The organism is Xenorhabdus sp. NBAII XenSa04 (genome assembly GCF_963866145.1).
GTDB classification, from domain to species: Bacteria; Pseudomonadota; Gammaproteobacteria; order Enterobacterales; family Enterobacteriaceae; genus Xenorhabdus; species Xenorhabdus indica.
In genome coordinates, this window is record NZ_CAWMEB010000079.1 from 1 (window position 1) to 57,671 (window position 57,671).

At 41.7% G+C, this 57,671-nt stretch carries 51 protein-coding genes, 1 tRNA gene and 1 pseudogene (1 of these 53 running past the window's edge); 27 read left to right on the forward strand and 26 right to left on the reverse strand.

Features of this window, described 5'->3' with window-relative positions; translation table 11 throughout:
- Positions 1–91 precede the first annotated feature (91 nt).
- Positions 92–178, reverse strand: a tRNA-Leu gene (locus AAC147_RS03860).
- Positions 179–352: 174 nt separating this feature from the next.
- Positions 353–1,366 carry a 16S rRNA (guanine(1207)-N(2))-methyltransferase RsmC gene (gene rsmC / locus AAC147_RS03865; protein ID WP_047679064.1) on the reverse strand — a complete coding sequence of 338 codons (1,014 nt, stop codon included), beginning with the start codon at positions 1,364–1,366 and terminating at the stop codon, positions 353–355.
- 199 nt (positions 1,367–1,565) lie between these two features.
- On the opposite strand from rsmC, the gene AAC147_RS03870 reads away from it, so the two are divergent.
- From AAC147_RS03870 to AAC147_RS03950, 17 genes are all read left to right on the forward strand, one after another.
- Positions 1,566–1,976, forward strand: coding sequence for a DNA polymerase III subunit psi (locus tag AAC147_RS03870; protein ID WP_047679065.1), 411 nt, complete (start codon positions 1,566–1,568; stop codon positions 1,974–1,976).
- Positions 1,945–2,394, forward strand: a complete 450-nt coding sequence (rimI, locus tag AAC147_RS03875) for a ribosomal protein S18-alanine N-acetyltransferase (protein ID WP_047679066.1) — start codon at positions 1,945–1,947, stop codon at positions 2,392–2,394. Before AAC147_RS03870 ends, rimI begins: the two co-directional genes overlap by 32 nt.
- A gap of 160 nt (positions 2,395–2,554) precedes the next feature.
- A complete protein-coding gene (gene prfC, locus AAC147_RS03880) occupies positions 2,555–4,144 on the forward strand; it encodes a peptide chain release factor 3 (protein ID WP_047679067.1) in 1,590 nt (529 codons plus the stop codon).
- Between the two features lie 197 nt (positions 4,145–4,341).
- Positions 4,342–4,800 (forward strand): BON domain-containing protein, encoded by a 459-nt coding sequence (locus AAC147_RS03885; protein ID WP_047679068.1) that lies wholly within the window; start codon positions 4,342–4,344, stop codon positions 4,798–4,800.
- A gap of 332 nt (positions 4,801–5,132) precedes the next feature.
- Positions 5,133–6,248 (forward strand): patatin-like phospholipase family protein, encoded by a 1,116-nt coding sequence (locus tag AAC147_RS03890; protein ID WP_047679069.1) that lies wholly within the window; start codon positions 5,133–5,135, stop codon positions 6,246–6,248.
- Entirely contained in the window at positions 6,249–7,019 is a 771-nt protein-coding gene (locus tag AAC147_RS03895; protein ID WP_047679070.1) for a TatD family hydrolase, read from the forward strand.
- Positions 7,020–7,358: 339 nt separating this feature from the next.
- Positions 7,359–8,624: a NupC/NupG family nucleoside CNT transporter gene (locus tag AAC147_RS03900; protein ID WP_187649756.1), complete on the forward strand. Its 1,266-nt coding sequence runs from the start codon at positions 7,359–7,361 to the stop codon at positions 8,622–8,624.
- A 444-nt stretch (positions 8,625–9,068) separates the two neighbouring features.
- Entirely contained in the window at positions 9,069–9,848 is a 780-nt protein-coding gene (gene deoC, locus AAC147_RS03905; RefSeq protein ID WP_047679072.1) for a deoxyribose-phosphate aldolase, read from the forward strand.
- Positions 9,849–9,980: 132 nt separating this feature from the next.
- Entirely contained in the window at positions 9,981–11,375 is a 1,395-nt protein-coding gene (deoA, locus tag AAC147_RS03910) for a thymidine phosphorylase (RefSeq protein ID WP_081988946.1), read from the forward strand.
- Between the two features lie 82 nt (positions 11,376–11,457).
- Complete coding sequence (deoB, locus tag AAC147_RS03915) at positions 11,458–12,681, forward strand: phosphopentomutase (protein WP_047679073.1); 1,224 nt, start codon at positions 11,458–11,460, stop codon at positions 12,679–12,681.
- Between the two features lie 75 nt (positions 12,682–12,756).
- Positions 12,757–13,473 (forward strand): purine-nucleoside phosphorylase, encoded by a 717-nt coding sequence (deoD, locus tag AAC147_RS03920; protein WP_047679074.1) that lies wholly within the window; start codon positions 12,757–12,759, stop codon positions 13,471–13,473.
- A 732-nt stretch (positions 13,474–14,205) separates the two neighbouring features.
- On the forward strand, positions 14,206–14,742 hold the full coding sequence (locus AAC147_RS03925) for a fimbrial protein (RefSeq protein ID WP_047679075.1): 537 nt from the start codon (positions 14,206–14,208) through the stop codon (positions 14,740–14,742).
- A 545-nt stretch (positions 14,743–15,287) separates the two neighbouring features.
- A complete protein-coding gene (locus AAC147_RS03930; protein ID WP_047679076.1) occupies positions 15,288–17,999 on the forward strand; it encodes an outer membrane usher protein in 2,712 nt (903 codons plus the stop codon).
- Between the two features lie 132 nt (positions 18,000–18,131).
- Positions 18,132–18,890: a fimbria/pilus periplasmic chaperone gene (locus AAC147_RS03935; protein ID WP_047679077.1), complete on the forward strand. Its 759-nt coding sequence runs from the start codon at positions 18,132–18,134 to the stop codon at positions 18,888–18,890.
- Between the two features lie 93 nt (positions 18,891–18,983).
- Positions 18,984–19,562, forward strand: a complete 579-nt coding sequence (locus AAC147_RS03940) for a fimbrial protein (RefSeq protein WP_047679078.1) — start codon at positions 18,984–18,986, stop codon at positions 19,560–19,562.
- Between the two features lie 67 nt (positions 19,563–19,629).
- Entirely contained in the window at positions 19,630–20,466 is an 837-nt protein-coding gene (locus AAC147_RS03945) for an MrpH family fimbial adhesin (RefSeq protein ID WP_047679079.1), read from the forward strand.
- Positions 20,467–20,496: 30 nt separating this feature from the next.
- Positions 20,497–20,763: a helix-turn-helix domain-containing protein gene (locus tag AAC147_RS03950; protein WP_255347629.1), complete on the forward strand. Its 267-nt coding sequence runs from the start codon at positions 20,497–20,499 to the stop codon at positions 20,761–20,763.
- A 249-nt stretch (positions 20,764–21,012) separates the two neighbouring features.
- Here the strand turns inward: AAC147_RS03950 and carB are convergent, their stop codons facing one another.
- From carB to dapB, 3 genes are all read right to left on the reverse strand, one after another.
- The gene (gene carB / locus AAC147_RS03955; protein WP_047679081.1) at positions 21,013–24,237 is read right to left on the reverse strand and encodes a carbamoyl-phosphate synthase large subunit; all 3,225 of its coding nucleotides are present in this window, start codon (positions 24,235–24,237) and stop codon (positions 21,013–21,015) included.
- Between the two features lie 16 nt (positions 24,238–24,253).
- Positions 24,254–25,414 (reverse strand): glutamine-hydrolyzing carbamoyl-phosphate synthase small subunit, encoded by a 1,161-nt coding sequence (carA, locus tag AAC147_RS03960; RefSeq protein ID WP_047679082.1) that lies wholly within the window; start codon positions 25,412–25,414, stop codon positions 24,254–24,256.
- A 437-nt stretch (positions 25,415–25,851) separates the two neighbouring features.
- Positions 25,852–26,673: a 4-hydroxy-tetrahydrodipicolinate reductase gene (gene dapB / locus AAC147_RS03965; RefSeq protein WP_047679083.1), complete on the reverse strand. Its 822-nt coding sequence runs from the start codon at positions 26,671–26,673 to the stop codon at positions 25,852–25,854.
- 616 nt (positions 26,674–27,289) lie between these two features.
- On the opposite strand from dapB, the gene AAC147_RS03970 reads away from it, so the two are divergent.
- The 4 genes from AAC147_RS03970 to AAC147_RS03985 all read left to right on the forward strand — a co-directional run bounded on the left by AAC147_RS03970 (position 27,290) and on the right by AAC147_RS03985 (position 30,643).
- Entirely contained in the window at positions 27,290–28,132 is an 843-nt protein-coding gene (locus AAC147_RS03970; RefSeq protein ID WP_047679084.1) for an AraC family transcriptional regulator, read from the forward strand.
- Between the two features lie 155 nt (positions 28,133–28,287).
- The gene (locus tag AAC147_RS03975) at positions 28,288–28,998 is read left to right on the forward strand and encodes an AzlC family ABC transporter permease (protein WP_197056349.1); all 711 of its coding nucleotides are present in this window, start codon (positions 28,288–28,290) and stop codon (positions 28,996–28,998) included.
- Positions 28,995–29,306: an AzlD domain-containing protein gene (locus AAC147_RS03980; RefSeq protein ID WP_047679086.1), complete on the forward strand. Its 312-nt coding sequence runs from the start codon at positions 28,995–28,997 to the stop codon at positions 29,304–29,306. Before AAC147_RS03975 ends, AAC147_RS03980 begins: the two co-directional genes overlap by 4 nt.
- 179 nt (positions 29,307–29,485) lie before the next feature.
- Positions 29,486–30,643, forward strand: a complete 1,158-nt coding sequence (locus tag AAC147_RS03985) for a fatty acid desaturase (protein WP_197056350.1) — start codon at positions 29,486–29,488, stop codon at positions 30,641–30,643.
- 181 nt (positions 30,644–30,824) lie between these two features.
- Here the strand turns inward: AAC147_RS03985 and AAC147_RS03990 are convergent, their stop codons facing one another.
- Positions 30,825–31,811 carry a LysR family transcriptional regulator gene (locus AAC147_RS03990; protein WP_052189382.1) on the reverse strand — a complete coding sequence of 329 codons (987 nt, stop codon included), beginning with the start codon at positions 31,809–31,811 and terminating at the stop codon, positions 30,825–30,827.
- A gap of 92 nt (positions 31,812–31,903) precedes the next feature.
- Here AAC147_RS03990 and AAC147_RS03995 point away from each other — a divergent pair, with 92 nt between their 5' ends.
- From AAC147_RS03995 to AAC147_RS04010, 4 genes are all read left to right on the forward strand, one after another.
- A complete protein-coding gene (locus AAC147_RS03995) occupies positions 31,904–32,560 on the forward strand; it encodes a serine-tRNA(Ala) deacylase AlaX (RefSeq protein WP_047679087.1) in 657 nt (218 codons plus the stop codon).
- Positions 32,561–32,627: 67 nt separating this feature from the next.
- Entirely contained in the window at positions 32,628–33,266 is a 639-nt protein-coding gene (locus tag AAC147_RS04000) for a LysE family translocator (protein WP_047679088.1), read from the forward strand.
- A gap of 240 nt (positions 33,267–33,506) precedes the next feature.
- Complete coding sequence (locus AAC147_RS04005; protein WP_047679089.1) at positions 33,507–34,109, forward strand: hypothetical protein; 603 nt, start codon at positions 33,507–33,509, stop codon at positions 34,107–34,109.
- A gap of 226 nt (positions 34,110–34,335) precedes the next feature.
- Complete coding sequence (locus tag AAC147_RS04010; protein WP_187649731.1) at positions 34,336–34,923, forward strand: GNAT family N-acetyltransferase; 588 nt, start codon at positions 34,336–34,338, stop codon at positions 34,921–34,923.
- Positions 34,924–35,056: 133 nt separating this feature from the next.
- Here AAC147_RS04010 and ispH read toward each other — a convergent pair whose 3' ends face one another.
- The 5 genes from ispH to ribF all read right to left on the reverse strand — a co-directional run bounded on the left by ispH (position 35,057) and on the right by ribF (position 40,925).
- Positions 35,057–36,010: a 4-hydroxy-3-methylbut-2-enyl diphosphate reductase gene (ispH, locus tag AAC147_RS04015; RefSeq protein ID WP_047679091.1), complete on the reverse strand. Its 954-nt coding sequence runs from the start codon at positions 36,008–36,010 to the stop codon at positions 35,057–35,059.
- Positions 35,991–36,461 (reverse strand): FKBP-type peptidyl-prolyl cis-trans isomerase, encoded by a 471-nt coding sequence (fkpB, locus tag AAC147_RS04020; protein ID WP_047679092.1) that lies wholly within the window; start codon positions 36,459–36,461, stop codon positions 35,991–35,993. The genes ispH and fkpB overlap by 20 nt, the downstream gene beginning before the upstream one ends.
- Before the next feature lie 110 nt (positions 36,462–36,571).
- Positions 36,572–37,111, reverse strand: a complete 540-nt coding sequence (gene lspA / locus AAC147_RS04025) for a signal peptidase II (RefSeq protein WP_047679093.1) — start codon at positions 37,109–37,111, stop codon at positions 36,572–36,574.
- Positions 37,111–39,933, reverse strand: coding sequence for an isoleucine--tRNA ligase (ileS, locus tag AAC147_RS04030; RefSeq protein ID WP_047679094.1), 2,823 nt, complete (start codon positions 39,931–39,933; stop codon positions 37,111–37,113). Before ileS ends, lspA begins: the two co-directional genes overlap by 1 nt.
- A 47-nt stretch (positions 39,934–39,980) precedes the next feature.
- Entirely contained in the window at positions 39,981–40,925 is a 945-nt protein-coding gene (gene ribF, locus AAC147_RS04035; RefSeq protein ID WP_047679095.1) for a bifunctional riboflavin kinase/FAD synthetase, read from the reverse strand.
- A gap of 348 nt (positions 40,926–41,273) precedes the next feature.
- On the opposite strand from ribF, the gene rpsT reads away from it, so the two are divergent.
- Positions 41,274–41,534 (forward strand): 30S ribosomal protein S20, encoded by a 261-nt coding sequence (gene rpsT, locus AAC147_RS04040; RefSeq protein WP_038269713.1) that lies wholly within the window; start codon positions 41,274–41,276, stop codon positions 41,532–41,534.
- Positions 41,535–41,650: 116 nt separating this feature from the next.
- Here rpsT and nhaR read toward each other — a convergent pair whose 3' ends face one another.
- The 8 genes and pseudogenes from nhaR to dnaK form a co-directional block, all read right to left on the reverse strand.
- Complete coding sequence (gene nhaR, locus AAC147_RS04045; protein WP_047679096.1) at positions 41,651–42,571, reverse strand: transcriptional activator NhaR; 921 nt, start codon at positions 42,569–42,571, stop codon at positions 41,651–41,653.
- Positions 42,572–42,771: 200 nt separating this feature from the next.
- Positions 42,772–43,965, reverse strand: coding sequence for a Na+/H+ antiporter NhaA (gene nhaA / locus AAC147_RS04050; RefSeq protein ID WP_047679097.1), 1,194 nt, complete (start codon positions 43,963–43,965; stop codon positions 42,772–42,774).
- A 440-nt stretch (positions 43,966–44,405) separates the two neighbouring features.
- A complete protein-coding gene (locus AAC147_RS04055; protein WP_197056351.1) occupies positions 44,406–45,194 on the reverse strand; it encodes a hypothetical protein in 789 nt (262 codons plus the stop codon).
- 6 nt (positions 45,195–45,200) lie between these two features.
- Positions 45,201–45,914: pseudogene (locus AAC147_RS04060) on the reverse strand (NAD(P)-binding domain-containing protein); the annotation flags it as partial.
- Between the two features lie 21 nt (positions 45,915–45,935).
- Positions 45,936–46,232 (reverse strand): NAD(P)-binding protein, encoded by a 297-nt coding sequence (locus AAC147_RS04065; RefSeq protein ID WP_197056352.1) that lies wholly within the window; start codon positions 46,230–46,232, stop codon positions 45,936–45,938.
- Between the two features lie 636 nt (positions 46,233–46,868).
- Positions 46,869–47,687, reverse strand: a complete 819-nt coding sequence (locus AAC147_RS04070) for a hypothetical protein (RefSeq protein WP_047679099.1) — start codon at positions 47,685–47,687, stop codon at positions 46,869–46,871.
- A gap of 258 nt (positions 47,688–47,945) precedes the next feature.
- Positions 47,946–49,079 (reverse strand): molecular chaperone DnaJ, encoded by a 1,134-nt coding sequence (gene dnaJ / locus AAC147_RS04075; RefSeq protein WP_047679100.1) that lies wholly within the window; start codon positions 49,077–49,079, stop codon positions 47,946–47,948.
- Positions 49,080–49,183: 104 nt separating this feature from the next.
- Positions 49,184–51,094, reverse strand: a complete 1,911-nt coding sequence (gene dnaK / locus AAC147_RS04080; RefSeq protein ID WP_047679101.1) for a molecular chaperone DnaK — start codon at positions 51,092–51,094, stop codon at positions 49,184–49,186.
- A 347-nt stretch (positions 51,095–51,441) separates the two neighbouring features.
- On the opposite strand from dnaK, the gene satP reads away from it, so the two are divergent.
- Positions 51,442–52,014, forward strand: a complete 573-nt coding sequence (gene satP / locus AAC147_RS04085; protein WP_047679102.1) for an acetate uptake transporter — start codon at positions 51,442–51,444, stop codon at positions 52,012–52,014.
- A 92-nt stretch (positions 52,015–52,106) separates the two neighbouring features.
- Here the strand turns inward: satP and AAC147_RS04090 are convergent, their stop codons facing one another.
- The 7 genes from AAC147_RS04090 to AAC147_RS04120 form a co-directional block, all read right to left on the reverse strand.
- On the reverse strand, positions 52,107–53,399 hold the full coding sequence (locus AAC147_RS04090; protein WP_047679103.1) for an MFS transporter: 1,293 nt from the start codon (positions 53,397–53,399) through the stop codon (positions 52,107–52,109).
- 319 nt (positions 53,400–53,718) lie between these two features.
- Positions 53,719–54,330: a flavoprotein gene (locus AAC147_RS04095; RefSeq protein ID WP_231571321.1), complete on the reverse strand. Its 612-nt coding sequence runs from the start codon at positions 54,328–54,330 to the stop codon at positions 53,719–53,721.
- A complete protein-coding gene (locus AAC147_RS04100) occupies positions 54,317–55,159 on the reverse strand; it encodes a metallophosphoesterase family protein (RefSeq protein ID WP_047679104.1) in 843 nt (280 codons plus the stop codon). Before AAC147_RS04100 ends, AAC147_RS04095 begins: the two co-directional genes overlap by 14 nt.
- Positions 55,160–55,193: 34 nt before the next feature.
- Positions 55,194–55,661, reverse strand: a complete 468-nt coding sequence (locus AAC147_RS04105; RefSeq protein WP_047679105.1) for a group II truncated hemoglobin — start codon at positions 55,659–55,661, stop codon at positions 55,194–55,196.
- 63 nt (positions 55,662–55,724) lie between these two features.
- Positions 55,725–56,861 (reverse strand): acyl-CoA dehydrogenase family protein, encoded by a 1,137-nt coding sequence (locus AAC147_RS04110; protein WP_047679107.1) that lies wholly within the window; start codon positions 56,859–56,861, stop codon positions 55,725–55,727.
- Between the two features lie 24 nt (positions 56,862–56,885).
- A complete protein-coding gene (locus AAC147_RS04115; protein ID WP_047679109.1) occupies positions 56,886–57,611 on the reverse strand; it encodes a thioesterase II family protein in 726 nt (241 codons plus the stop codon).
- On the reverse strand, positions 57,601–57,671 hold the final stretch of the coding sequence (locus tag AAC147_RS04120; protein WP_047679111.1) for a GMC family oxidoreductase. The gene runs 1,579 nt beyond the window's last position; the window shows 71 of its 1,650 coding nt (coding positions 1,580–1,650); the start codon falls outside the window, past its right edge; it ends in the stop codon at positions 57,601–57,603. The genes AAC147_RS04115 and AAC147_RS04120 overlap by 11 nt, the downstream gene beginning before the upstream one ends.

The following is a 57,671-nucleotide window of genomic DNA, read 5'->3' on the forward strand; positions in this document are numbered from 1 at the left end:
CCAATTCCGCCACCCTCGCAGGTACTGCTATTTATCTGATTTGTTTAACTGATTTATCTAGTTGATTCGTTTAACCGATAACTATCTGATTTGGTGCGAAGGGGGGGACTTGAACCCCCACGTCCGTAAGGACACTAACACCTGAAGCTAGCGCGTCTACCAATTCCGCCACCCTCGCAAATTCAGATACTATTTAAACAGACAACCACTTAAACAGATAGCATGGAGGCGCATTCTAGAGATTTTACGGCTGACGTCAATCATTATTTATCGGAAGAAAGCATAATTGATGCAAAAAACAACATGCTGGTATTGCCCATCCATTTGGAAAGGGCAATAGTTGTTTGATTTGTTACTTCTTGGTAGCTTGATAAATTTTGAATTTACCTGTCTGAGCAATCACTTCGTGTCGACCAAAAACGCTATCCAGCAGCGCCGGGTAAGGTAAAAAAGCATTTGCTACGATCCGGAGTTTACCACCATATTTCAGATGGTTGGGTGCCATGCGGATCATATCTTCAGCCGCTGACAGACTTGTCTTCAGGCCGTCATGGAATGGCGGATTGGAAATGATCCAGTCGAATTTTTCTTCGATAGCGGAGTAAACATTACTGGTAATGACGTTCCCTTCCAGTTTATTTGCTTTCAATGTCGCTTTACTGGATGTGATAGCGGCTGCATTGACATCGCTGAGTGTCAGTGACAAGCCGGGGTTATTTTTACCCAATACCGTTGCTAAGACACCAGAACCACAAGCGATATCCAGCAGGCTGCCAGAAATCGGTGTATCAAACGTAGAGAGCAGAAGACGGCTGCCAACATCCAGATTATCCTGACTGAATACGCCGGGCAATGTATTGACGGTGACATCGCCGACTTGATAGCTGTTCCACCAATTGTTCTGATCAAACTGAACCTGTTGCTCCAGTTGACCGTAAAAAAGGCTACAACGGCGGGCACTGTCTATTTTATGGAAAGTGGCAATACCTTCCATCAGCTTATCAGCGCTACGGACACCACTGCGATTTTCGCCGACAATAAAAACATCGGTTCCGACAGGCAGGATGGAAAACAGACTGCGGAGTTGGAAACGTGCTTCATGCTTGCTTTTTGGCCAGTAATAAATCAGCGTATCACATCCTTTGACAAAGATGCTGTCCGCCGTAAGACCAAACGAGGCATTATCACCCAGTGTGCGGATCAGCGACTGCCAGTGATGATATTGATTAGTATGTACTCGTACACTTGCAGCTTCAATTTCCGTTGCCAGAGTATCCTGAAGGTCACCAGCAAAAAGCAGATGATGGGAGCGGAATTGCTCTTGATGGCGCAGGATAACTTCACTGGCTGGTGTTAATACTGACATCTATGATTAGCTCCTTATAAATCTTTATTTAGTAATCATTATCTGTGGGCAAATCTGAGATGCCGTGTTGATTGGCGCAGAGATAAGCCCTCTGATAATATACCTTTCATCTTTCAAGTTGCCGTTTTGTTGGCTGCAACTTGAAATCTATTAGGTATATATTACCTGTTATTTTTTATGGCAGATGGAATAAAACACGATGACAAAGCGTGACAGATCACTTACTCGATTGGGCATTACCCAATGGGTTTTGCGTAGCCCTGCGACCCTGCGAGGTGAATTATCTGTCCTCATCCCTGACTCAACCCGTTTGTTGATCATTAGCCATGATAACATTGACTTAAGTCATTCATTACTTGCTGATATTTTCACAGCCATGGGGATTAATGCCTCATCAGTTTATTGCATCACGACAAAAGACGTTGAGTTACTTTCGGAATCAATCCACTGCCCATGCTGGCTGTTGGGGGTTGATATTACCTTATCAATACAAGGGATTTCTTTGAGAAGCCCTGCATTAAATGATTTATCCCTTGATGGGGATGCAAAACGCGCTCTTTGGCAACAAATTTACCATTATGAAGAATATTTCTCTATTAACTCCCGTTGATCTTCCCGTTGCATTTCAGATAGAACAGGCCAGCCATGCTTTTCCCTGGAGTGAAAAAACTTTTTACTCTAATCAGGGAGAACGTTATCTCAATTACAAAATCACGCTTAATGATCAGATGATTGGTTTTGCAATAGTGCAGTGTGTTTTGGATGAAGCGACACTCTTTAATATCGCTATTCATCCTGAATATCAATCACAGGGGCATGGAAAAACATTGCTGAAATACCTGGTCGATGTATTGCCTCACAAACAGATTAATACACTATGGCTTGAAGTACGGCGTTCAAACAGGTCGGCGATTCGTTTGTATGAAGATTTGGGATTTAACGAAGTTTCCATTCGCAAAAACTATTACCCAACCGCGACAGGAAAAGAAGACGCAATTATTATGGCGTTGCCGTTATTTGGAGAGTAACGGAGTTTTATACCATCTTGAGCATCATTAGTTGTTTATAACGCCAAGTTCAGCGAAAATAAGCACCAATCACGATTAACATGCCGGATTCGAAGATGAAGCGTCATTCTGTGCTTCACACATGGTAGCTATCCGCGCGTAGACTAGAAGATTTCAATTAATGTCAAATTCCTCATTCTTGCAAGAAGTCGCGAAGCGAAGAACCTTTGCAATAATTTCTCACCCCGATGCGGGTAAAACGACTATTACTGAAAAGGTATTGCTGTTCGGACAGGCGATTCAGAAAGCGGGTACGGTAAAAGGCCGGGGTTCCAATCAGCACGCTAAATCAGACTGGATGGAGATGGAAAAGCAACGTGGTATCTCCATTACCACCTCGGTGATGCAGTTCCCTTATAGTGATTGTCTGGTTAACTTACTGGATACTCCGGGGCATGAGGATTTCTCCGAAGATACTTACCGTACTTTGACTGCGGTTGACTGCTGTTTGATGGTAATTGACGCTGCAAAAGGTGTTGAAGATCGTACCCGTAAACTGATGGAAGTCACCCGTCTGCGTGATACGCCGATCCTGACATTCATGAATAAACTCGACCGTGATATCCGCGATCCGATGGAATTGATGGATGAAGTGGAAAACGAGTTGAATATCGCCTGTAGCCCGATCACATGGCCTATCGGCTGTGGTAAATCATTTAAAGGGGTTTATCATCTCTATCAGGATGAAATTTATCTGTATCAATCTGGCCAGGGGCATACGATTCAGGAAGTCCGGGCTATTAAAGGGCTGGATAACCCTGAGCTGGATGCGGCAATTGGTGAGGATTTGGCTAATCAGTTACGTGAAGAGTTGGAACTGGTCAAAGGTGCATCACACGAATTCGATCTGGATGCCTTCTTACAAGGTGAATTAACGCCGGTATTTTTCGGTACTGCACTCGGTAATTTTGGTGTTGATCACATGCTGGATGGCCTTGTTAAATGGGCACCGATGCCAATGCCTCGTCAAACTGATGTTCGTGAAGTCACTGCAAAAGAAGAAAAGTTCACGGGTTTTGTTTTCAAAATTCAGGCCAATATGGACCCGAAACATCGTGATCGTGTGGCATTTTTGCGTGTTGTTTCTGGTAAATACGAAAAAGGCATGAAACTGCGTCAGGTGCGTACTAAAAAAGATGTGGTTATTTCAGATGCGCTGACCTTTATGGCCGGAGATCGTTCCCATGTCGAAGATGCGTATCCGGGAGATATTATTGGCCTGCACAATCATGGCACGATTCAGATTGGTGATACCTTTACCCAAGGTGAAGAGCTGAAATTTACAGGCATTCCAAACTTTGCCCCTGAATTGTTCCGTCGTATTCGGTTGCGTGATCCACTGAAACAAAAACAATTGTTGAAAGGTCTTGTTCAGTTATCAGAAGAAGGCGCAGTACAGGTATTTCGCCCACTAACCAATAACGACCTGATCGTTGGGGCAGTGGGTGTCCTTCAGTTTGATGTCGTTGTTGCTCGTTTGAAGAGTGAATATAACGTTGAGGCGTTGTATGAACCTGTCAACGTTTCTACTGCACGTTGGGTAGAATGTAATGATGTCAAGAAACTGGAAGAGTTCAAACGCAAGAATGAGCAAAATCTGGCACTTGATGGTGGCGATAACCTGACTTACATTGCACCAACCATGGTTAATTTAAATCTGACCAGTGAACGTTATCCTGATATTGTTTTCCGTAAGACGCGGGAACACTAATATTTTTTCGGGGCTAACAAATAGTTGGCCCTTTTAAATTTGTTACTCCATTCCAAAATATATTGGTTATGCTTTATTTAAAGCATATTTCTGGCTTAAGAAAATATACGTTATTTATTGTAAAGCCCATTTCTTCCCCATAATTTGATGATATATCATCTTTTGACAAATTGGCTTAGTTAAGGGAAGGTCGCAGGATGAAAAAATCAACGTTCACACACTCACTCCTGACCGTTATTTTAGGTTCGGCTTTAGGCTTGGTATTGATAAATGGCAGCGTATCAGCCGCAGAAACATCTTCAGGCAATACTACAGAAAGTAATTCTTTAGAAAAGAAAATATTAGAAGATAAAGCATTAGAAAATACGCGCCAGAAAATTGATAATTCAATCAAAAATGCAGAGGAAAAAATTGATAATTCACTGAAACAAGTCGGTAATTCGATTGATGATAGTGTAATTACTGTCAAAATAAAAGAGAAGTTACTGGAATATAAAGGGATTAATAGTAACGATATTTCAGTGAAAACGAAAAAAGGCGTAGTTTATCTTTCCGGTTTTGTCAAAAATGAAGAACAGGTTAAACGGGTGATCAAAGTTGCTCATCAAGTAGATGGTGTTAAGTTCGTAAACAGTACGTTAACTATCAAAAAATAATGCGTATTTTGATGGAGTGGCAGATAATAAGCCACTCTTTTTGTTTCTATTCTCCAAATAAAACCCAACCTGATTAAGCGAGTCACTTTTCAAGAAGCACAATATGTGCTGTCTATTCAGAAAGTAAGCAAAGGCTTGCCTGTTTGTGAATTAATCTTCATTATCTAATGCAAGTTTTATAAGCACTTTGTTTGCATAACAATATACTGATAGATAGTCATATACCCAATGGATGTCAAGAGGCGTTGCAGCCAACAAAAAGACAACTCAAAAGGCGGAGGGTATAACTCAAATTACATTTTGAAACTGACATTGACTTTTTAGGGGGGGCTATGGGGAAACATATTCCGATTACGCTGGGTAGTATAGAGCCGTTAGCTTATACATCACGGATCAAACCGGGAAAAATTGCACTTGTCTGTGAAGGTGGTGGGCAGCGGGGAATTTTTACCGCTGGTGTGTTGGATGAATTTCTCCGGCTTGACTTCAACCCATTCGAATTGTTTCTTGGTACTTCCGCAGGTGCTCAGAATCTTTCTGCGTATATCTGTGGTCAGAAAGGATATGCCCGCAAGGTAATTAAAAATTACACAACTAATACTACCTTTTTTAATCCGTTGCGCTTTGTCCGGGGTGGACATCTAATCGATCTGGATTGGTATATTGATATCGTTTCTGAAAAATCACCCTTGAATATCCCTATTGCGATGCGACATTTTGATGCAGGACGTGAATTCTATATGTGCGCCTGTCGAGCAGATGATTTTGAAGCTAACTATTTTCATCCTGAGGAAAAAAATTGGATGGAGATTATAAAGGCTTCCAGCGCTATTCCTGGTTTTTATCGCAATGGCGTGACGCTTGATGGCACTGTTTATCAGGATGGTGGCATTTGTGATGCGATACCAGTAGAAGAGGCTTATCGCCGTGGTGCAGATACCATTGTGGTGGTCAGGACAGTGCCTTCACAGCTCTATTACACGCAACAGTGGATTAAACGAATAGAGCGTTGGTTGGAAAGCAGTAGCTCACAAAAGATGATTCAGATGTTGAAGCTGCATGCTAAAAGTTACTATCGGACACAGCAATTTATTGAAAATCCCCCCGATGATGTGCAGGTATTCGAAATTTATCCACCAGCACCATTAGCCACAATGGCACTGGGAAGCCGGATCAGTGCATTGGATAAGGATTATCACCTGGGGCGGCGCTGTGGGCGGTATTTTCTGGCCACCATCGGACATACTTTTATCGGAGGTAAATTCGGGCTGGCAGAACGTAAAAGTTATGGTGTTTGCCGCAACGGTTTAAATCATGATGGAATGAACCGTAATGCTTTCAGGCACAATGGTTTTTGGGACAATATGAATAGCCCGGAGATTGAGGTAACAGAGGTGAATGATATTACCCCGACTCCACTGACGGGTACTACCATGATGGATAAGTAGATGTTTATCGATACACATTGCCATTTTGATTTTCCTCCTTTTGCTGACGATGAAACGGCAAGTTTAGCGCGCGCCAGACAAACAGGGGTAGAAAAAATCATTGTCCCGACAGTCAGTCAGTTGAATTTTCAACGTGTTGCCGATCTGGCCGCTACCTATGACTCAATTTATGCTGCGTTTGGGTTACATCCCTTGTATATCAATGAACATCATGACGTGCATCTGGGTGAACTGGAACAGAAACTCAAGGAAAAACAGGCTAACTGTGTAGCGGTAGGTGAAATCGGGCTTGATCTGTATATGCCGGAACCTCAGTTTGAGAAGCAAAAAAGCCTCTTAGCAGCGCAGCTCATGCTGGCCGACAAGTATGAATTGCCTGTGATACTTCACTCCCGCAAAAGCCACGATCAATTGGCAGCAATGTTACGGAAACACAGTGTGCCACGTACCGGGGTGATCCATGGTTTTGCCGGGAGCTTGTCTCAGGCACAAGCTTTTATTCGTTTGGGTTTTTATATTGGTGTTGGTGGAACTATAACTTATGAGAGAGCAAAAAAGACACGAGATACGATTGCACGATTACCACTATCATCCCTGGTGTTAGAAACGGATGCCCCTGATATGCCCTTATCAGGGTTTCAGGGGCAGCCAAACCGACCAGAAAGAGTTGCTCAGATTTTTTCTGCATTGTGTGAATTGCGTCCTGAATCTGTAGATGAAATTTCCCACCAAATTTATCAAAATAGCATGACATTGTTTGCATTAAGCTAGTTTCTGTTGAATAAAAATCAGGCCATTTTTGTCAGTCAAAAGATGGTCTTCCGTTTTAAATAAATATTAATAATATTAAACTGGCATTATCTTCTTATTTCTCCCTTTTTTTCCGCAAAATTATCTAATCCCCGATAAATATCATGGTTATATGTGACGTAGGTCTCATTTTCTGTTTTTATATTACTTTTTGCTGTATTAATTTGTGATGTTAGTTGCTTGTTCTTTTTTACTACTAGGTATAATCGCCTCCACACACAGTGTCAGTAGGAACTTACAAAATAACTGACATATTTTTAATTCATTTAGTGAACAGGGATTCTTCCAATGCAACTCATTATGAGCCTGATAGGGATGGTAGTGCTGATTTTTATCGCAGTACTTTTCTCCAGTAATTACCGAGCTATTAAAATCCGCACTGTCCTCGGCGCCTTTCTTATTCAGGTAGCTATTGGGGCATTTGTACTTTATGTGCCAGCAGGTAAAGACATTCTGGGTGGAATGTCAAAAGGTGTTTCCAATGTAATCGGATATGGTCAGAAGGGAACTGATTTCATCTTCGGTGGATTGGTTTCTGACAAAATGTTTGAACTGTTTGGCGGCGGTGGCTTTATCTTTGCTCTGCGTGTTCTGCCGGTCATTGTTTTCTTCTCTTCTTTGATTGCCGTTCTGTATTACATTGGTGTTATGCAGCTTATCATCAAAGTTCTTGGTGGCGGCTTGCAAAAAATGTTGGGAACATCACGTACAGAGTCTCTGTCCGCAACAGCGAATATTTTCGTAGGTCAGACAGAAGCCCCTCTGGTTGTCCGTCCTTATATCGCGACCATGACTCAATCTGAGCTGTTTGCTGTTATGTGTGGTGGTCTGGCTTCTGTAGCAGGCTCTGTATTGGCAGGCTACGCATCCATGGGCGTTCCATTGGAATACCTGATCGCGGCTTCATTCATGGCAGCACCGGGTGGCCTTTTGTTTGCAAAACTGATGGTGCCAGAAACTGAAAAAACACACGATACTGTTGATGCAATGTCTTTGGTTACTGCTCAAGAGCGTCCGGCTAATATTATTGATGCGGCGGCATCTGGTGCGGCATCCGGTATGCAACTGGCCCTGAATGTAGGGGCAATGTTGTTGGCATTTACTGCATTGATTGCTTTGTTGAATGGTATGCTAGGCGGCATCGGTGGTTGGTTCAGCTATCCTCAATTGTCAATGGAACTGATTCTGGGTTGGGTATTTGCGCCAATTGCTTATCTGATTGGTATACCGTGGCATGAAGCAACAGTTGCAGGTTCTTTTATTGGGCAGAAACTGGTTGTTAATGAATTCGTCGCATTTATGAGCTTTGGTGAATATCTGAAACCAGATGACGTAGTTAAGGCAGCAGGCCTGCAAGTACTTTCTGATCACACCAAAGCGATCATTTCTTTCGCATTGTGTGGTTTTGCTAATTTGTCTTCTGTTGCCATTTTGCTCGGTGGTCTGGGTGGTATGGCACCAAACCGCCGCGGTGACATTGCGCGCTTCGGTCTGAAAGCCGTATTGGCTGGTTCACTCTCTAACCTGATGAGTGCCACAATTGCCGGGTTTTTCTTCTCTCTGTAATAGTTAGGGAAGTCTAAATTAGAAAATATCTACTAAATTAGATGCAGGTGAGTTGACCTCACCTGCATTTTATTTTTTTCAAGGCTAATAATTGTGATTAATATCATAATAAAATGATTATCATTGCAATTCTCATTTAATTAATGTGAGTTTACACACGCATTATTGTGCGTTTACATGTTCAAATAATGATGTTCTAAGATTTCATGGAGTAAGCTAATGTCTGCCGGGGCAGTATAAGCTAAAGAAAATCAAACTAAAGAAATAGGTGCGGAGAAAAGGAACTCTGTTGTTGCTGAGAAATATAATCATCGCAACATCTTCAAGGAACCAAGTCCGCTCGCCAACATAAGAATTTACTAATCATTCAGGACAATTATTCAGCATAAGCGTTTAAAGAATGTGTGAACTGATTGAATCACAATAATACCGTTGGAGAGTTTTATGACCGATTTAACCGCAGTTGCTCAGCGTGCGCTGAGTTTGATGGATTTAACAACACTCAATGATGATGATACTGATGAAAAGGTGACGGCACTTTGTCATCAGGCGAACAGCCCGGCAGGGCATACCGCAGCTATCTGTATCTACCCACGTTTTATTCCGGTTGCACGTAAGGTATTAAGTGAACAAGGAACACCTGACGTTCGTATTGCCACTGTCACCAATTTCCCGCACGGTAATGACGATATTGATATCGCACTGGCGGAAACCCGTGCAGCCATTGCTTATGGTGCTGACGAAGTGGACGTTGTTTTCCCATATCGTGCACTGATAGCGGGTAACGAACAAATTGGTTTTGATTTAGTTAAAGCCTGCAAAGCTGCCTGCGCTGGAGCAGGTGTCTGGCTAAAAGTTATTATTGAAACCGGCGAACTGAAAGAGGTTGATCTGATCCGCAAAGCATCTGAAATATCAATTAAAGCGGGAGCAGATTTTATTAAAACTTCAACCGGAAAAGTACCCGTGAATGCGACACTGGAAAGTGCTGAGATCATGCTCAGCGTCATCCGTGATATGGGGGTAGGTGATACTGTTGGATTTAAACCTGCGGGCGGTGTGCGTACCGCAGAAGAAGCAGCGCAATATCTGGCTCTGGCAGATAGAATCATGGGTGATAAATGGGTAGACACCCGCCATTTCCGTTTTGGTGCTTCCAGTTTATTGGGGAGCTTATTGACAACGTTAGGGCACCAGGGACAAAAACAAAGCAGTAGTTATTGATAACCCATATTTAGAACCATCATTGATTAAAAACAATCGTTATTGAGATCAATAACAACATATGACGGTTCACTAAGATAAGGTGCATTACTGCCATTCTTTTCAGATAATAATGATGATTGGGAGGTAGCTTTGTTTCTGGTACAGGAAATTATCCGCAAAAAGAGAGAGGGTTATCCACTGAATGAAGAGGAAATCCGTTTCTTTATTAACGGCGTGTGTGATAACACAGTATCCGAAGGGCAAATCGCTGCATTAGCAATGACCATTTATTTCCGGGATATGACGATGGAGGAACGTATTGCTTTAACATTGGCAGTACGCGATTCCGGTACAGTTCTGGATTGGAATAAATTGAACTTGCATGGCCCAGTTGTCGATAAACATTCGACGGGCGGGGTTGGTGATGTAACATCCCTGATGTTAGGGCCGATGGTAGCAGCATGTGGAGGTTATGTCCCGATGATCTCAGGACGCGGATTGGGGCATACCGGAGGAACATTGGATAAATTAGAATCCATTCCCGGTTTTGACATCTTCCCTGATGAACATCGTTTTCGTGACATTATCCGGGATGTTGGTATTGCGATTATTGGTCAGACCCACTCATTGGCACCTGCGGATAAGCGTTTTTATGCAACACGTGATATTACTGCTACTGTTGACTCTATTCCACTGATTACCGCCTCTATTCTGGGCAAAAAATTGGCTGAGGGATTGGATGCCTTGGTCATGGATGTGAAAGTAGGTTCCGGGGCATTTATGCCAACTTATGAGCAATCGGAACAACTGGCAGAATCCATCGTCGCGGTAGCTAATGGTACGGGTTGCAAAACGACTGCATTGTTAACCGATATGAATCAGGTGCTGGCATCCAGTGCGGGTAATGCACTGGAAGTCCGTGAAGCGGTTCAGTTTCTGACGGGAGAATACCGTAATCCCCGGCTATTTGAAGTCACTATGGCATTGGCTGCTGAAATGCTGGTATCAGGTAAATTGGCAGAAAACCGTGATGCTGCATATCGTAAGTTACAGGCAGTTCTCAACAGTGGTAAAGCAGCGGAAGTTTTTGGACGTATGGTTGCTGCGCAAAAAGGGCCTGCCGATTTTGTTGAAAACTATGCGCATTATTTGCCGACAGCCTCTTTTAGCAGACCAGTATTTGCTGAAAAGTGTGTTATTGAAGAACAATGCATTGTAACAGAGATGGATACCCGGGCCTTGGGAATGGCCGTGGTGACGTTAGGGGGTGGCCGTCGCAAGGCCACGGATACGATTAATTACAGTGTGGGGCTGAGTGATATTATTGCACTTGGTTCAGAAGTCAATACAGATACTCCTCTGATGACGATCCATGCCAATAGTGAAGATGAGTGGCATGCAGCAGCGGAGGCTGTGCGTAAGTCGTTTGTCCTACAACATAAAGCGTTACAACAGGCGGATGCTTCACAAAAGACGAATGTTTTGGCAGCATCAAATGTAGGAACGAAAGTCGCCACACAGATGGTTTATCGTCATATTAGTTGATAAACCGACATAGGCATTAAAAATAGATTTTAATAGCTGGCAGTTTCCGCATTGATAGCGTGAATTGACGCAGGAGAAAATTATGAAACGTACATTCATCATGGTATTGGATTCCTTTGGCATTGGTGCGAGTGCAGATGCAGACAGATTTGGTGACGAAGGATCTAACACTTTAGGACATATTGCGGAGCAATGTGCCCGTGGTGAAGCTGATATTGGCCGTCAGGGATTATTGAAGTTGCCGAATCTGAGCCGCTTGGGGCTAGGTAAAGCGGCAGAAGAATCCAGCGGGACTTTCCCGATTGGTTTAGACAAAGATGCCGACATTATTGGTGCCTATGGCTATGCAAGTGAACTTTCTTCTGGTAAAGACACGCCATCAGGTCATTGGGAAATTGCCGGTGTTCCGGTTTTGTTCGATTGGGGCTATTTTCAGGATTTAGAAAACAGCTTTCCGCAGGAATTACTGGATAAACTGGTTGAGCGCGCTAATCTCCCAGGGTATTTGGGTAATTGTCACTCTTCCGGTACAGTTATTCTGGACAAACTGGGAGAAGAGCACATGGAAACCGGTAAGCCGATTTTCTATACCTCTGCGGATTCTGTTTTCCAAATTGCCTGCCATGAAGAAACATTCGGTTTGGATAAACTGTATGAATTATGTGAGATCGCCCGTGAAGAACTGAATCTCGGTGGTTATAACATCGGTCGTGTTATTGCCCGTCCGTTTGTGGGTGATAAAGCGGGTAACTTCCAGCGTACCGGTAATCGCCATGATTTGGCGGTTGAGCCTCCTGCACCAACCATTCTGAAAAAATTGGTTGATGAAAAACAGGGTGAAGTGGTTTCCATCGGTAAGATAGCCGATATTTACGCTAATGTTGGTATCACCAAAAAAGTGAAGGCAACAGGGATTGATGCCCTGTTTGATGCTTCATTGGTTGAAATGGAACAGGCCGGCGATAACACAATCGTGTTTACCAATTTTGTTGATTTCGACTCATCTTATGGTCATCGCCGTGATGTGGCAGGTTATGCGGCAGCGCTTGAACTATTCGACCGCCGCTTGCCGGAGATGCTGAAACGGGTTAAAGAAGATGACATTCTGATCCTGACGGCTGACCACGGTTGTGACCCGACCTGGGCAGGTACAGATCATACTCGTGAGCATATTCCAGTACTGGTTTATGGGCCAAAAGTGAAACCTGGCTCATTGGGACATCGTGAAACATTTGCAGACATTGGTCAGACAGTGGCGAAATATTTCGACCTGACGCCGATGGATTATGGTAAAGCGATGTTCTGATTTTTCCGGGGAAGTCATTGGCTGCCCCGATATTTACCTATTTTTAATTACTTAATAAAAACAAGGAATCAATTTATGGCTACCCCACATATTAATGCTGAGATGGGCGATTTTGCTGATGTTGTTCTGATGCCAGGTGACCCACTACGTGCAAAATATATTGCGGAAACCTTTTTAGAAGATGCCCGTCAGGTTAACAATGTTCGTGGTATGTTGGGTTTCACCGGCACTTATAAAGGCCGTCGCATTTCAGTGATGGGTCACGGTATGGGCATTCCATCCTGTTCCATCTATGCGAAAGAGCTGATCACCGAGTTTGGTGTCAAAAAGATTATTCGTATTGGCTCCTGTGGTGCAGTGAGTAAAGACATTAAAATTCGTGATGTCGTGATTGGTATGGGGGCCTGTACTGACTCCAAAGTCAATCGTGTGCGTTTTAAAGATCATGATTTCGCGGCAATCGCTGATTTTGATTTGGTTCGTAATGCGGTTGATGCTGCTAAAGCGAAAAATATTAACACACGTGTTGGCAATATCTTCTCTATAGATCTGTTCTATACCCCAGATACACAATTGTTCGATATAATGGAAAAATATGGCATTCTGGGTGTTGAAATGGAAGCGGCAGGTATTTACGGTGTTGCGGCTGAATTTGGTGCAAAAGCACTGACGATCTGTACTGTTTCAGACCATATTCGCACAGGTGAAAAAATGACAGCTGAAGAGCGTCAAACAACTTTTAATGACATGATTGAAATTGCACTTGAATCTGTTTTGTTGGGTGATAATTAAAAAAGACTAAGTAATTTTATCCCCTGATTAAAAATAAAAGCTCTTCTCAATGATGGGAAGAGCTTTTTTGTTGCTCAAATTAATACATTATTTAAACAGTTTGATTAAAAATGACTCTCAACTATTTATTCAGTTGTCATTTTATTCCACGTTAATTCATCTGTAAAAAGAATGGGGAAATTAATTTAACAAAAAGTAAATCTTTTAAATAAAAATAATAATTTAATTATATTATAATTAGCTTGTTAATTGTATGGTTTGGATAAATAGTTTGTTTTTATTTTGATATAAGCCATAAAGGCAATAGTAAAAACTATATTTAATAATTATTTTGATATAATTATATGGCTATTTTTTTCGGAAAGATAAAGTTGCTCAATAAAAACACACAAACTAAGATTCTGAACTATTCATCTTTGTTCGATACAATTTAGGAAAATAACCCAAATTCACAAAATTGACAGTAAAATATACTACTGCTTATGGGGGCTTTTTGATAAAAACTCATATTTCATACGCAGTTAAGGAGCATTACCAGTTTTATCGGCTGAAATTTGACTTAAGGATTTTTGTGTAGAATGATACCGCCGGTTTGGTTTATTTGAATCAGTCAAGCTATCTGTCAAAAAACTAAATAGTCATTATCCTGAGTATCAGAAATTAATTTCTGTACTTCGGTTTCTCTTTATATATAAGTCTGACATTTTTTAATTAAAAGGTATAAATTCGATTATGAAAATGAATAAATTGGCAATGATTTTAGGTTTTGGTGTGGCTTTAACAGCAGGCGCTGCAAATGCGGCTAACCAAGGTAATGGTACGGTTACATTTACTGGTTCTATCATTGATGCACCTTGTTCAATTAAAAATACCAATATTGCAGTTGATATGGGGGCTGTTTCCAGCCACATTTTGAAAAAACAAGGGCGTTCAGAATCTAAACATTTCAAAATTGAATTAGAAAATTGCACTACACAGACTCTGAAAGGTGTAGAAACGACTTTCACTGGCGCTATAGCTAGTGGTCAGCCAGGTTATTTAGGTATTGAAGGAACAGCGAAAGGTGCGGCAATTGCTATTACTGATGCCGGTGATAACAGATTGCCTCTGGGAACAGCAAGTAAACTATTATCTCTGCACGAAGGTAACAATGATTTGCAATTTGCAGCGTACCTGCAAGGTACTAATTTAAGTGATGATAAAGGTGAAAGCATAGTTGTCCCTGGTAACTTCACTGCTATTGCTAACTTTACATTAAATTATCAATAATACTTTTACTGACTGATAATTTTGGTAATTGAACATCAGGAAATTCATTGCTATTGATTTACCGGGTTTCTTGATAATGTCTTTAGGGTATTTCTGGGAACTAATATGTTAGCAGGACATGATTAGAATATTCTGTAATGTGCTTTGTCTTATTGATATAAATCAATATTATTGTCAAATTAGTCAGCAGAGTATGACATTAATAGAATTATTCCCATGGAAGTAATTTGAAATACCCTTTTTTATTGATTTAATCTATGGTGTTCTCTATTGGTGGTATTCGGAAAATAAAGATATTTTGCCATGTTAAGTAATTTTTAATGGCTACCGATGGTGACATGTTTCCTCTACTTCCCGCTGTACGGTAATTCAGTGAATCACAAACAGAGAACGTAATATATTACGGATAAGCAGGACATGTGGTTACCTCTGCAATCCCCGGTATCTGTAGGATCCTTAAGTGAGAGCGATGAACTTTAATGATGCGATCTATTAGGCGATAGTCCTATACGCATACAGACTTGGCAGTATCAGACAACAGCTAAATTCAAATTGGGTTATTAACGATTCATTGCTCAGAGGATGTTATGGCTTTATTTTCAGATTCTATGAATCATTATTTTTCTTCTATTAATAAAAAAAAGAACAGTAATAATATAAACACCTTTAATAAAAAATACGTGATTAATAAAAAGAAGATAACGAATAAAATACAAATAGAACACTTAATATCCGGAATTAAACCTCTTTCTGCTTTGATACTGTTTGCGGTATCCGGTATTCAGATCGCCTATTCTAAGCCAATTGAATTCAACATTGATGCGCTGGATATCAGTGAACGTAGCAATATTAATTTAGAACAGTTCTCTCGCGCAGGCTATATCATGCCGGGGAATTATATGATGGCTGTTCGGATGAATAAGGAGGAGTTCCCAGATACCCATTCTATCGATTTTATGGCTTCGGCTGATGATTCGAAAGGTAGTGAAGCCTGTATATCTCCTGAATTAATCAAACAAATCGCTCTTAAACCAAAGTGGGTGGAAAAATTAGGTTGGCAGAATGATGGAAAATGTCTTGATCTCAATACACTACCGGGTATGTCGGCAAGGGGGGATCTGGCCACCTATACGTTGTATCTGATTGTTCCTAAAAGCTATCTGGAATATGACTTGCCGGATTGGGATCCTCCGTCCCGTTGGGATGAGGGGATAACCGGATTATTGTTTGACTATAACGTTAATGCGCAAACATCGAAACCGACTCATGATCGGAATAACCAACAGATAAGTGCTAACGGAACGGCGGGCATGAATTTGGGTGCATGGCGTTTTCGGGCTGACTGGCAGGCCAGATATCATCGTTTCAAGACCAAACATGATAAAGCAGACAACTCACATCGATCAGGTGGCAAAGAACGCCGTGACTGGGATTGGAGCCGATACTACCTGTATCGTGCACTTCCTCGTTTAGAAGCAAAGTTGACGTTGGGAGAGGATTACCTCAATTCAAACCTCTTTGATAGCTTTCGTTATACCGGTATCAGTTTGGTGACTGATGAGAACATGTTGCCGCCGAACTTACGTGGCTATGCCCCTGAGGTCACTGGTGTCGCGAGAACCAATGCCAAGGTGACGGTGAGTCAGATGGGGAGAGTATTGTATGAAACTCAGGTTGCGTCAGGGCCATTCCGAATTCAGGATCTCAGTGATGCAGTGTCAGGCGCTTTGGATGTCAGAGTTGAAGAGCAGGATGGAAGTGTACAACAGTTTCAGGTTAACACCGCAACGATCCCTTACCTGACACGCCCCGGACGTGTGCAATACAAGTTGGTGGGTGGACAATCTACTAATGATAAACATCGTCGTGAAGGGCCGGCCTTCGGTCTCGGAGAATTCTCCTGGGGGATCAATAACGGCTGGTCATTGTATGGTGGTTTTTTGGGAGCAGGTGACTACAACGCTTTATCACTGGGGGTTGGTCGTGACTTGATGGTGTTGGGGGCATTGTCGTTTGACGTGACGGAGTCAAGAGCAAAATTGCCGGGAGAGAACAAGACCTTTACCGGGGGATCTTATCGTTTCAGTTATTCGAAACGTTTTGATCAATACAACAGTCAGGTAACTTTTGCCGGATATCGTTTCTCTGAACGCAACTTTATGAATATGGGACAATATATCGATCGCCGCTATCGCAACGTTTCTTCCGATAGTGGAAAAGAAATGTATACCGTGATGTTTAATCAACAGTTTACAGATATTGGCCTCAGTGCTTACCTCAGCTATAGCCATCAGACCTACTGGAATCGGTCAGCAAACGACTACTATAACGTATCCCTGTCTAAGTATATTGATATTGGGCGTTATAAAAATATCAATGTGAACCTGTCAGCTTACCGTAACAATTTTGATAATAAAAAAGATGACGGTATTTACCTGAATCTTTCTATTCCGTGGGGAGAAAGTAGCACCCTTAGCTATAACGGAATGACCAATCGTCAGGGAAATTCCCATTCGATAGGTTATTTTGACCGTCTTGATGATCGCAATAACTATCGCATATCAGCAGGTACGAATATTCATGGTAAGGCATCAGCAAATGGTTATTACACCCACTATGGTGATCGTGCATTGCTGACTGCCAGCGCCAGTTATCAGGATGGTGGCAATACTACTGTAGCACTCGGCTTGCAGGGGGGAGTTACTGTCACTGCCAATGGTGCAGCTTTACATCGCACTAATATGCCTGGCGCAACCCGCCTGATGGTGGATACAGAAGGTGTTGGCAATGTTCCTGTCCGGGCGTTCGGTTCGGCAGTATATACCAACCATTTTGGTAAAGCTGTGCTGGTAGATGTAAACAATTACTACCGCAATACCGCAAATATTGACTTAGACAAATTACCGGACGATGTAGAAGCATTGCGCTCTGTTCAATTGGCAACGTTGACAGAAGGTGCAATTGGTTACCGTAAATTTCAGGTCATATCAGGACTCAAGGCTATGACAACTATTCGTTTGCCTGATGGTACATTCCCACCTTTTGGGGCATCTATCGTTAATGCAAGTCAACGGGAAATCGGAATTGTCAATGATGACGGATATGCTTATCTGACCGGAATGAACAAAGGTGAAAAACTGAAGGTGCATTGGGATGGACGTGCTCAATGTGAGATTATTGTGCCAGATGAAATTTCGTCAGATTATTTAACTGCATTTTTGCTACCTTGTCAGTTTTTAAAAGATGAAGATAAATAAAATGTAATAAAAAAATCCATTTAATTGATCTTTAATAGAGTATTGCATTGCTTTATTTGGCATAGGTATACCGATATTAGTCGGCACCAGCAATATAAAAATGATCTTTTTTGAGTATAAGCAGATGACACTATGAAACTGAAAAAAATTCTAATGATGGCGGCCATAACGGTAACAAATTTAATGTCAGTACATCAGACAATGGCGGCGATAGCATTGGATCGTACCCGCGTTATTTTTAATGGGAATGAGAAATCTGTCAGCCTGAATATTGAAAATCAACATCTTGATTTGCCGCATTTAGCCCAGGCATGGTTTGAAGATGATAAGGGAAATAAGATCAACAGCCCACTCGTTGTTATTCCCCCTGTACAGCGTGTTGAAGCTGGAGCAAAAAGCCAAATCAAGATCCAGACACTGCCCGCAGTGGCCCAGTTGCCACAAGATAGAGAAAGTGTGTTTTATTTCAATGTTCGTGAAATACCCCCGCGCAGTGAGAAACCAAATGTCTTGCAAATAGCTTTACAAACGAAAATCAAATTGTTCTACCGCCCGGAGGCCATTATCGCACGCCGTATTGATCATGATAACCCGTGGCAGGAAAAACTGACCTTAAGCCGTCAGGGAAACCAATATGTGGTGAACAATCCAACACCTTATTACATCACAATTTCAGAAGCTTCAAATAAGGTAAATGGTAAAAGTGTAGACGGTTTTAAGCCCTTAATGCTGGCGCCCAAAAGCAGTGACAAACTGGGAGGAACGGTTAGTTCATTCGGTAATCAACCAGTACTGACTTATGTTAATGATTATGGTGGACGCCCACAGTTAACATTCAACTGTAGTGATAATACTTGTGTAGTGACAAAGGTTGTAGATGAAGGGAACTGATTGGTTCTTGGTAGTCATATCCCGTCATAAGCAGCTTGATGGGATCAAAAAGCAGACTTCACCAGATCGTAACGGGTTTTGGGATAAATGATAATGAATTTGTTAAGTATGAAGCTCTTTCACTACGCACTGAAGACATTGGTGCCATCGGTATTATTTCTGTTAGGGATTGGCAGTCAGCAAGGTGCTTATGCAAAAGATAACTTACGCCAAAATGTCAGAATCACAATGACCGTACTCGCCCCCCCTTGTGTGATTAAACCGGAAGATAAATTCATGGAAGTCAATTTTGGCAACATTATCAACCGGGATCTTTATCTGTATCACCGTACGCCAAGCCAACAGCTCCGGCTACATTTGGAAGAATGTGATCCCAGAGCGGCCCAGAAAGTGAAAATCAGGTTTATCGGACAGGAAAGCAGAGAGCAGCCCGGATTATTAGCATTCAGTTATGGCAGCAGTGCTTCAGGTGCAGCCATTGGTATGGAAAAACTGGATGGTACACCACTCCCTTTTAATAAAACGGCTCAATTTAGACTCTCTGATACGAGCAGTAACAATGTAATCCCGTTTCAGGCATATGTAAAAGCTGATCCCAGTGCGCTTCTGCAAAACAAGATTGGTGTAGGAGAGTTCAATGCAATGGCAACTTTTGAGCTCAGTTATGAATAGCGATTCCGGCTTCTTTTTCACCCCATGATATTCAACCTGAGTTTGATGTTATTTAGGGAAATAAATTATGCACCATATTAAAAAATCGTTGATGAAGTTTGCAGCATTGTTGCTTTTCTTTAGTGCTTCATATACCTATGGTGGCGCTTATGTTATGCCAGTAAATACTATTATATCGGGTAAACGAATTATCACTACCATGGAGATTATTGAATGGACAGAAGAAGAGGGGGCAGGCAATCCTTGTTATGGTAATGATCCATGTTATGTTGGCCCTGATGTTCAATATATTAATAATCAGCCGGGCATGTATGGTTCCTGTGTTGAGGCAAATATATGCCTGAATGACGCACAAAAGTACCGGACAACCGCAGAAGTCATGCGAGCCTATAAAAGACAGCTCGGAATCCCTATCCGGGTGACGTTTCCTATTATTACCGCAGATGCCGAATGTATAGGTTTGTTTTACACCAAGCAGATATCATCGGGTTATGGTATCGCAATGAAATTTCCTAACTCCACTTGCAACAAATTACCACCTATAAATCAAAGCTGTGAAATCAACATACCTTCTGAAATTGCCTACGGGGAATTAAAAGCTTCAGAAGTTAATAATGCCACTCGCTCAATTAATGGGCAATTGAAATGTGCACTTCGCAGCAACAAGATAATGTTGCAAGTCAAATCCATTAATAGTGAGCCCAAAATTTATCTCGATACTCATAAGCAAATTTACGCGACATTGCAGATTGATGGAAGGGATGCGACAGATGGCGTGCGTGTTATCGCCCAAGGGAAAAATATTCCCTCAAATTTTACCCTGACATCAATATTGCACACATTAACACAACCAAAAGCCGGTAAGTATGAAGGTACAGCAGTTGTTTTATTAACCTATTTATAAATTGAGAGTAAAGAGATTATGCGAGTCAGTATGCTGGTAGGTAAAAGGATCCAAATGAAGCGAAAAGAGCTTGGGATAACAGCAGCAGAGCTGGCGGACAGAATTGGCGTCAGCCATCAGCAGTTATCACGTTATGAACGAGGAACTAACCGAATTAGTCTGGAGCAGCTAGTTGTTGTCTCTATTACCCTGAAAACACCGGCAAGCTGGTTTCTGGAAGATTGCTTCACTAGCCCAAAGCCCCATATAAACAACCAATATACCTGTGTAGCTGAAACAATATTAGACTTATACTGATTATTGTTCAGAAAGACAGTTATTAATGTTGCATGAAGGCCATCTCAGAATGGGGGTGGCTTTTTTTAATTTCAAAATAAGACGCTCTTTGGATTCAAAATTCCCTCCAGATAAAAATAGCAGCTAAAAAAGCAGCTCCCTTATTTGTTGGATAACTAACGCTTTAGGGGAGCTGTATTTTATTCGCTTATATCCTTTGTTTTCCAAGTTGCCTCTTTGTTGCCTGCATCTTGAAATCCATAGGGCATATTATCCGGTGATTTTTGCGTGCATTTCCTGGACAGAAATTACCTGCTCAGTCGGATCAGCACTGAGAGCCATCGTGGTTGCAAAACCGCCATTCAGGGTGGTGTCATAGTGCACTTTATATTGTAGTGCGCTGCGACGAAGCAGTTTTGAATCTTCAATTGCCTGGCGGCCAGCAGTGGTATTGACGATATAGTCATACTCACCGTTTTTAATTCTGTCTTGAATATGTGGACGGCCTTCATGAACTTTGTTTACCAGACGTGGGTTGATCCCAGCTTCACCCAATACAACGGCTGTACCGTGAGTCGCGTCCAGCTCAAAGCCATGTTTGAGCAGTTTGGCTGCTAAATCAACAATACGCCCTTTATCCTCTTCACGTACTGACAGTAATGCCCGGCCTTTTTTACGCATAGTGGAGTTACTGCCGAGCATCGCTTTGGAGAAGGCTTCCGCAAAAGTGCGACCAACACCCATCACTTCACCTGTAGAGCGCATTTCTGGCCCCAGAATCGGGTCAACTCCTGGGAATTTGTTGAATGGCAATACCACTTCTTTCACAGAATAGTAAGGAGGAATGATTTCTTTCGTGACACCCTGTGACTGCAAGGATTGCCCGGCCATCACACGTGCTGCGACTTTCGCCAGTGGCAGACCTGTTGCTTTGGAAACAAATGGAACCGTGCGTGCTGCACGTGGGTTCACTTCGATCAGGTACACTTCGTTGTTTTTCACAGCAAACTGGACATTCATCAAACCACGGACACGTAATTCAAAAGCCAGTTTTTCAACCTGTTGACGCATAACATTCTGAATCTCCTTGCTTAAGGTATATGCAGGCAAGGAGCAGGCTGAGTCACCAGAGTGAACACCCGCCTGTTCGATATGTTCCATAATGCCACCTATCAGGACTCGTTCTCCGTCACAGATAGCATCAACATCGACTTCAACAGCATCATCAAGGAATCGATCCAGCAGAACCGGAGCATCGTTGGAAACACTCACAGCGGTTTGGAAGTAACGGCGCAGGTCTGATTCATCGTACACGATTTCCATTGCACGACCACCTAATACATAAGAAGGACGAACCACCAGCGGGTAGCCAATGTTGTTGCCTTTCTCTACCGCCTGTTCAATAGTGGTGACAGTGGCATTGGCTGGTTGTTTCAGACCAAGACGATTTACCGCCTGTTGGAAACGCTCACGGTCTTCTGCACGGTCAATGGCATCCGGGCTGGTGCCGATAATTGGTACGCCTGCTGCTTCCAGTTCGCGGGCCAGTTTCAGTGGCGTTTGACCACCATACTGTACGATCACACCTTTTGGTTGCTCAACGCGTACGATTTCCAGTACGTCTTCCAGTGTTACCGGCTCAAAGTAAAGGCGGTCAGAAGTGTCGTAATCTGTTGAAACCGTTTCTGGGTTACAGTTAACCATGATGGTTTCATAACCATCTTCACGTAACGCCAGTGCAGCGTGTACACAGCAATAATCGAATTCAATGCCCTGGCCGATACGGTTCGGGCCACCACCCAATACCATAATTTTCGGCTTGTCGCTATTTGGATTAGCTTCGCATTCATCTTCATAAGTGGAATACATGTAGGCAGTGTCAGTTGCAAACTCTGCGGCACAGGTATCTACTCGTTTGTAAACCGGATACAGGTTGTAATCATGGCGCAGTTTGCGGATCTCTTTACCGGATACGCCGACCAGTTTTGCCAAGCGTGCATCTGCAAAACCTTTACGCTTGAGCTGACGCAGGAAGTCGGAAGTCAGACCGTTGATGCCTTGCTCTGCTACTTGTTCTTCCAGACGTACCAGTTCTTCGATCTGTACCAGGAACCAGCGGTCAATGTTGGTCAGGTTAAAGAGACCATCAACGGACATACCGGCACGAAAAGCATCTGCGACATACCAGATGCGCTCAGCGCCTGCATCTTTTAGTTCGCTGCGGATTTTGGTCAGTGATTGCGGGTCATCCAGATTGACTTTCGGATCGAAACCGGTTGCTCCAACTTCCAGGCCACGCAAAGCTTTTTGCAGGGATTCCTGGAAAGTGCGGCCAATTGCCATGACTTCACCGACAGATTTCATCTGAGTTGTCAGGCGATCATTGCTGCCGACAAATTTTTCGAAGTTAAAGCGAGGGATCTTAGTCACTACATAGTCAATTGATGGTTCGAAAGAGGCTGGAGTACGCCCACCCGTGATATCGTTCATCAGTTCATCAAGGGTATAACCAACCGCCAGTTTTGCTGCAATTTTCGCGATAGGGAAGCCTGTCGCTTTGGAGGCCAGAGCGGATGAACGGGATACACGCGGGTTCATCTCGATGACAATCAGGCGACCATTTTTAGGGTTAACAGCAAACTGTACGTTTGAACCACCGGTTTCTACACCAATTTCACGCAGTACGGCCATGGAGGCATTACGCATGATTTGGTACTCTTTATCAGTCAATGTCTGAGCGGGAGCCACAGTAATGGAGTCACCAGTATGGATCCCCATTGGGTCGAAATTTTCAATGGAGCAGACGATGATGCAGTTATCGTTCTTGTCACGTACTACTTCCATTTCATACTCTTTCCAACCAATCAGAGATTCATCGATCAGCAATTCATTGGTTGGGGAGAGATCTAAACCACGTTCACAGATCTCTTCAAATTCTTCGCGGTTATAAGCGATACCTCCCCCTGTTCCGCCCATAGTGAAAGAAGGACGGATAATACAAGGGAAGCCAACGTCTTCGGCTACAGCCAGTGCTTCTTCCATCGAATGAGCAATTCCAGAACGTGCAGTATCCAAGCCGATTTTTTTCATCGCCTTGTCAAAACGCTGACGATCTTCTGCTTTATCAATTGCATCTGCGGTGGCACCAATCATAGTTACACCGAATTCTTGTAGTACGCCCTGACGTTCTAGTTCCAGTGCGCAGTTCAGTGCTGTTTGCCCCCCCATGGTTGGCAAAATTGCGTCCGGGCGCTCTTTTTCAATAATCTTGCGTACGACTTCCCAATGAATTGGCTCAATGTAAGTGGCATCTGCCATTCCTGGATCGGTCATGATAGTGGCAGGGTTAGAGTTCACCAGTATGACCCGATAGCCTTCTTCCCTCAGAGCCTTACAAGCCTGTGCTCCTGAGTAGTCAAATTCACATGCTTGACCAATCACAATCGGACCTGCACCCAAGATCAGGATACTTTTAATATCAGTACGTTTTGCCATTTTCCTTTTCTCCTGATTATTTGGTGTTCTGAATATCTTGCTGACGATACTGTTCAATCAATTCAATAAAGTGATCGAACAGAGACGCGGCTTCATGTGGACCAGGGCTGGCTTCAGGGTGTCCCTGAAAACTGAATGCAGGTTTGTCAGTACGGTGGATACCTTGCAGAGTACCATCAAAGAGTGATTTATGAGTCACACGCAGATTTGCCGGTAATGAGTTTTCATCAACGGCGAATCCGTGGTTCTGTGCGGTGATCATGACGACATTACGATCCAAATCTTTAACAGGGTGGTTGCCGCCGTGGTGACCAAACTTCATTTTTACAGTTTTTGCACCGCTTGCTAATGCCAGTAACTGGTGGCCCAGGCAGATACCAAATACAGGGATCTCGGTGTTCAGGAAAGTTTTGATTGCTTCGATAGCATAATCACAAGGCTCTGGATCGCCAGGGCCGTTAGACAGGAAAATACCATCCGGTGCCATTTCCAGTACCTCGTCTGCGGAGGTTTTTGCTGGCACGACAGTAACGTGGCAGCCGCGATCTACCAACATACGCAGAATATTACGCTTAACCCCAAAATCATAAGCAACAATATGGTATGACAGTTCTTGCTCTTTACAAGCTTCTGGTAATCCATCTGCCAGTGTCCAGCTTCCCTGTAACCACTGATAAGCTTGTGTGGTAGTCACTTCTTGCGCTAAATCCATACCTTTCAAGCCGGGAAATGCTTTCGCTTTTTCAAGAGCAACTTGAGCATCTACCTCATCACCTGCAATGATACAACCGTTCTGTGCACCTTTTTCCCGTAACAGACGGGTCAGTTTACGAGTATCAATATCAGCAATGGCAACAATGTTATGACGCTTTAAGTAGTTAGACAGATTGTCTTCACTGCGGTAGTTGCTGGTTATCAGAGGTAAATCACGGATGACTAAGCCTTGGGCTTGAATGGTGGGAGATTCTTCATCAGCGGCATTGATGCCGACATTACCAATATGAGGATAGGTGAGAGTAACAATTTGGCGGGAATAGGAAGGGTCGGTAAGTATTTCTTGATATCCGGTCATTGAGGTATTGAAGACCACTTCTCCAACAGCCACACCTTCTGCACCTATGGCGCGACCGTGAAATTGGGTTCCATCTTCCAGAACCAATATAGCTGACTTAATCAAAACGCCCTCCAGAATGAATAACAAATCGCACTCAATGCATATTAATTCAGAATTAATCCTTTAAATCAATGCCAATTATGATGTTTGTCAAAATTTTGGCAAATTGCGCGCATTCTAATGATGAGAGGGGGGCTTGTCTACAAAAAACGCCCTTTTTATTGTTTTTTTTGCGACACTCACTGTTGTATCATAGAAATTTACCTGAAAAATATAAGAAAAGTGCGAGTATATTCACGATTAATGTGAAATTAAATTTTAAAACAGAAAAAACAGTGTGATTTTTCGTATCTATAGGATAAAAGGTAGTAAAAAAGTGAGAATAATGTAGAAAATAGATATAAATGACGTAATACTTATATTTATGATTCATTTTATAAAAAATTACGCAATTAATGATAAATAATTGCGTAATTACAATTAGTTATTTTATTAAATAATTATAATTTATCGAGATTAAGAACGTCTTTCATGTCATAAAGACCCCTGTTTTTATTGGTTATCCAGATAGATGCTTTAACAGCGCCATTTGCAAAAGTCATACGGCTTGAAGCCTTATGGCTGATTTCTACTCGTTCACCAATATCGGCAAAAATAGCGGTATGTTCTCCAACAATATCGCCAGCTCTTACCGTAGCAAAACCAATACTTTTGGGGTTCCGCTCACCTGTGTGGCCTTCCCGCGCATATACAGCACAAGTTTTCAGGTCGCGACCGAGCGTATGTGCAATAGATTCTCCCATTGCCAGTGCTGTTCCTGATGGTGCGTCTACTTTATGGCGATGGTGAGCTTCAATGATTTCAATATCCGTATACTCTCCCATCACTGTTGCTGCTTTTTCCAATAGCTTAAGGACAAGATTGACACCGACACTGAAATTTGCTGCAAAAACAATAGGAATTTCGTTTGCTGCATCTTTGATTGCTTGCTTACCTGTATCATCAAACCCAGTTGTACCAATCACCATGGCTTTACGGTATTGCCGGCATATTGGCAGATATGTCAGCGTTCCTTCTGGGCGGGTGAAATCAATCAGGACATCAAAATCTTCAATGACAGAATGGAGATCATTACGGATCGTAATACCGTTATGACCAATACTGGCCAATTCACCAGCATCTGCTCCCACCAATGAAGAGTCTGGGCGTTCTAATGCTGCACCAAGTGTAACGCCATCCAACTGCTGAATGGCCTGAATAAGATTGCGTCCCATGCGGCCACTGGCCCCTACGATAGCAATGCGAATATCTGTATCAGCCATAAGGCCCTCACTATAGTTGATATTGGTTTTAATTGAGGTGATAAAGCAAATTGCCTACAGCTTAACTGTCAATGGCTGGTTGCACCAGACTCAAAGGGAGATCATTAGGAAAACAGCGATCAGAAAGGCAGTTATAACAAAATCTAAACTGTGGATATAACATGATAGGGTATATAAAAATAACATGTAGAAAGTAAATTAATACAATATTTATTATAACAATTATTAAATATATACATTCAAATTATTTTTGACGAAAAAATAAATATTCTGGTTACCTTAGTAACATTGCTATAGCAATTTTATACAAAAAAGAAAAAGGCTCGCTAAATCCTCCCTGATGTGTTTTTTACAAAAAAGATTTGTTGGCATAAGAACAATGAATAGTCAGTGATACTTGAAAATGCTCATATTCTTTATACTCTATAGGTGAGGTTTAATTTTCTTCAGACTGGAAAAAGTGCATAGTTAATTAAACAAGCGAATAGAAAAATGGGTGATATACCCGTTGTTTTTCAAGTTACACTCTGAAATCTATGGGATATATAACTTAAAAATAAAAGAGTTTAATACTATAAAAAGATCAATTTTCATCAGAAACTTGGGTAACTATTTTATGTGGCAACAAGAAAATGTAAAAGAGAAAATTCAGTTCTTTCGTCTGGAAGAATTTAATGGTTTGGAGATGCTCAAAGCCAGTTACCGTAAGCAAGTATTTTCTCGGCATGTGCACGAGACCTTTTGTATAGGAGTAATAGAAGAGGGGGCTCAGCGCTTCTATCGTACCGGTGCGGAACATATTGCGCCTAAAGGTGATATTATTTTAGTCAATTCAGATGAAATTCATACCGGATCTGCTGCTGTTGCAACAGGTTGGTCATATCAAGCTATTTACCCTTCACCTGATTTATTACGTTCACTTTCACGCGACTTAAAATATGCAGATGGCAGTATACCGTGGTTCCCTTCTGCGGTGGTTCATGATCCTGGGTTATCTGAACAATTACGTCTGATGTTTAATTTATTGTCGCAAAAAGGTAATACTTTATTCAAAGAAACTATGCTGTTTTCTTCACTTTCTTGGTTGATGATGAATTACGGTAAAACACGCATTACTGCACAGAAACTTCCTTCTGCTGAAAAGCAGATCTTATTGGCTAAAGAATATATTGATGCACATGCAGAAACTGATGTTTCTCTCAATCGGTTAGCAGAAATGGTACAGCTAAGTCCATGGCATTTTTTGCGGCAATTTAAGGAAATTATCGGAGTAACGCCTCATGTTTATTTAATTTTTGCCCGCTTACGTATGGCTAGAAAATTGTTATTGGATGGACATTCTATACTAAATGTTGCTATTCTCTGTGGTTTTGCCGACCAAAGCCATTTTAACCGCCATTTTAAAAATGCCTTAGGGATCACTCCCGGAATGTTTGTTCGTTCTCTACAAACAGCTTAAAAACGCTCTATTGCCTTATTGGGAAGGCTTCCAATCAGATTAGCAAGAAATTATTTCACCACAATTTTATTCAATACTCCTGTATTACCCGCACGTAAGCTACCTGTCAATGGTTCTTTTATTTTGTTGACGTAGATCTGTTTATGGAAAAAACAATGACTGAATTGCAACCAAAAATATCCTCCTGGCAAGGGTTTTGGTCTGGAATATATAATATGTTACCGCTTTGCCTTTCGGTTATTCCCTGGGGAATACTTGCTGGCTCTGTTGCCGTTCAATCAGGGTTAACTCTGGGACAAAGTATAGGGATGTCTGCAATCTTATTCGCTGGTGCTGCACAATTAGTGACACTTGGTTTATTAGCATCAGGTGCTAGTATCTTTACTATTATTATTTCAGTGTTTTTTATCACAGCTCAGCATTTTCTCTATGGCTTAACTTTACGCGAATATGTTTCTTTATTAAAAGCTCGTTATCGGCTGCCAATCGGTTTCTTACTAACAGATGAATTATTTGCTTTAAGTTGTGCTCAGAGAGATAAACAGATTTTAACTCCGGGCTATTTGATTGGTGCTGGATTATGTTTTTATGTATGCTGGAATATATTCAGTCTTCTGGGAATATTAATGGCTTCTTCTATTCCAGATTTAGATAAGTATCATCTGGATTTCTCTATTGTCGCTACCTTCATTACTATTGTTGTACCGATGATTAAAAAACTCAGTGTGTTTTTAGGCGTGATTTTTTCATTGTTTTTATCAATGATATTATCTTACCTTCATGTTGAAGGTGCTATTATCATTGCTGGTGTCAGTGGTATGTTCTTTTCTGTTTTTATAGCCAGGTTAAATAAGGAGTCAATATGAGTTGGGCCTTGCTTTTTATTTTAGCTGGTATTGTATTATTTAATAGATATGTTTTCCTGGAACCTAAAGTTCCGGTAAAGCTTCCTAAAATAATAAATGAATCATTAAAATATTCTGCCCCTTGTTTATTGATTGCGATATGTGGGCCAATTATTTTAATGGAACATGGGGAGTTAAGAGAGATTTCTAATAATCCTTATTTATGGGGGGCATTATTAACTACCGTTTTTGCTTTTTTTATCAGAAATATCGTAGTGTGTGTTGTTATCAGTCTGGCTGCTTTTTATGTGTTATCGGCTATTTTATAGCCGCAAAGCGGGATTCTTTTTTTATAAAATGTTAACAAATTTATATATATAGATAACTTTGCACGTTCACTGCGAGTTTATTTATAGATTGTAATAGTTACAATTTATGTTTTGATATTTCACTCTTTGTAATAAAAATAATTATATTAAAATTACTTTGTTCATCAATAGGAGGAATTATGAAAACAGGAATTGAACTTTATAAGGAATCTACCGCTATTCGGAATACATATAAGATATTACCTTTTCAAGGTGTGTGGAGTTGGCTAACAGGAAAGGATATTCCCGGCAGGAAAGCATTATGGAAATCCAGCTCAATTGAAATGATATGTTGGTCGATTAGTTGGATTGTGGTTGGTACGCTACTTATCTACTTGTCACTAAATAGTAATATGTCATCAATTATCAAGTTTATTCTCTATTTAGTCGGTGTATTATTTTCCACTTCTGGAGCCAGGTATATTGTTGCTACTATTATTCATCAAGGGGTGCATGGAAATTTACTCTCAACAAAATCACGCAATAGAGTGATATGTGAAATTTTATCCACCATATTCATTACTCAACCTTACGATTCATACCGTCAGTTTCATATATATGAGCATCATGGAAAGGATTTTTCAACAATAGAAGATAAAGATTTAGCAGCAGTATACAAATTAGGATTTGAACCTGGAAAAACAAAAAAACAGCTCTATATTAACCTGTTTTTGACCCTATTTAGTCCTTATTTTCATTTTTCATATCTCTATGGCCGCATTAAGTCAAATTTAATAGGTGTTCCTGTTTATCGATTCATCATGACTATTGTTTATTTTCTGTTTTTGGGCTATCTATTTTGGTGGATGGGAATGATGAATTTTGTATTATTCATCATTATCCCTTATGTAATTGTGTACCAGATAGCATCGTTATTACAGTTAATGACTGAGCATGTGTGGTTGTTACGTCGTGAAAATGAGACTATTCTTCATAGCCATATCAAAAACTCTTTAGGGCGCTTTTGTGGCTCACCTTGTCCTGAAAGTTTTTCTTTGAAATATTCTCTACAATGGATTATATGGGCCTTTAAACACTTATTCTACCATTTGCCTGTTCGAATGCTGATAGTGCAGGGATCACTGATTTGTCATGATTGGCATCATCGGGTAAGTAATATTAAAGAGTGGTATGACTATACAAGATTGAGAGAAATTAATGCAGAAAAATTGGCTAAAGAAGGTAAGTATGATTATACCGAGTTTTGGGGGTTTTATAATTGCTTGGATCACGTGCTAACTATGCTTAGTAATTCCGATCCTATTGATGTTAATAATCTAAAATATAGACTTAATTAAAAACATTAATGAAAACAATATGACACGATCTTTTTATAGGGAATGATAATTCAGATTTTAACATGGAATTATTGTTTTGTTATCAATGGCAATTAACTTATTCATTATTATAAACCCCTTTGAATATTACAGGGAAGAGGTGAGTTAGAATAACTAATTCACCTCTTTTACATGAACATAATTATCCTCCCATTTCAGGTAATTCGTAATGAGTGGTATCGTGAATCTTATCTACCCTTTTATTATCTGCGATGTTTTCCTGACGGAGGCGTTCGGCCAGGAACCCTATAAATACACTAAGTTTTGGAGGTAAATGCCGTGTTGGTGGATAAAGTATCCATAATTCGCCAGTGTGGTTGGCTTTAAAGTTCCAATCAGGCAGAATTTGAACCAGCCGTCCCTGTTGTAAAGCATGTTTAGCGGTAAAATAAGGTAAGTTGCCAATTCCGATATGTCTTAATACGGCATCAAGCCGAACTCCTGTATGATTAGCAGCGTAACGACCATAAACATTGACGGTAATAATTTTATTTCCCTGATTGAATTTCCAACGTGAATCTCCTGGTTCTTCCCCAAGATAGATGCAACTGTGATTTTTCAGATCGTGCGGATGTTGTGGTGTGCCATGTTCTGCCAGGTATTCGGGTGTTGCACATAACATATGCCAAATATTTAATAGCCGTTTTCCCATGAGGCCCGGAGGAGGTTGATCTGTGATCCGTATTGCAAGATCAACCTCTTCATCTATCAAATCTACATAACGATCATCAAGTCGCAAATTTACATCAACTTTAGGATAGCAGGCAAGAAAAGCAGGTATATGAGGATGAATAACAAAACGGCCAACCGCTTTAGGGACACTGACCCGGACTATTCCCTGTGGTTCTCGGTTAAAGTTTCCTGATACCGACATGATTGCCTGAGCAGAATTCATCATGTCCAGGCAATGTTCATAAACGGTTTGTCCGCTTTCACTTAAACGAAGTTTGCGTGTTGTTCTTTGCAGCAGGCGGGTGCCGAGCGCTTTTTCCAGTCTGGTGACAGAACGACTAATAGCAGAAGGTGTTGCGGCAAGCTGACGTGCAGTTTCAGAGAAACTACCGGTTTCAACCACTTTGGCGAAAATAGCCATTTCCCGCATTAAATTTATCGTGCTATTTATGCTCATAGGTCAAAAGTTATTTGAGTTGAGGATGGATTATCGCAATTGTATTTATTTAATACAATCAGGGAAATTTGTTTATATGAAGAATATCGAATATGACTGAACGTTTTTATTTATCCAGTTCTATCCTGAGCAGGGTAGTTGAAGTGTTAGATTGTTCTTTTCGCGGTGTCTCCTCCTGTAATGATGGACGCTATGCAATCCGATTAAACGTAACACCATTTCATCCTCAGGGAGGAGGGCAACCTAGTGATGTTGGCTGGCTGAATGATGTGGAAGTTGTTCACGTCGCATTTGAAAATGATGACATCATTCATTACACAAAACATCCTATCAATACAGGAATAGCTTTTGCGCGCGTTGACGAAAATCATCGTCAATTACACTCACAGCTACATTCAGCAGGTCATCTTATTGGTCATATTGTTGAAGGCTTGGGTTGGTATCCTGTCAGTGCACATCATTGGCCCGGAGAAAGCCGGGTTATTTTTAAACCGGGAATGCATGCTCAAGCTGTTTTTGTTGAAGCACTCCAGGAAAGTTGTGATCGACTTATCGCTGAAAATTTGTCTTGCCAGATTACTCTGCGTGATGATGGATTTCGGCAAGTCAGTTTTGGTGAACTTCCCCCTTACCCTTGTGGCGGAACACATGTGACATCATTAAAACATATTCACAAAATTCAGATAAAAGCTATTAAGGAAAAGAAAGGCAAGTTATCGGTGCAATATGACATAGTTATGCCAACGTAATGTATTGCGTCATAATAGATTCAACCCAGTGATACCACTATAAATATAAACGCTTTTCGGGGTAAATATGCTTTCTGATTACTTGCATGAGTTTTGGGGACTGGCACTTATTCATTTTTTGGCAGTTGTTGCACCGGGACCAGATTTTGCCGTAACACTACGACAGAGCATACGTTTTGGTCGTTGGGTGGGAATTTGTACCGCTATTGGTATTGGTGCGGGAATATCAGTCCATGTTATTTATACATTGATTGGTATTGGAGCATTAATACATTCAACACCTTGGCTGATGACAATAGCAAAAATGATTGGTGGTATATATATTTGCTACTTGGGGATTCAATTTATTAGAAGTAAGCCGGAAAAAATGGATTTTATCCTCCCGAATAAGGCACTTCCGCAACAAAGAAACTTGCGACGAGCTTTTTTTACTGGTTTTATGACAAATGCTACCAATCCCAAAGCAACTTTATTTTTTCTGGCTGTCTTCACAACTGTTGTGAGCGCAACTACGCCGTTATCTGTCCAGATTTTTTATGGTGTATGGATGTGTATAGTAAATGCAGCGTGGTTTATTCTGGTGAGCTGTCTTTTTTCCAGTGCTACGGTTCGCTTACAGTTTATCCGGCTTGGGCATTGGTTCGAACGCGCAGTAGGCGTGGTTTTGATTGGTTTTTCTGTTCGTCTTTTATTTATTTCTGTGTAACAGAAATTGACTCAATACAGTAACGGTGTATTATGACTTAATTCAAAGGTGTTTTTATTTTTGATGGAGATGAGTTTTTATATCAACTAATATGAAAACTATAAAATTATTTTAATTATCCCAACTTCTTTAAATAAATAAATTTATTGATAATATTAATTATGGAAAAAATAAAGGTTTTTAGCTAGTTAATGATAGCAATATAATAGTAAAAAATGTTTATATCATAAGGAGGTCAATATGATATCCAGATCAAGATCTTTTTCAGAAATATGGCCAAAATCAATTGATATCAGATGTTCTATAGTTATTAAGGAGGCTAGTTTACCAGAAGCATTTAGCGCAATGGAAAAAATAAAGAAAGAAACTATGAATAATGAGTGGTTATGCTTTAATTCTTCTAAGCTTGATGAAGAGAAAATAAAATGGAATTCGAGATATAGCCAGGCATTGAAAATATTTGATTTTCTCTATGATAATATTGGTAAGCGCCTTAAATTAAAAGGAACTGATGAAAGAATGTTGTTTTCTGTTGCTTATTTCAGAGGTATTCCTATCGGAATTTTACAATTATTAATTACTGAGGAATTACCGAAAGTCGTTTTTTTGGCAACTCATTGTGGTATTCGAGGTTGTGGTGTTTTACTCATTGAGTATGCAGTAAATAAATCACAACAATTAGGTATGGGGGGGAAGTTACAACTTTCTCCATATGAAAGAGCGAGATCGGCATATATGGCGATGGGATTTACTAGGGCCGACGAGCATCTGGAATTATATCCTGCTGACAGAAGTGATAAATGGAAATGGGATGAGGCAACGGGTCGTTATAGTTTCTGCTGAATATCAGGTAGGACAGCTAATATCCTATAGATTTCAAGATGTAACTTGAAAGAAGACGTGTATATATTATATTTGGATTTTTATTAGAGAGAAGTCAGGTGAATTATTTATATCGTTCAAAATAGTAAAGAGGGGAATTAATGTAATGTTCAGATCAAAATCTTTTAATATTAACAACCATTCTGTAGGATTTGGCCCTTTAACCCGGTCCAGGTCCTGTTCGGATATGTACACAACATTGGTTAATATGAGAACATTTATCACAATCAAGGAGGTTACCCCAGAAGAAGCATTCAACGCAACGGAAAAGATGCTAACAGAAACTATGGCTGAGGATTGGTTCTATTTTGATTTTCTTAAACTTAATGAGGAACAGCAAAGGTGGAAAATGAGATATAATCAGGCAGTTAGTATACTTAGTTGCCTCTCGACTAATGCAAAGCTTCAATCTATGAGAGATAAAACTGACGGTTCAAAAAAGTTTTTTGTTATTGCTTATTTCAGAGGTATTCCTGTTGGTGCTTTACAATTATTAGTGAAAGATAATCATGAAAATGAGTTACCTGAAGTTTCTTTTTTGGCTACTCATTGCGGCATTCGAGGTTGTGGTGTTTTACTCATTGAGTATGCAGTAAATAAATCACAACAATTAGGGATGGAAGGAAAGTTAAAGCTTTCTCCATATGATGAGGCGAGGCAAGCATATATCAATATGGGGTTTGTGAACGTAAATAGGGACATGGAATTACATCCCGCGGCAAGAAATGATAAATGGAAATGGAATGAGATAACAAGCCGTTATGAATGTTGTTAAATTTTTTTGGCAAGACATTCATATTCGGCTTTTCGTTAGAAAGATGCCGAATAAATTAATTGCATCTTCCAACAGAAAAGCCGAATTTAAGTTGAAGCAATTCTGAAATAGCGGTTCTTAAGTCAATCCGAAGTTAATGAACTTCTTTCACTTCAACTCGTAGTTCTTTCGGTACTTCAAACACAATGCTTTCTTCGCGGCCATGCAGTTCATTAACCGTTTCTGCGCCAAGCATTTTCAAACGCTTAATGACTTGTTGCACTAAAATATCTGGTGCGGATGCTCCTGCTGTCAAGCCAATAGAATTCACACCATCAACCCATTCCTCTTTGATATCATCGGCAGAATCAATCAAATAAGCCGGTTTGCCCATACGTTGTGCCAGTTCAGCCAGACGGTTTGAGTTTGATGAGTTTTTGGAGCCAACGACTAAGACAATATCGGCATCTGTTGCCAAATCGCGAACCGCTTCCTGACGATTGGTGGTGGCATAACAGATATCATCCTTACGTGGGCCGATAATATTCGGGAACCGGGCATTAAGTGCATCAATCACTTCTGAGGTATCATCCACAGAAAGTGTGGTTTGTGTCATAAAGCAGAGATTATTTTCGTCTTTAACCTGCAATTTCCATACATCTTCCGGTGATTCCACCAGATACATACCGCCTTCAGGGTTATTGTACTGCCCCATCGTGCCTTCAACTTCTGGATGACCGGCATGTCCGATTAAAATAGCTTCTTTACCTTTACGGCTTGCACGGGCGACTTCCATATGGACTTTTGTTACCAGCGGGCAGGTAGCATCAAACAGCATGGTTAAATTGCGGGAACGAGCTTCGTTACGGATAGTTTGAGAAACGCCATGTGCGGAGAAAATCAGAATTGCACCATCAGGAACTTCTGAAATTTCTTCAATGAAGATAGCTCCCCGATTCCTGAGATCATCAACCACATAGCGGTTATGTACTACTTCATGGCGAACATAAATCGGTGCGCCATATAATTCTAATGCGCGTTCTACAATGCTGATGGCACGATCAACACCAGCACAAAAACCACGAGGGTTAGCCAGCAATATTTGCATGGTTTTCCTCCAACTGAGGGTCTATTTCCAACACTTCAATCTCAAAAGTGACGTTTTGGTCAGCCAGTGGATGGTTAAAATCAACAGTGATAGAACCTTCTGCAACTTCTTTGATAAACCCCGGCATTTCGCTACCATTCATAGCAGTAAATAGCATGATAGTGCCCACTTCAGGAATATCCGAATTGGCAAAATCGCGTGGTGTGAAGTATTGCACCAGATCAGGATTATATTTGCCGAAAACAGTTTCTCCTGCCAGTATGAATTGGTGTTTATCGCCAGCTTTCAAACCAATCAGCTGTTGTTCGAGTGGCTCGGAAAGGCTGCCATCACCTAAACGGAATAATGCGGGTTTACCCTGACTATAAGTCGAGTCTGCTGTTGAACCATCATCCAGTTTTAATGTGAAGTGTAACAAAACTGCACTGTGCATTTGCACCTGCATTGACATGTTGCTCAAACCTTTTAGTAAAAAACGATTTAGTAAAAAATGATTTAATAATAAATAATTGCAAGTGGGTAAAGCTATCAGCCCCGGTTATATTAACCGGGGCTGGTTTCTTATTGTTTTCTTGATGATTGTTGTTTAGATTCTGTTTGTTTTGGTACAGTTTTCTTATCATCCGAACTGATAAAGCTCTCAATGATAATGAGTGCTGCCCCGATGCAAATGGCAGTGTCTGCAATATTAAAGGTAGGCCAGTGCCATGCTCCGATATAAAAATCGATGAAATCGACAACAAAACCATGTACCAGTCGATCAAACAGATTTCCCAGTGCTCCACCAATCACTAAAGCATAAGCAATGTTGTTCAGTTTCTGTTTAGCACTGGAACGATACATCATTACCAGCAGCGTGATAGAGATGACAACCGCAATCAAGGCAAAAAACCAACGCTGCCAGCCACCTTTGTCAGCCAGAAAACTAAACGCAGCCCCAAGATTTTGGGCATAAGTCAGATTGAAGTACGGTATTAATGGTATGGATTCGTACAGTCTGAAGTTTTGTAATACTAACTGTTTACTGCCCAGATCCAAAATCAATACCACAACAACTAACCAAAGCCAGCGGAGGCCAGTGGAACAAATGGGTTTCTTCATCAGGCAAATTTACGCTCTTCACCGTTACCGGCAACGTTAGTCACACAGCGGCCACAGAGTTCTGCATGTTCCGCTACCAATCCCAGGTCTTTAGCGTAGTGCCAGCAACGTGGGCATTTTTCACCGTCTGCTTTACGGAAGGCAATTTTCAGCCCTTTAAGTTCGCTCTGTTGTGCATCATCACACGCAGATGAATAGGCGGCAACTTCGGTTTGTGAAGTCAGTAATACAAAACGCAACTCATCAGACAGTTTGTTGAGTTTTTCTGCCAGTACATCATCAGCATAAAGTGTGACAGCCGCTTCCAGTGAACTGCGGATGTATTTATCGGCACGAGCCTGTTCCAGTACTTTGTTCACTTCACTGCGAACTTGCAGTAATTCAGCCCAGAAAGTATCGTTCATATTTTCACTGCCTGCCAGACCGAATAGACCATCATACCACTCTTCGGTCAAGACGAACTGTGCGCGTTTGCCAGGCAATTCATTCCACACTTCATCCGCAGTGAAGGAAAGGATTGGTGCTATCCAGCGAACCAGTGCTTCTGCAATATGGAATAAAGCGCTCTGGCAGCTACGGCGGGCAACACTGTCGCGTTTTGCGGTGTATTGACGATCTTTGATGATGTCCAGATAGAATGATCCCATCTCTACGGAGCAGAACTGCATCAAGCGTTGAACAACGGAGTGGAAGTCGTATTCATCGTAGTGTTTGAGGATATCAGCCTGTGCTGCCTGCGCACGACCTACCGCCCAGCGATCCAGTGTTACCATGTCTTCCGCTTTTACCATGTGCTGGTCAGGATCGAAACCGTTCAGGTTTGCCAGCAGGAACCGAGCTGTATTACGGATGCGGCGGTAAGCATCCGCTGAGCGTTTCAGGATTTCATCAGAAACTGCAATTTCGCCGGAGTAATCTGTTGACGCTACCCATAAGCGCAGGATATCTGCCCCCAGTTTATTCATCACATCTTGCGGGCTAACGGTGTTACCGATGGATTTGGACATTTTACGTCCTTGTTCATCAACGGTGAAACCGTGAGTCAGAACCTGACGGTAAGGTGCTTTACCTTTGATCGCGGTTGACAGCATGAGTGAGGACATAAACCAGCCACGGTGCTGGTCAGAGCCTTCCAGATAAATGTTTGCAGAATGACCATTGAATTCTGGGCGAACATCGACAACAGAGGCGTGGGTGCTTCCTGAATCAAACCAGACATCCAGTGTATCCTGTGTTTTGATGTAATCTGTTGCTTCATTACCCAGAAGTTCTGATGCGTCAAGATCCCACCATGCCTGAATGCCATCTATTTCAACACGTTTGGCAACTTCTTCAATGAGTTCTGGCGTGCGAGGGTGCAGTTCTTGTGTCTCTTTATGCAAGAACAGAGACATCGGTACGCCCCATGTGCGCTGACGGGAGATACACCAGTCCGGACGGTTTTCTACCATGGATTCAATGCGCGCTTGTCCCCAACCTGGGATCCACTCAACCCCTTTGATCTCTTTCAGTGATTGTTCACGCAGGCCGTTCTGATCCATGCTGATAAACCATTGTGGTGTTGCACGGAAGATGATTGGCTTTTTGTGACGCCAGCAGCAAGGATAGCTGTGCTGAATTTTTGACAGACTCAGTAACGCGCCTTTTTCTTTCAGTAACTCAACGATGACATCGTTCGCTTTGAAAACAAACAGGCCATCCAGAGAAGGATAAGTGCCAGAGATGTAGCAGCCATTTGGCCCAACCGGGTTTGCGATTTCAAGGCCATATTTCAGGCTGATAGAGTAGTCGTCCGGGCCATGACCGCCCGCAGTATGTACTGCACCAGTACCCGCATCAAGAGTCACGTGATCGCCCAGAATAGCAGGAGTGTCAAAGCCCATGAATGGATGGTTGAAACGCATCAGTTCCAGATCTGCGCCTTTGCAGTCACCGATGACTTCCCATACAGTGATGCCTGCGCGCTGCATAACAGATTCAACCAATTCCGCAGCCAGAATCAGGCATTCATTGTTAACTTTGACCAATTGGTAAGTGATTTCTGAGCCTAATGAGATCGCTCGGTTTGCTGGTAATGTCCACGGTGTGGTTGTCCAGATCACCAGAGAAACCGGCAGATTCTGTAACTCCATCCCCGATTTGGCAAATTTGGCATACACTGCATCTGCATCAACGGCGGTGAAACAGACGTCAATAGAAGGGGAGGTTTTGTCGTAATACTCAACTTCCGCTTCGGCAAGAGAAGAGCCACAATCAGTACACCAGTGAACAGGTTTAACACCTTTCAACAAATGATCGTTGTCGATAATACGACCCAGTGCACGAATGATGTCTGCTTCTGTTTTGAAGTCCATCGTCAGGTAAGGTTTATCCCAGTCACCCAGAACACCCAGACGTTTGAAACCCGCCTTTTGTGTTTCGACTTGGCTCATTGCATATTTGCGACACTCAGCACGGAACTCAGCGGCGGAAAATTTTTCACCCGGCTTACCGATAATTTGCTCAACCTTGAGCTCAATTGGCAAACCGTGGCAGTCCCAACCAGGAATATAAGGCGAATCGTAGCCTGATAATCCTTTGGATTTAACAACAATGTCTTTGAGAATTTTATTGACTGAGTGACCAATATGAATATCGCCATTTGCATATGGAGGGCCATCGTGCAAAATGAAGGTCTTTTTACCTGATTTTGCTTTTCTGATAGCCTGATACAAACCTTCTTTATACCAACGTTTCAACATATCTGGTTCGCGCTTGGCTAAATCCCCGCGCATAGGGAACCCTGTTTCCGGTAAATTCAGGGTGTCTTTATAGTCACTCATTCTCGATTCTCAGTTCCAATTTTCCGCTATACCCTTATATATGGGTATCAGATATATGACTCGGATCGCTGCAAAAAGTATTCCCTCGCAGCAACCACATCATTTGCGATTTGCTGTTTAAGCGCATCAAGCGAAGCAAACCGCTGCTCATCACGCAATTTTTTGCGTAATACCACATTGATATGACGCCCATACAGATCCATTTGGGTATCAATCAAATGCACTTCAAGTTGCTGGCCCTGACCCGCAACAGTGGGGCGATTTCCAATGTTGGCAACACCCAGTAAAGGATTATTGCCTAATCCATAAACTTCAACAGCATAAACGCCTTTTACAGGGGCAACCAGACGTTTTAAAGGTAAGTTCGCTGTAGGAAAGCCAATCGTGCGCCCCAGGCGGTTACCATGAACAACTCTGCCACTTATGCTGTAAGGATATCCTAATAATGTTTCGGCCAATGTTAGATCATCATCTTGCAACGATTGACGAATAACGGTACTGCTGATCCGCAATCCACTGTCACAAAAGCTGTCTGTACTGGCAACATCAAAACCGTATTGTTTACCTGCTTGTTGTAAATAGTGAAAATCACCGAAGCGGTTTTTACCGAAACGGAAATCATCACCTACAGCCAGAAACTTAACACCCAGTTTTTCAACGAGCAACCGAGAAACAAAGGCTTCCGGTGAATTGGCTGCAAAGTGTCTGTCAAATTTCACACACAACAAATAATCAACGCCATACTGAGATAAATATTTTATTTTATCTCGTAGCCGTGTCAGGCGAGCAGGCGCTTTATCTGCGAGAAAGACTTCCAGTGGTTGTGGTTCGAAAATCATAACCATTGTCGGTAATCCGAGCCGCAGCCCTTCTTGCTTCAAATGTTTCAATAAAGCCTGATGCCCACGATGGACACCATCAAAATTACCAATCGTCAGCACGCAACCATGGTGACGCGCCCGGATATTGTGTATACCGCGAATTAGCTCCATAGCTGGCTCAATACCGTGAAAATTGCCGGATTATACCTTGTACAACGCACAAGGTTAACCCACGATCACAAAGGGTTTTAATTAATAACCTGATTCATACAATAAAAACAGGTTGGATGCCCGAAAAATATTTAATTTATCGCATTTATCGGTGATTCATTGAGTTTTTTATTGTGAAAGACTGTATTCCCTCCCAGTAAGCTGATAAAATCCTGCCCCATCACAACGTAACCAGCGTCGCCGTACAACGACGCTTATTTGCACAAATCCATTGACAAAAGAAGGTTGAACAGGCATATTCCTCGGCCTTTGAATTGTCCTCAATAGAATATATTTGGGAGTTGGACCTTGGCTAATATCAAATCAGCTAAGAAACGCGCCGTACAGTCTGAGAAACGCCGTCAGCATAACGCAAGCCGTCGTTCTATGGTGCGTACTTTTATCAAGAAAGTATACGCGGCTATCGCTACTGGCGATAAAGAAGCTGCACAGAAAGCATTCAATGACATGCAACCAATTGTTGATCGTCACGCCTGCAAAGGTTTGATCCACAAAAATAAAGCAGCACGTCATAAATCTGCTCTGGCGGCGCAAATTAAAGCAATGTAACTCTTTGCTTTAATTATGCTGAAAAAACCGGCTTTTGCCGGTTTTTTTGTATATCCATCGTTTTTAAAATTGCATCTTGAAATTCATAGGGTATATCTGTTGATGCAGATTCAACGTTATTTTTCCGGTCTGTTTTTTAACGGGACGTTGAATAGGCCGGAAAAGTCTTTATTACACACACGTTGAACTGCCGGATGCTGAATCATTCTTTCCGCAAAGATGACGTAATACTCTTCCTGCACTGAATCCAGTCTGCCTATTTCAATAATATCACTGTCAGCAAAAGTATCATTGGCATAGAACGAAGGAGCAATAAAAATAGCATTATGGTACATGCCAAATGCTTTCATCAGTGCGGCATCGTCGAATTCGCCTAATACTTCAACTTGCAGATTTTTATTACGTATCCATGTTAGCAGTTTCCTGCCTAACATTGAACGGCGACCGGGGATCAATAAACGGCGTTCTTCCAGGCATTCAGGGAATGGTTTTTCGGGAATTGGCGTACGGCAGTAAAAACTAATGCTGCATTCTCCCAACTTGACGGAAAACAAACCTTCCTGCTGGGTGGAGTCGACCGGGCAATCTGACAGGATCATATCCAGTTTATGCTGGCTGAGTTGCTCAAGCAGCATTTCATGGGTTGATTCAAAACAACGCAGGTGGATTTTTTCCTGTTCCACAACTGCGGTTTCTAATACTTTGCTGACTAAACGTTTAGACAAGGCATCCGCAACACCCACGTCAAACAACAGGTTTGACTCTCTGCTGTAAGTGACAATATCCAGCATTTCCTGACTGAGCATAAACATTTTATCAGCATAGCGAAAAATAAGTTGTCCCAGTTCTGACGGAACTAATCCTCTTCCCTGACGCTTAAACAGTTTTCCACCAAGGCGTTCTTCCAGAGCCTTAATCTGGCCAGTAATAGTCTGTGGTGTCAGGTATAGCGCTTCAGCAGCCCCAACAACAGAACCCTCTTTACACACGTGCCAAAAATAATAAAGGTGGTTAAAGTTTAAATGTGAAACCCGCATATATTTATCCTTTGTGTATCACCTTACATCTGCATAACAGCCATGACCTTATATTTCAGGCCGCCAGATTATGGTGCTCTCCTGTCTTTCTCTAATATGAATATTCACGGCACAGCAGATGAGATGTTATGCCGTGAATATTAAAAGGATGAATTAATTTGGAATTATTTCTGATTGTGCGCCTAAATTAGTTCATTCGACTACATTTGGCTATGTTTTTTTCTTTGACCCATTTTCTTTGGTAAGAGCACATTCAGTAACCCATAACCAATGATGGCTGCCGTAGTTGAACCAATTAATATCCCCAGACGCGAATAGGTACTGAATGTATCACTCAGGCCTTCAAATGCCAGGCCGGAAATAAAGATAGACATAGTAAAACCAATTCCACAAAGTACAGATACGGCAAAAATTTGTGTCAAACTAACTCCTGTCGGTAATTTGGCAACCCCCACTTTTACTGAGAGCCAGCTAAACAAGAAAATGCCCAGTGGCTTGCCAATAAACAGGCCAAGTGCTATCCCCATAGGTAACAGCCCTGTCAGATCGTTCAGCGTAACGCCTTGCAATGACACTCCGGCATTGGCAAAAGCAAAGAGTGGCAGAATTAAATAAGCCACCCACGGATGTAAGCTATGCTCAAGTGCTTCGGAAGGAGAATGGCCTTTTTTACAACGCAGGGGGATCAAGAACCCGACAATAACGCCTGCCAGTGTGGCATGGACGCCGGATTTGAGGATGCATACCCACAAAATTACGCCGACAACCAGATAAGCTGATGTTTTAGCGATTCCCCGACAGTTCATCCAGGCCAGAAGCCCTATCATAGCTGCGGCTAATCCCAGTGCAACTATAGAAACACTTTTAGTATAGAATAAGGCAATAATGATGATGACGCCCAAGTCATCAATAATCGCCAAAGCGAGCAAAAACACTTTTAATGCTGTAGGAATACGTTTTCCTAGCAGAGCCATAACGCCAAGTGCAAATGCAATATCGGTGGCAGCAGGAATAGCCCAACCCTGACGAGTGATTTCATTATTGCCATTAAAGAGTAAATAAACCAAAGCAGGGGCAAGCATACCACCGACGGCGGCAATGGCTGGAAAAATGGCTTTATTACGGCTAGCTAAAGCGCCTTCCATCAATTCCCGCTTAACTTCCAGACCAACAATCAGGAAAAAGATGGCCATTAATCCATCATTTATCCATAGCAGGAATGGTTTATTGATTTCCAGAGCAGCAAATTGAACTGCAACCGGTAGGTTAAGAAATTGATGATAAATACTCTGAAATGGCGTATTCGCCATTACCAGTGCAATAATGGCAGCAATAATGAGGATGATCCCGCCTGCTGCCTCTAATTTCAAAAATTGGCGAATAATTGCAGTCATAGATTAGTAACCTATAAGATGAATTAGGTTGTAGATACTATGTTTGTAAACACGATGTTTATAAAAGCTATAGTAGTAAATGTTGTTGTTATAAATAATATGGTTATAAATAATGTAGCCATAAGTAAATGTAGTTATGAATACTATGCTAATCATGACTTCGGAAAAAATCGATTATTTGTGTTATATTTATCGAAATACACGAATAGTTTCAATTTGAAAGTAATTTTTTTTAAAATGAATAGATTGAAATCAGTGCTGATTGACTTGAAGAGTTTATAGAAGTGTCTTTAATGGTTTCATTTTGGCAGACTGCATCAAAAGATCAAAAAAGAGAGTAACTATATTGATTTTTTTACAATATTTTAGTCTGCCTAGATACAAGTCTATTAACGTAAGGCTTCTACAGCTTCTTGTTAAACATATCCGGTATAATGCAATCATGACCTCTTAGCAAGCAATGCCAGAGTTGGTTGCATACGGAATGCTTCGGTAACCTCCTCTTCACTCATCAGCGGATAACATTTCTCTACAAATTCATCAAGTACCGGTAATATGCTTCTTCGTTCTTCAAGGCCCAGAACGCAGGAACAGGCGTTAAAAGCCACATTTTTGTATTGGTCGACGTTAGTTTCTTCATCCACATAGTCATCAATATCCCAACGGCTAATCAGACTTTCTTGCATATGGAAAGCATCCATTTCTACCCCTTCGCGGAAAACATGAAATACGGGATGAATATAGGCACTTTGCGAAGGATCGAAATGATTGGCTGGTAACGTAAAATAATGTGTCGGAAGATCGCCATTACCATACCGATGGAATCCATACTCAAATACCACTTCAATACGATTTTTTTTTATCTTGCCAACGTTCGTAGTTATATTCTCGTGGAAATGGTGGCCATACACGTGCATATACGCTGTCTTTATCGTCATTCGTTTCAAAAGTAATGGTACGCCTAAGTAGCCGAAAAGCTCAAATAGGGACATCGTCGTACTGACAAATTCGACCAGAAATTCAGTGAGCGCAGTCAATCCATCTGAGGGATGAGTCAGTGATATCTTGCATTTAAATATCGGTTTGATAGCCATGCCGTGGTATTTTTCAGCAATGATATGACCAAGTGCCTGAATATTTCCTCGAAAACCATGTACAAATCCGGAAGCAGCATCAGGATCATTGACTTGCATAGGTGCACCAATGAAATAGAGCCCTGGTACGTTCACTGACTCCTAACTTGATGTAAGCAGGCAGAATTTATCTTTTTTATCCACTTCTGGCCGAACAGTCTTCTGATCGAAAATATCGGATAAGGTATAGTTGAATCCGCAGCATACAATGACATCATCAATAATCCCTTTTCGTTTCATCCATCTCGGTGGTTGCCAATGGGGACAAGGCGTTTCATAACTAATTAATAACCGTCTTTTGTGCTTACCACTGGTAATTCGGTTAATTTCGACAATTCGGTCGCTGACAATATTGTTGTTCGATTTCAATTGCATTAAATCGAAGACATCTGAGACCTGAGCACGTACATCATGTACGTTGTGTGTCTGCCGGGTAAACTGCGGTAATGATCTGGTGACAACACGGGTTTCGGCTGTGATATCGATAAGATGATGTGCGATTTCAAACGCAGAGTTACCACGTCCAAGAACGACAACAATTTTGTTTTTATAGCGCTCAGCAGCAGTATTTGGGTCAAAGTCTTCATAAAAAGTACAAGTTTCGGCATTGAGTCCTTTAATATCAGGCACAATTGGTTTTGATACACCAGTGGCACAAAATATTCTGTCTGCTGAGATACGCAGGGAATCAGAAACTTCGATAATAAAGTGCTCATTTTCTTTCATTATGCACTTAACACGCATATTGGTACGGATACAGTCTGAAAGCTCCATTTTATCAGCGACATATTTCAGATATTCCTTATAGAGTTTCGCTGATGGCCAATGAGCTGATGTTCATTCTGTAAAACGAAGTTTCGGGTCATTTGCTACATCTCCAGCATCAATAGTGCTAAGAGTATGCCAGTCATAACGCATCCGGTAAGTATGATTATCACCGGGGACATATTTTTTGTTGAGGGAGATCAATTCTCCACATAATTCTCCACATACAGGTAATCGGCCCCATTGACCACCAACCGTTTCGTTTGCCTCAAGTAAGAGATATTCAATACCGCGCTTACTAAACTCAAGAGCCATATTGAGTCCTGCGGGCCCTCCGCCAATAATGACATTAGGGTAATGATCTCGCATTATATTTATCTCCATTAATAATTTTTAGGTGGTATTGTTGTATTTATATCTAAAAATTATAAATCTCAGATAATTATTTGTTTTTTGAGATTAAAGGGGGTTATGGAAAAATTAATTTTTAATAAATTAGGAAGTTATATCGTTAAATATATTATTATTCATTTGAGTTATTTTATTTAGAATAATGTATGAAAGTAATCATTTCTCTTCTTACTAAATGTTTTCTATTAAACAGGTATATTCGAATGCGATTTCTGAATGTGGGAAACCTAACTTTAAATTAAAGACAGGAAAATTCAAAATGACTATATATCATTATCAGCAATGGGGTCATATTAATAAAATGTAGTGATTTACTATTTATTAATATGATGATCATGTTATTCATTCAAGTTTAAAAATTACCATCTGATTATTTTCACTCATGTTCCATAATTACTGTATTTATCAACATGCCAGAAGTGAGTTATGCGTTGATGATTTTAGTATCTGTTATACTTTGGCTGGTGGCACAGGATCCTGTGCCAGTGATAATACTTTGGCTTATATTTTGTGGTTGTTTGCTGTTTATGGTTGGATAATGGATCTCCAAGTAATAAATAGGAACCTGGAGACTCCAATTCGTTTCAGTTGGCTTCATTGGTTGGCATATTCAAATTTTGAATTACTGATTACAACCGTACCATCAGGTCTTATAATAGCCTGATTTAATACTGATTTTGGACTATTACTCATCATGTAAAATGTATTTTCATATAGAGGATTACCCGGATCTCCCTGTAACGGAGATCTTGATTTATATATTGAGGGAGTAGGTGCTTGTCCTAAAGACAAATACTTGCCATCAATTGCCCAATCAAGCATTTTTCTTTGCCAATTAGCATCATAATTTTCAGATAAACAAACTATATTTGCCCATGGATCGCATATCCAGGCCCCATCTGGGAGCTTATTGTACACTTTATACAGTGGATTTATTTCTTTATATTGAGATTTTATGTTATAGGTATGTGGGGGATAATAAAGCATGACAAAACAGTGATCATACCTTGATAAAGGCGATGGATAAAGAATCTCAATGTAAATAGATTGTATTTTTCCTGATGTGTTTTCAGTAAAAGAATCTTTATATAAATTATATATATCATCCCCTCTTTTTCTTGCTAAATATATAAATACAGTATTAGATAGTTCATTACAATTTCCAACCAATGAATTATCACGTTCTTTTTCTTTTATTATACATTCATATTTTTTATCTGCGGTATCCAAATGGTGTAATTTACTTTTTAATTCTATGAGTTTTTTCTCTCTGGCAAAGCAATTTTCTCTAGAATATCTTTTTGGCCGATCTCCTGATTGAAGTTCAACATTAAAATAAGAGATATTTGTGGTCTTACCACAGAAAATATTGTGGGAATGTGTAATTGCTTGTTTTAATATATGCGAAATCATTTTAATATCCTCATTGTTTCTGTATTGTTTTTAAACCTTATCATTTGTGTATGGATATTTTAAAATAATACTTTCTGCTCTTTTTAAATAAAGTGCAATATTAATAGAATAACAGCATGTTTAATAATAATTGAGAAATAAAATAATTTAATTAGCTAAAAGACAAAAAATTAATAAATAAAAATATCCCCCTGAACATCAATAAATTAGAAGGATGAGCAGGGGGATTTATTATTAGATATTTTGCAAAGTAATAAATTACTTTGTCAAATCATCAAAAAATTTTTTTACGCCATCAAGGAAGCTTTTGGAACGCGGGCTATTGGTTTCTCCACCTTTTCCGCCAAAAGATTCGCCCAGTTTACGCATCAGCTCTTTCTGTTCTTCGTTCAGTTTAACCGGTGTTTCTACGACAACACGGCACAACAAATCCCCCTGAATTCCGCCACGGACAGATTTAACACCTTTGCCTTTCATGCGGAACAGTTTGCCAGTCTGAGTTTCCACAGGGATTTTCAGGCTGACGCGGCCATCAAGGGTCGGAACTTCAATTTCGCCACCCAATGCCGCAGTTGCGAAGTTGATTGGAACTTCACAATAAAGGTTGCTGCCATCACGTTCGAAGATATGGTGCTTTTTGACCTGAACCTGAACGTACAAATCTCCTGCTGGTGCACCGTGTTCACCTGCTTCACCTTCACCACTCAGGCGAACGCGGTCACCGGTATCAACTCCTGCCGGGATTTTAACGGACAATGTTTTGTATTTCTCAACACGACCGTGACCGTGACATTTGCTGCAAGGCTCTTTGATGATTTTTCCACGACCATGACACTGAGGACAAGGTTGCTGAACAGTAAAGAAGCCCTGGCGCATATGCACCTGACCAGCACCATGACAGGTAGAGCAGGTTTCTGGGCTGGTGCCTGCTTTTGCACCACTGCCATGACAGCTTTCACAGGATTCCAGCGTTGGGATGCGGATTTCTTTGGTCACACCACGGACAGCTTCTTCCAGCGTTAATTCCATACTGTAACGTAAATCAGAACCACGGCTTGGACGCTGTTGACGGCGGCCGCCACCGAAAATATCTCCGAAAACGTCACCAAAGATATCGCTAAAGTCAGCTCCACCGAAACCACCAGCACCACCACCCATGCCGCCGTGTTCAAAGGCAGCATGACCATACTGGTCATAAGCGGCGCGTTTCTGTGAGTCGGTCAGGATCTCATACGCTTCTTTAATTTCTTTGAATTTACTCTCAGCGTCTTTATCCCCCTGATTACGGTCAGGGTGATATTTCATTGCCAGCCGCTTATAGGCTTTTTTTATTTCTTTTTCATCTGCTGTTTTGGATATACCCAAAACTTCGTAATAATCTTTTTTTGCCATTGTATTGTTTACCCCTAACACGCACAAACGGGCGTAGAGTTACCTCAACGCCCGTGCTAGTTAACAAGTAACAGGCGTCCTGTTACTTTGCCCGCTAAGGGCTATTATTTTTTATCCTTAACTTCTTCGAATTCAGCGTCTACAGCGTCATCATCTTTTTTTGCGTTACCTGCGTCTGCATCAGCCGCACTTGCCTGAGCTTGCTGTTGTGCGATTTCCAGAAGTTTCTTAGACGCTTCAACCAGAGCTTGGATCTTAGCTTCAATTTCAGCCTTGTCTTCGCCTTTCACCGCTGTTTCCAGCTCAGAAACAGCTTTTTCGATTGCAGTCTTGTCATCTGCTGGCAGTTTATCGCCAGCTTCTTCAACTTGCTTGCGGGTACCGTGGATCAGCTGATCAGCCTGGTTACGGATCTGAACCAGTTCTTCGAACTTACGGTCAGCTTCTGCGTTTGCTTCTGCATCGCGTACCATCTGCTGGATTTCGTCCTCGTTCAAGCCAGAAGAAGCCTTGATGGTGATGTTTTGTTCACGTCCGGAGTTTTTGTCTTTCGCAGAAACATGCAGGATACCATCAGCATCAATGTCGAAAGTAACTTCGATCTGAGGCATACCACGAGGTGCTGGTTGAATGCCATCCAGGTTGAATTGACCCAGGGATTTGTTGTCGCTGGCACGCTTACGCTCACCTTGCAGCACGTGGATAGTTACCGCAGACTGATTGTCTTCCGCAGTAGAGAACACTTGGCTGTGCTTGGTTGGGATAGTCGTGTTCTTCGAAATCAGCGAAGTCATCACACCACCCATAGTTTCGATACCCAGAGACAGTGGAGTTACGTCCAGCAGAAGAACGTCTTTCACGTCACCTGCCAGTACGCCGCCCTGAACTGCTGCTCCCATTGCAACCGCTTCGTCTGGGTTAACGTCTTTACGCGGTTCTTTGCCGAAGAAGTCTGCAACAGCTTTCTGAACCATTGGCATACGGGTCTGTCCACCAACCAGAATGACATCGTGAACGTCAGATACAGACAAGCCAGCGTCATTCAGTGCGACTTTCAGTGGCTCGATAGAGCGTTTCACCAGATCTTCAACCAGAGATTCCAGTTTCGCACGAGTCACTTTAACGTTCATGTGCTTAGGACCCGTTGCATCTGCGGTGATGTATGGCAGGTTCACGTCAGTCTGCTGAGCGGAAGAGAGCTCGATTTTCGCCTTTTCTGCGGCTTCTTTCAGGCGCTGCATAGCCAGCGGGTCGTTACGCAGATCGATACCTTGTTCTTTCTTGAACTCATCAACCAGATAGTTGATCAGGCGGCTGTCGAAGTCTTCACCACCCAAGTGAGTGTCACCGTTAGTTGCCAGTACTTCATAAGTTTTTTCGCCATCAACTTCGTCGATTTCGATGATAGAGATATCGAAAGTACCGCCACCCAAGTCATAAACTGCGATAGTACGGTTACCAACTTCTTTATCCAGACCATAAGCCAGAGCAGCAGCAGTTGGTTCGTTAATGATACGTTTAACTTCCAAACCTGCGATACGGCCAGCATCTTTAGTTGCCTGACGTTGTGCATCGTTGAAGTAAGCAGGAACAGTGATAACTGCTTCTGTGACTGGCTCACCCAGATAGTCTTCTGCGGTTTTCTTCATTTTCTTCAGAACCTCAGCAGAAACCTGAGGAGGTGCCATTTTCTGGCCTTTTACTTCCAGCCACGCATCACCGTTGTCTGCGTTGGTGATTTTGTATGGCATGATAGCAACGTCACGCTGAACTTCTTCGTCCTGAAAACGACGACCAATCAGGCGCTTGATAGCAAACAACGTATTTTGCGGGTTAGTAACAGCCTGACGTTTAGCTGGTTGACCAACCAGAGTTTCACCATCCTGAGTATATGCGATGATTGAAGGAGTGGTTCGATCACCTTCGCTGTTTTCAAGCACACGAGTTGTTGCGCCGTCCATAATTGCTACACAAGAGTTGGTAGTTCCCAAGTCGATACCAATGATTTTACCCATCTAAACGCCTCCACAAAGAATTCATATATTCGGTCAAGTTACTAAGCTATATGAGGACAAATGTTTTCTTTTCAATGGCACGATCAGCCAGAAATTCCTCATTTTATGTTTTCAGTTGTTACTGAAACGTCAGTAGTAACTGTAGTTGAGACTTAGATGGGGTCATTCATCTCATCATCAAGGGGCTGATTGAAAAAAAATTGAGATTTAATAAAAAAATTTTTCTGGGGCCATTGTGTAGTTGATGCCATCACATTATGATCCGCCGCCTTTTATGATTTTCTGGCGTAGAAATATGTCATGAGAAAATTTTTAGTATTTTGTTTTATCTATTTTTTAGGGGAATTATGAGTTCTAATCAGTTGGCTAATCCAGGCCCATTGGGGTTGATGGGTTTTGGTATGACAACAATTTTGTTGAACTTGCATAACGCAGGTTTTTTCCCTTTGGCATCAGCCATTTTAAGCATGGGAATTTTTTATGGTGGTTTGGCTCAGGTATTGGCTGGCATCATTGAGTACAAAAAAGGGAATACATTTGGTGCAACCGCGTTTACTTCTTATGGTATGTTCTGGCTCAGTTTGATTGGCCTACAGTTCCTGCCAACAATGGGGTTGGCAGAAGCGACTAGCCGTGAGTTCCTTGGTGTTTATCTCGCTTTGTGGGGTATTTTCACCCTGTTTATGTTCTTTGGAACATTCAAAGCTAACCGCACTTTGCAGTTTATTTTTGGTAGCCTGACCCTGCTGTTTGCATTGCTGGCGATTGGCAACATTACCGGCAATGCCAGCATGCTGACTTTTGCCGGTTATGAAGGTGTCATTTGTGGCGCCAGTGCTTTCTATCTGGCTATGGCCGAAGTTCTGAACGAACAGTATGGCCGTACTATTTTGCCAATTGGTGAAAGAAAACACGCTTAATTTCAGTTTCATTTACTGATTAATAAAAAACAGGATGAGCTACCGTACTTATCCTGTTTTTTTATCTTATATTTTTTGTCTTAATGATTGGCTTAGTGCCTTGTCTTGCTATCTAATACTGTTCTTTTATTTAAATAAAGAGCCAAGAATACCCCCACGACTGACAACGTCAGCATATAGTACGCTGGGGCTAATGAGGTATATTTCATTAACAGAGTGATCACAATCGGAGTTAATCCGCCAAAAATGGCGTAGGCCAAGTTATATGAAAATGAAATGCCACTGAACCGAATTTCAGGTGGATAGCTCTGAACCATAACGAAAGGCACTGCCCCTACAACACCAACAGAGAAACCTGCGAGAGCATATGCACTGAAGAGTCTGATGGGATCATCACTGATATTGTGGTAGAAAAACCATGTGGCGGCAGCCAACAGCAGGCTACCAGCCAGTAACACCTTACTGGCACCCCATTTATCGCATAAATGCCCGGCTAATATACAGCCAATAAAAAGTACAATAATTGCCAGGCTATTGGCTTTCAGCGTCATTGATGGTTCCAGATGGAAAACGGTTTGCATATAGCTGGGTGTCATCAAGATAACAACCACAATGCCCGCCGAAAGAAGCCATGTCAGCAACATGGAAACAGTGATTGCACGTTTATGATTCAGGATCACAGACTTTAGGGGCAGTTCTTCCGCTAATGTCTTACGTGCCTGCATTTCCTTAAATATTGGCGTTTCATGTAACCAACGGCGCAGGTACATAGCGAACAGCCCAAAAATTCCACCAAGGAAGAAAGGGATACGCCATGCCCAGTCCAAAACTTCTTGGCTGGTATAAGCTGAAGTTATTGCTGTTGCTATCAAAGAACCAAGCAAAATGCCGAGAGTCAGTCCTGCGGTGAGCATTCCACAGGCAAAACCGATATAGTTGTGGGGAACATGTTCCGCTACAAATACCCATGCTCCGGGGACTTCACCTCCAATTGCTGCTCCCTGCATAATTCGCATCAGTAATAATAATAATGGGGCAGTAATACCGATTGTGTCGTAAGTTGGCAGCAATCCGATACTTAGCGTCGGTAAAGCCATCAGCAAGATGCTGAGGGAGAACATTTTCTTGCGTCCAATTAGATCGCCGAAATGTGCCATGATGATCCCACCTAAGGGCCGGGCCAGATATCCGGCAGCAAAAATGCCAAAGGTTTGCAGTTGCCGGAGCCATTCAGGAATGTCGGCAGGGAAAAAAAGCTCACCAAGCACGACGGCAAAAAAGACAAAGATAATGAAATCGTAAAACTCTAAAGCTCCACCTAAGGAAGCTAAAAACAGAGTTTTATAATCTTGTTTGTTTAATGAACGACTTTGATGTTCTGACATAATGTACCGATTTATAGTTATAAAATAGGATTTTCATAAATCATAAAGTAAGACTTATGACTCTATCAGACCTTATTAAATGAAAAAGCAAAATTTATTCATATTAAAAGACATTTATTCTGTAATTTTCGTAATGGGATTTTTTTGTCAGTCAATGGATTTTGGTAATAAAAAGTTTCTGATAACCGATAGATTAATTTAAGTGTTCTTCATTTGTTGTGATAATTTATCCCTTTTATTTTTCAAGTTGCCAGTATTAGATTGGCAACTTGAAATCTGCCGGGCTTTTTGTGATAGCCCTCAATAGGACGTGGAACAGTTACAGAAACTTCTTCAGTAGTCCAATGACAGTTTCAATATCCGGCAAGGAAGGGTGTCCCACCATACGTTGCAGTGAGGCGTCAAAATTCTCGTGCCAGACGGGGTCAATCACGAAATAACCATCTTCTTGTAATTGAGCAATATTGCGGCGGGTGGCTTTTTTCTCCCACATTGCGCTTCCCATAACAGGGAAAAACAGTACCGGAAACGTGGCGGCCAAAATCACGGTTGTTAAACGGTTAGGTGCAGTACCATGCGCGACGGCTGCCATAGTATTTGCAGTTGCAGGTAAAATGGCCATTATGTCGTGATCAGCCACAATGCGTGAAGGTTTATCTGTTGGCCAATCCTGAGGTTTTTCTCCGCTGATCACGCGATCAGCATAAAGGGCGACAGTTTCTGCGGGTAAAAAGGTAGTGGCGCTGTTTGTCATCAATATTGTTAATGTACAATCAATAGTTGCTTTAATGGCCAAAAGATATCTTGGAAGGAGAGAGATATCGATTGACCCCGTTGCTCCAATCAAAATCCGAGGCTTTGTCTGTGGGATTGTTTCATCATCTTTCATCGGTAAATTAACCTTATTGTCAGAATAGTTAGCGATACTCATTAGTGGATTTCAGCAACTCGTCTAGTTGAACCAAGTAAGAATCTCTTCCATTTCTCCGCCATTCCCGTGGATATCCCAAAGAGACTTCTAAGTGCATAACATCTTGAACATATTCGATATTAGGTATATGCAGGTGCCCGTATACCACCATGCGAACGCCTTTTCTTGATGTCCATTGATGGGTTTTTTCACTACCACACCAAATGGAAAATTCTGTATTTCTTAAAGATTCGAGTGGCTTACGGATAAGGGGGAAATGGTTTATAAGCACAATATCTTCACCATCTGGAATAGTGTTCAAACGTTTCTCGGTGTATTGAAGACGTTCCTGACACCAATCGATAATATTTTTATAGGGATAGGTTTTCAGGAAGAATTCGTCAGAACTAATGACACCACAACGGCGAGCACGTTCTATGGCCTGATCTGCTGTATAGTCACAAGTATTTCTGAATGAATAATCGTACAAGGTAAAAATAGGGGCAATGATAAGGGGCTTCCCATTCTCCATGCGGTAATGACCGAATCCATCTTCAGGGGTGAGTACGTTATGCTGTTGGCAAATATTGACCAGATGTTGATAACGCAGTACGCCAGGTAACTTCAAGTTATCTCTTGGTGTGCACCAAAGTTCATGATTCCCTGGTGTCCAGACCACTTGGGCAAACCGTCGGGTAAGCAGACTAATGACCCATATAAAGTCTGATTCTTGTTCCGCAATATCACCAGCCAACAGGAGCCAATCGTCGGGTGTTGATGGCTTGAGTGATTCAACTATAGCTCTATTTGCAGCATAAGATACATGTAAATCGCTGATAGCCAACAGCATGAACTCACCTCTCTATTCTAAGGTTCCTAAAGAATCAGGGGGTTCCCGGAGGTGCTTCACCCCAACCCCAATTGGGTACAGTTTCACGACGTGAAGGAGCTGCATTGGGTTGAGAATTGGCTTCTGCCCTGCGCGAACCCCATTCGATATAACTAGCAAACGCCGCACGAAACTCAGGGTCAGAGGGTAAACCGATTTCATCAGCAGACTGCATCAGTAGCTCTACCCATCTTTTCCTTTGTTCTGGTTGAATGCTTCTGCCTCTGTGACGGTTTAACATGACTTTAAAACCGCCCCGTTCATTGGAATAGCGTTTTTCTCCACCAAGTACTTCTTCCAGCCACATGGCAACATGACCGGGGTGATCGGATTTCATGTTTTTGAACAATGGGGCGAGTAACTCATCTTTTTCGACCTTAGCGTAAAAATGGGTCATGAGTTTCATGAGAGCCTCACGTCCTCCCATCCATTCAAATAGGGTCGGTATTTCATTATTTGCCATAACATAACCTCTCATATGAATATATTAATGATGTTGATTTATCTAAAGGAATATCACTGCGTTTTAAAGCCCAAGTGATTTACTAATGATTTCTTGCAGCACTTCACTGGTTCCTCCGTAAATGGTTTGGGCACGGCTATTTAGCCAATTCTTGCCAACAGTAGAGTCGCGCATATAACCCAATCCGCCGTGTAATTGCAGGCAGCGATCAGCCACTTTCATTTGAAGTTCGGTAGTCCACCATTTGATGCGGGCCGCGTCCACTAAACTGAAAAGCCCTTGGTTAAAGAGAGCAACAGCGTTATCAAGGTAGGTCCGAGCAATTTTTACTTCGGTATCTAATTGCGCGAGAACAAAACGGTTATATTGAAAGGAACCGATTGGTTGATTGAAGGCTGTCCTTTCTTTCACATATTCCAGTGTGCTCTGCAATATATGTTCTGCACTGGCTACTGCCACGGTTGAGATGCTGAGACGTTCGCGGGGCATTGCCGACATGAAGTAATAGTTGCCGAGGTTCTCACGGCCGATCAGATTAGTGACGGAGACTTTGCAGTCATGGAAAAAAAGTTCAGCCGTATCGCTGCCATTCCAGCCAATTTTCTTTAAGGGTTCACCTCTGGAGAACCCAGGCATATCCCGTTCTATCGCCAGCAAGCTGATCCCTTGGCCCTGTTTTCCTTGTTCTGTTTTTACAGCTACAATGATTAAATCTGCATTAATGCCATTGGTGATATAAGTTTTGCTGCCATTGACCAGATAGTAATCACCCTGACGTTTAGCCACGGTTTTGATATCTGCGGTGTTGGAACCACCACTTGGTTCTGTCATGGCGATAGCCGCAACCCGTTTTCCATTACATAATTCCGGCAGCCACCTTTTTTTCTGTTCCTGATTACCGAGAGCAAAAATATAGCTGGCAACAATATCATTGTGAGCAACGATCCCCGGTACAGTGACACCAGCTTTGATGAGCTCTTCTGTCAGAATTACCGCAAACCGATAATCGCTTTTTCCCTGTCCTCCAAACTCAGGATTGACACTCATACCTAACAAACCTGACTGACCAAATCTCTCCCAAAAAGTGCGCTCGACCAGTCCGTTTTCTTCCCATATCTGATGTTCAGGTACGATTTCACGCTCAAGAAATTCACGACAAAATTTCCTATAATTATTAAAATCATCAGCTTCAATACGCATATTCACTCCTGATTTTTTATCAGTTCATTCATTGCTCAGTAGTATTTGCTTGATAGTGTTCCAGTGTCGGTATACAGCAAAATGATCCCCTTCAATATTGATGAGTGAAATATCGTTAGAGGTGTAGTTTTTCCAGGCTTTCATCTCTTCCAAAGTGACATCAATGTCTTGGGTCGCGGAAATCAGTATTAGTGGGTAATTCACCTGTATATTGTCGAGTTGAGAAAATTGGCTGCGGATCAGGTAATCACTACGTAATTGACGAATGATTGGTTTTATCAGTGCAGGTTCGTTCAATATTGCTTCAGGTGTTCCTTGATCCTCTTTGGTTTTCTGAATCAATTGTTCATTAGTCCATTCATGCCGTTCATCTTTCAGTTGGAGGTGAGGTGGAACAGAGCTGGATACCACACCAAACAGGGGAGAAGTCCCATAGTTTTTCATTATCTCTTGCCCCACAGCGATACTCAGCACACCACCAAAACTATGACCAAAGGTTATCCATTCGGTATTTTCCTGGGCCTTTTTCTGCTGAAAGTCGGCCCAGATATCTGATGATAAGCGCTTAATCAGTAAATCGAGATCGTGGATTGCAGGCTCTTTAGCCAAATGACCACGGCCGGGTATCGCGACAGGCTGTAAGATCGCAGATTGGGTTGTCATGAGATCATTCAGCCAGGGGCGATAAATCGCTGTTGTTGCTCCCGCATGTGGGAAGGCGTAAATGACCCGCCTGCAATTAGTGTCCATCTGTCCTCCTGTCACCGGTGGATTCTCTCTTTATAAGGAAACTGACAATGCGTTCAGCGG

Bases quoted from the DNA above. Each gene is read 5' to 3' on its own strand.
- rsmC (WP_047679064.1), bottom strand. From the start codon at position 1,366: ATGTCAGTATTAACACCAGCCAGTGAAGTTATCCTGCGCCATCAAGAG.
- AAC147_RS03870 (WP_047679065.1), top strand. From the start codon at position 1,566: ATGACAAAGCGTGACAGATCACTTACTCGATTGGGCATTACCCAATGG.
- rimI (WP_047679066.1), top strand. From the start codon at position 1,945: ATGAAGAATATTTCTCTATTAACTCCCGTTGATCTTCCCGTTGCATTT.
- prfC (WP_047679067.1), top strand. From the start codon at position 2,555: ATGTCAAATTCCTCATTCTTGCAAGAAGTCGCGAAGCGAAGAACCTTT.
- AAC147_RS03885 (WP_047679068.1), top strand. From the start codon at position 4,342: ATGAAAAAATCAACGTTCACACACTCACTCCTGACCGTTATTTTAGGT.
- AAC147_RS03890 (WP_047679069.1), top strand. From the start codon at position 5,133: ATGGGGAAACATATTCCGATTACGCTGGGTAGTATAGAGCCGTTAGCT.
- AAC147_RS03895 (WP_047679070.1), top strand. From the start codon at position 6,249: ATGTTTATCGATACACATTGCCATTTTGATTTTCCTCCTTTTGCTGAC.
- AAC147_RS03900 (WP_187649756.1), top strand. From the start codon at position 7,359: ATGAGCCTGATAGGGATGGTAGTGCTGATTTTTATCGCAGTACTTTTC.
- deoC (WP_047679072.1), top strand. From the start codon at position 9,069: ATGACCGATTTAACCGCAGTTGCTCAGCGTGCGCTGAGTTTGATGGAT.
- deoB (WP_047679073.1), top strand. From the start codon at position 11,458: ATGAAACGTACATTCATCATGGTATTGGATTCCTTTGGCATTGGTGCG.
- deoD (WP_047679074.1), top strand. From the start codon at position 12,757: ATGGCTACCCCACATATTAATGCTGAGATGGGCGATTTTGCTGATGTT.
- AAC147_RS03925 (WP_047679075.1), top strand. From the start codon at position 14,206: ATGAAAATGAATAAATTGGCAATGATTTTAGGTTTTGGTGTGGCTTTA.
- AAC147_RS03935 (WP_047679077.1), top strand. From the start codon at position 18,132: ATGAAACTGAAAAAAATTCTAATGATGGCGGCCATAACGGTAACAAAT.
- AAC147_RS03940 (WP_047679078.1), top strand. From the start codon at position 18,984: ATGAATTTGTTAAGTATGAAGCTCTTTCACTACGCACTGAAGACATTG.
- AAC147_RS03945 (WP_047679079.1), top strand. From the start codon at position 19,630: ATGCACCATATTAAAAAATCGTTGATGAAGTTTGCAGCATTGTTGCTT.
- AAC147_RS03950 (WP_255347629.1), top strand. From the start codon at position 20,497: ATGCTGGTAGGTAAAAGGATCCAAATGAAGCGAAAAGAGCTTGGGATA.
- carB (WP_047679081.1), bottom strand. From the start codon at position 24,237: ATGGCAAAACGTACTGATATTAAAAGTATCCTGATCTTGGGTGCAGGT.
- dapB (WP_047679083.1), bottom strand. From the start codon at position 26,673: ATGGCTGATACAGATATTCGCATTGCTATCGTAGGGGCCAGTGGCCGC.
- AAC147_RS03970 (WP_047679084.1), top strand. From the start codon at position 27,290: ATGTGGCAACAAGAAAATGTAAAAGAGAAAATTCAGTTCTTTCGTCTG.
- AAC147_RS03975 (WP_197056349.1), top strand. From the start codon at position 28,288: ATGACTGAATTGCAACCAAAAATATCCTCCTGGCAAGGGTTTTGGTCT.
- AAC147_RS03980 (WP_047679086.1), top strand. From the start codon at position 28,995: ATGAGTTGGGCCTTGCTTTTTATTTTAGCTGGTATTGTATTATTTAAT.
- AAC147_RS03985 (WP_197056350.1), top strand. From the start codon at position 29,486: ATGAAAACAGGAATTGAACTTTATAAGGAATCTACCGCTATTCGGAAT.
- AAC147_RS03990 (WP_052189382.1), bottom strand. From the start codon at position 31,811: ATGAGCATAAATAGCACGATAAATTTAATGCGGGAAATGGCTATTTTC.
- AAC147_RS03995 (WP_047679087.1), top strand. From the start codon at position 31,904: ATGACTGAACGTTTTTATTTATCCAGTTCTATCCTGAGCAGGGTAGTT.
- AAC147_RS04000 (WP_047679088.1), top strand. From the start codon at position 32,628: ATGCTTTCTGATTACTTGCATGAGTTTTGGGGACTGGCACTTATTCAT.
- AAC147_RS04005 (WP_047679089.1), top strand. From the start codon at position 33,507: ATGATATCCAGATCAAGATCTTTTTCAGAAATATGGCCAAAATCAATT.
- AAC147_RS04010 (WP_187649731.1), top strand. From the start codon at position 34,336: ATGTACACAACATTGGTTAATATGAGAACATTTATCACAATCAAGGAG.
- ispH (WP_047679091.1), bottom strand. From the start codon at position 36,010: ATGCAAATATTGCTGGCTAACCCTCGTGGTTTTTGTGCTGGTGTTGAT.
- fkpB (WP_047679092.1), bottom strand. From the start codon at position 36,461: ATGTCAATGCAGGTGCAAATGCACAGTGCAGTTTTGTTACACTTCACA.
- lspA (WP_047679093.1), bottom strand. From the start codon at position 37,111: ATGAAGAAACCCATTTGTTCCACTGGCCTCCGCTGGCTTTGGTTAGTT.
- ileS (WP_047679094.1), bottom strand. From the start codon at position 39,933: ATGAGTGACTATAAAGACACCCTGAATTTACCGGAAACAGGGTTCCCT.
- ribF (WP_047679095.1), bottom strand. From the start codon at position 40,925: ATGGAGCTAATTCGCGGTATACACAATATCCGGGCGCGTCACCATGGT.
- nhaR (WP_047679096.1), bottom strand. From the start codon at position 42,571: ATGCGGGTTTCACATTTAAACTTTAACCACCTTTATTATTTTTGGCAC.
- nhaA (WP_047679097.1), bottom strand. From the start codon at position 43,965: ATGACTGCAATTATTCGCCAATTTTTGAAATTAGAGGCAGCAGGCGGG.
- AAC147_RS04065 (WP_197056352.1), bottom strand. From the start codon at position 46,232: ATGCGAGATCATTACCCTAATGTCATTATTGGCGGAGGGCCCGCAGGA.
- AAC147_RS04070 (WP_047679099.1), bottom strand. From the start codon at position 47,687: ATGATTTCGCATATATTAAAACAAGCAATTACACATTCCCACAATATT.
- dnaJ (WP_047679100.1), bottom strand. From the start codon at position 49,079: ATGGCAAAAAAAGATTATTACGAAGTTTTGGGTATATCCAAAACAGCA.
- dnaK (WP_047679101.1), bottom strand. From the start codon at position 51,094: ATGGGTAAAATCATTGGTATCGACTTGGGAACTACCAACTCTTGTGTA.
- satP (WP_047679102.1), top strand. From the start codon at position 51,442: ATGAGTTCTAATCAGTTGGCTAATCCAGGCCCATTGGGGTTGATGGGT.
- AAC147_RS04090 (WP_047679103.1), bottom strand. From the start codon at position 53,399: ATGTCAGAACATCAAAGTCGTTCATTAAACAAACAAGATTATAAAACT.
- AAC147_RS04095 (WP_231571321.1), bottom strand. From the start codon at position 54,330: ATGAGTATCGCTAACTATTCTGACAATAAGGTTAATTTACCGATGAAA.
- AAC147_RS04100 (WP_047679104.1), bottom strand. From the start codon at position 55,159: ATGCTGTTGGCTATCAGCGATTTACATGTATCTTATGCTGCAAATAGA.
- AAC147_RS04105 (WP_047679105.1), bottom strand. From the start codon at position 55,661: ATGGCAAATAATGAAATACCGACCCTATTTGAATGGATGGGAGGACGT.
- AAC147_RS04110 (WP_047679107.1), bottom strand. From the start codon at position 56,861: ATGCGTATTGAAGCTGATGATTTTAATAATTATAGGAAATTTTGTCGT.
- AAC147_RS04115 (WP_047679109.1), bottom strand. From the start codon at position 57,611: ATGGACACTAATTGCAGGCGGGTCATTTACGCCTTCCCACATGCGGGA.